Raw genomic sequence first — 43387 nt, 5'->3', positions numbered from 1 at the left:
ATCCAAGTGGTTCTCCGCTATCTATCTATTGTCCAACGACAAGCGTGGTCTTTCGGCTACTACCATTGCTAAATTCGTTCAAGTATCTTATTCGACTGGCTGGTTGATGCTAAATAAGCTACGAAAAGCAATGGCTGACCGAAATGGTTTATATAAACTTGGAGGAAACGTCCAGGTAGATGAGTTCTTTTTAGGTGGTGAGAGCCATGGCGAAGGCAGAAGAGGAAAGGGAACAAAACAAACCAATGTCCTAATTGGAGTGTCGATTAGCAATGGTGCTCCTACTCATTGCTTCATGGAAGTAATCAAAGATACCACTGCTAAATCACCCAAAGATGTTTTTGTGAGACGTTTAGATTCTAATACCAAGCTGATAAGTGATGGTAACCCAAGTTACGGGGTATGTGCTCGAGACCTTGGACTAGCGCATTCGATCACTCTATCCAAAGACGAACAAGCACATGTAACATTCAAATGGCTCAAGATCCTAAATTGGGAACTGCAAGAAATTTATCGACGGAACATACCACGGACGTGAGGAACATAAGCAACTTATGCCTCGAGGAATTCGCATACCGATTCAACGCAAGGCACTTTGAAATGTCCTTGGTAGAGCGACTTCTCAATACATGTGTGTTTGCGTCTCCCCATCCGCTACTCCGCGAATCTGACTCCAAAATGGCTCTTGCTTACGAAACTTGATAAGTATGAATAGTTTTCGCCAATGCTGGTGGCTCGGCTAGGCGTTAGGTCTTAGACTTTTTGCATTGCGGGTTATCGTGGAGGATTTGCTAGCAAAGTTGTGAATTGACCAAACGCCTAGCTGATCTCGACTACCTGGCGGTTATAGGTTTTACTTGATCAGATCGATGGTTCCGGCCACTTTTGAGCAGAGGGCAATGGTCTGTGGAATGGATGATTGATAGTTGCATAAAAATAGCTCGGCCAGCAGGTTAAAGACAGAACGACTTACCTTTTTCGTTACTGCATTGGGCACCTATATGGCTTCGTTGGATCTCTCGATCGTAAATATCGCATTTCCTTCGATCGAACAATCATTTCCACATGATTCAAGGGCAGCCCTATCCTGGGTGGTTAGCGGCTACACGATAATCTTTGGAGCGCTGCTGGTTAGCGCTGGTAGATACGGTGATCGATCGGGACGCAGGAGGACCTTCTATCTCGGACTCGTTATCTTTTCCTTAGGATCGGCGCTATGTGCGCTTGCTCCTTCGGTGGTTACTGTAATCCTGGGAAGGGTCGTACAGGGTCTCGGGGCGGCGGCATTGCTTCCAGCGTCTTTGGGTCTGCTTCTAGGTGCATTCTCACCCGAGCGGCGTTCGCAGGTGGTTACACTTTGGGCTGGAATTGGTGCATTGGCGGTCGCTACCGGTCCTACTCTTGGGGCTGGATTGATCTCTCTTGGTGGATGGCGATTGGTCTTTGTGGTAAATATTCCAATCGCGATAGTCGCACTTGTTCTTGGTAGGCGATGCTTGGTTGAATCTGAGCGTTTGGTTTCGACAATTCGACCAGATTATTTCGGTGTGGTTTTAGTGACAACATCAATTGCGAGTGTCGTCTTTGGAATATCCCAGGGTGCATCATGGGGGTGGACCTCTCGTTTTGTCCTATCGGCCTTTGCTCTTTCTTTGGTTAGTGGATACTGGTTTATTAGGCGGTCAATGAATCATCTACAACCCGTTGTAGATCTCAGTCTTTTTCGGATTCGTTCGTTCAGTGCAGCGAATGCGGCTACCTTTCTCTATGCGATGGCTTTTTTCGCGATGCTACTGGGCAATATCTTGTTCTTGACTAGCGTGTGGCATTTTTCTACATTGGACGCGGGGTTGTCTATTACACCTACTCCTATAGTCGTTGCCCTGGTTTCTGGCTTCGCAGGAAAGGTAGCCCGGCGATATGGGTTTCGTATAGTGATGATCTTTGGTTCTGTTATCTATGCGTGCGGCTTAGCTTCCTTTGGAATATTTGCCGGAGGAGTTCCTAACTACCTTTTTCATTGGTTGCCCTCGTCTTTAATTGTGGGAGTTGGAATAGGTTCGACCTTTCCCATCCTGAGCGCCGCTGCAGTCGCTGACCTTTCTCCTTCGGACTTCGGAGTTGGAAGCGCGTTGAATCAAACAGCTCGCCAGATTGGTGGGGCCGTGGGCGTTGCTATTTTGGTCGTAATCTTGGCGGGTTCGTCACGACGATCTGGGAATTTCGGTAATTTTCAAGATCTCTGGTGGTATGAGAGTGCAACGGCGATTGCATCTGGGGTCTTTGGATCGTTCTTATCGTCAAGGTCTAGGTCGCACTCCGACCTAAAGGCGAGCGCTGATTGAAGTTGAGACCAGCTGGATTGAGCTTTGTGACTTTGAACTGCGGTTGAATTGTTCTTGTAGGACTAGGTGGAGCCGGAGGTTTCTTGCGTGGGTCACCTTTTGGTAGATGGTTGTAGATCCAGGATCAGTTCCAAAAGAGATAAGCGAGCCTTCGATCTTGGTTTGGATGGATTTAGGCTTATGCCGGTTTTGGTACCAGTTTTGGCTAAACTAAGATCTTAGGGGCCAAGCGATGACGACCATAGCTTGGCGATAGATTTGATCGAATGTGGCTGGGGCTCGCTACTGCTACTCTCCAGCTGGGCACTCTTAAACGAAGTTTACTATAATGCCTATATGACGAGGTTAGTGCCTATTGGGGTGCCAGCACAGGAGCTTGGGGTACACCCCATGACGCTACGGAGATGACAAGCAGAAGGACGTATCGATCCTCCTATACGCACACAAGGAGGCAGAAGGCGTTATGACCTATCTAAGCTTCGTGCTATTACTCTCATAAAGCTCCATCCACCAGAGCTACCATCGCCTATGCCCGCGTGTCAACCAACGCTCAAAAAGACGACTTGGTTCGCCAGGTGGCTCTCCTAGAGAGCTATTGCGCCGCAAACGGGTGGAGCTATGAGATCATCTCCGATGTAGGGTCAGGACTCAACTACCATAAGCGTGGACTAAAAGTGCTTATCTCTTGGATTTGCTCCGGCGAGGTTGGGCGGCTGGTGCTCAGTCACAAGGACAGACTGCTTCGTTTTGGGTCAGAGCTTGTTTTCTCCCTTTGTGAGCATTTTGGAGTCGAAGTAATCATTATCAACGCTAGCGAGGATTCAACCTTTGAAGAAGATCTGACAAACGATGTCATTGAAATCGTAACCGTCTTCTCGGGCTGGCTATATGGATCGCGTAGCCATAAAAACAAAAAGGTTATGGAACGGCTTCAAGAGGTGGCCAAAGAGGTAACTCCATGATCCGATGTCCGAGCCTCACTCGATGGTTAGCATTATGAAGCGCACGGTACGTCTAGCCACGTTGCCACTGAACAAGAACAAGTATGACGAGACGCGCTCTGTGATTGGGCACTATAGCGACGCAAAGCGCGTCTTTGTAGCTCATCTGCGCCAGACTAGCCTATGGAGGCTGCTTGATAGAAGCAAAAGCTTTCGTGACTATGCAAAGGCACAGGGCTTATACCCAGAGGGCATCAACGTCCATTTGGTAGACCAAGCTGCCTTTGACGCCGTGGATACCTGTATTCGCCACATCGAGTCCTGCTTTGTAAGAGCTAACGTCAAGGCAAGGGTGTGGAGACGCTTCACAGACGAAGATGAGAGGCATTATGCCTATGCTTGTCTAACGAGATACTCGGCTATTGGCCAAATCATGGGTGGCGGCGTGCCAGAGATCTCCACTGTGACTACCTCCCCCGAAACGGGTACAAAGATAGCCTCGTACTTACATCGCGTCATTCGAGATGCACTCGATGGTAGCTGGCCAACTGTTATCAAGTCTCACTCTATGTCTTTGGACTCTACCTTGTATTCAGTGGTCGACAACGACACAGCTAAAGGCAAGACCAGACGCTATGTCAAAGTTGTCAGCTCAACTCGCAACAAACGCATCTCGCTACCCCTGTCCGGCATTTCTCGTGTGTCGGGGAATGTCAGGGTCGTACTTGATGAAGAGAACAAGCGGGCCTTCATTCACGTTAGCTACGACGTTGCAGCTCTAGCCAAGGCCACCGGCCCCGCTGTATCGCTCGACTGGGGAGTCACCGAGGTCTGCACTGATGACTCGGGAGTTCATCATGGCGACGAGTATGGCCGAGCGCTTAGGTCTATGACTAAGCGCAGGCATAAGACCGGCAAGGCAAGGAACAAACTTCACGCTCTATCAAAGAGAGATGCTGGCTCCAGAAGAACCAAGCACATCTCACGAAATAACCTAGGGACCAAGAAACAAAAAGCTCGACTCAGGCGTGCAAAGGCACAACTACAGACAATTTCGGGCGCTGCAATCAAAGAAGTGGTCTACGGAGAGGGCAATCGCACCAGAGCTAATGGACGAGCTCCCCAACATCCATCACAACGGCCAAAAGAAATCATCACCGAAGATCTGTCTCACCTAGGGGGTAAGGCTAAGTCTAAGAAGATATCTCGACTCTGCTCATCGTGGGCAAGGGACGAGAACCAAGAACGCATTATGGTACATGCGCATGTCGGAGGTTCCGGCATTAAAACGGTCAACGCGGCCTACACCAGCCAAACATGTCCTAATCCAACGTGTGGGCATGTCTCTTTCGACAACCGAAGCGGGGATGTGTTTCACTGTCGTAACCCTTATTGGGATTGCAATTGGCAGGGCGATGCAGATCACGTAGCCTCCATGAACATCAAATCAAGGATCCAAGATCACCAGATCGACCGGTTCACTCCCTACACGGAAGTGAGAAAGATTCTTGACGCGAGGTTCCTACGCTAAATGGAAAGCCGGAACATCCTCGAAGATGCCAAGGATAGCGCTCACGGCAGGACTCCAAGGATACCACGACAACGCGAGTTGGACGTGGGAGGTGTGCAACCACCGACTCGCCCTAGTTCTGCCCCCGTGGATGGGGCAGAACACGCAAAGGCGTCTGGAGAGCGAAAACAAAAGAGGTGCATATGAATGTATATGTATTTCGGAGCGGATACGAATGATTGCCATATTGGCTATAGAAATGGAATAAATCTTGGCAAACTAATGCAACCAATGCCAGTCACAAAGATCGTGATGTAGGTGGCGATAACGGGTCCACCGATGGCCTTTAGTACTATGGAGGCCACTGGTCCCCACGATATTGCGAGCATTGGTATTATCCATTGTGGAAGTATGAAGAAGACGAAGGCGTTGAAGAAGCTTATTGCAATTAGCCTCCAGCCAATCGCTTCAATCACATGTCTTCGCTTAGCTGCAATGATAAATGCGAATCCAAGCAGCAGTCCCGCGCCAACAAAGGCATCACGCTCGACTCGAGGAAGTGCTCGTTTTATAATTCCAAGATTCGGAAGGGAGGTGCCAGGTATGTTGATTACTAGAGGAGTCTTTTGTACCAGAGACGCTAGGGATGGGTCAATCGGTTGGAGAGACGATGCTAGGGTGTTTTGAAATGTCGGACCTCCTATGGTGATGGGGCCAAGTGAGGCGCCATTCAAGTGCGACTGAGCCTCCGATAGCGCATTTGCAAATATGTTTTGGACGGAGGCATTTTCGAAGGTCTTTTGGAGTGCAAGATTTACCTCGTTTGCACTTTGTGGCGATGTCGTTCCCAATGTATTGGTTATTGATGAAGTGATTGCATTGGAGATGTCGGCTCTAACCGCGGAACTTGCCATAATTGTCTTTGCAGAATTCGCGAGAGTACCCTGTTGGAAGATGCTCTGCGTTGCCAGAAAGCTGAAGATGCCCACAAGGGCAAAGACCATACCAATATTCATAGCGATCCAGGCAACAGCGTCTCGTGCTTGTTTCATTGAATCTAAACCTCGTGTCGCTGTTAGATATAGGTCACATCTAGTTAACGGTTAAATATCGCAACCGGAACGAATTAATATTACAGTTTCTATCAATATAAGATATTTCGGCTCGTTTAAGCCCCCGAATAAATAGTTTTTTAGAAGCTGCGATGGCTAAATGGTCGATCGATAGTACATATTTGCCACTTTGTGGTTGACTCTCTCAAGATAAAGTTCGAGGTCTCCCTGTAAAGTTCGATGGATCTAAATTTTTTACGAACCAAAAGCCCTTGTATGCCATAGCGCCGATGACTATCTAGAGTCGCTTTGAAAGCTAAAATCTGTTGGCGCATTTTCAACGCGGTGCAGGTGTCCAATCCAAAGCATTCTCGCTTAAATTACCCAAGGAACCAAGATGCATCTGCAGCCGACAGCCACAAATCCCGGGATAGTCCAAAGCGTGGAACTTACTGAAATCTTGTGGCTGTGGCCGTCTTCGTGAACTATTTAGAGATTTTGGAGTATTTCATTTTCGACGATTAACTTATGCTGTCGATAAGTTTTCGTGCTATGACCTTCAAAGAGAGGGTTTCGTCGGCACCTTCAAAGATTGAAAGGACTCGTGCGTCTAGAAAAAGGCGACTTACGGGGAACTCTTCGGCGTAGCCCATGCCACCGTGTATCTGCATTGCCTCACGAGTTACCCATTCTGCGGCTCGACATACATAGGCCTTTACCATAGATGCCTCTAGAGCCCCTTCGCCTTTGGCCATCAAAATACAGACTTGATAGGCGAGTTGGCGCGATGCTTGGATGATCGCCGCCATCTTTCCTAGCTTGTATTGGCTTAGCTGGTAGTCAATTATCGGTGCCCCAAAGACCTTTCTATTTTGTGCGTAGACGACGGCACTTTCATATGCTGCCTGCATGATTCCCACTGCTCGTGCTGCGGTTTGAATTCTTCCGTTTTCAAAGCCTTCCATCTGGTAGTAGAAACCTCTTCCAAGGCCGGAATCTTCTCCAACTAGGTTTTCGTTGGCCACGAACCAGTTTTCGATGGCAATTTCATACGAGTGCATGCCTCGATAACCTATAGTGTCGATTGGCCTGCCTTCCATTTTGGCAGGTGCTCCATCGGCGCTAGCTTGCTCAAAGAGAAATCCGCCTGAATCTCCGTGGGGCTTGGGAACAATAAAGAGGGAGAGGCCACGATGAGCCTTTGAGCGATCCGGGTCTGTTCTGGCAAGGACCATCAATACGTCGGCTCGAGCTCCAAAGGTACACCAGGTCTTTACTCCGTTCAAGAGCCAACCACCTTCAGTGCGAACCGCGCTCGTAGTTAATCCAGCCACATCTGAACCATAGTCTGGCTCGGTGACAGCTACGGCGGCCATTATCTCTCCTGAGGCTAGTTTCGGGAGCCAGTACTCTTTTTGGGCTTGTGTCCCTCCTCTAAGGAGTGCCCGAGCTAGTATCTCAGGTCGGGTGATCAATGATCCACCAGACGCAAGAGAGCAACGTGAGAGTTCTTCGGTGGCTATTACCATAGCAAGATAGTCGTTCTCGTTGCCGGTGGAGAAGCCTCCATATTCCTCGGGAATTGAAAGGCCAAAGGCTCCCATCTCGCCTAGGCCCGAAATTATAGATTCGGGTACGTCAAGATTTTTACGATGAATCTCATCGGCAAGCGGTGCGATTTGGTCTTGGGCGAATTTGCGAAATGTATCTCTTACCAGCTCGAAGTCAACGTCTAGGTGTGTTGGTCCCATCTGATTTGCAAGGCTGCTTACGTAATTTGGATCGCGGAAACGACGGACAAAATCGTGCAGGGTCTCCAATTGATTTTCATTTATACCCCAGAGTGACTCTCGGCCAAAGGCTCGCGATACCAGATCTCCAGCTACTTCTGCGATAAAGGCACACGCTAGGCGTGCCTCGATCGCACCGTTAGCACCATAGGTGATCATTGCCTTTGCCGCCTCAACTCCAGATGCCGCATGCGCGAGATCGTAAGCTACCACTTGGTTGGCGTCTATTCCAGAGTTTTTCATTTCGACAATTGCGCTAGCGACAATTTTTTTCGCTGTTTCAACGGCACTGGCCGCTAACTGCATATCAGGTTCGTACATGAAAGGAGATTTTAGCCTATTTCGCCACTATTTTTGAATTGCCAAATAGCAAAAATTATTCATTTTCTCAAGATAGGGATTATTCATCTAGCCATCTTTGCTTTCTCGGGTATCGATTGCGTAGCTCGCGACTTCACTCGTTATTTTGAGATCCATCGCTACGTCGCAAGGGCCATTTCTGCGATCAAAGATTCAGCTGCCTAAATGGAGCAGCCAAGGCGTATTTGGCAATTTCGACTACGGAAGAAGTCTATACAAATTAGTTTTTCCCTCAATGGTTATCACTATTTTGCTTTCATGGTGCCCAGTGCTCTTTTCTGGCGCACTATTTCCGTTTGGGCTAACGATTAACTCGTCCTACTACTGTCACCACTGGTGGAAGCACGATCTGTTCATCTAGTACTTCAGTGTCCGTAAGGGCCTCGAGGTATGACGATACTGCTCCTGGGCCAATTCCCACTGGAGCTTCAATCCATGCGTCTTTTACTTCGAGATCTTGGTCTATGAGAAGTTCAAGGAGAGATGCCCCAATATCGGGGTCTACCACAAAATCACTGTCCATACTTAGAGGTAAGCGACCTACTCGTCCGCAGCTCGTGATCGGTTCTTGGAGAATCACCCAACCTCCTTTTTTAGTCGCTTTGATCATTCGAGATATGACTATCTTTGGCTCTGGCACCGCCAACAAGAGAAATCGGCAGTAGGCTAAATCGACTTGTTCGGGCAACGTTAATTCCTGGGCGGCTTGAGTTAGCGCGATCACTTGAGAGAATTGTGCCGCATGGGTTGCGATCTCATTTCGACGGACTGGATCGATATCAACTGCGTAGATACGCCCATTTTGTCCGCAAAGTTCTGCCAGAGCAATTGAGACTTCACCACCGCCAGCTCCTACGTCTACGCAGGAAAATCCTGTCATATCGCGCAGGTGTTGGAGTGCTCGAAGGAGCGGGCTTTTATAAAGATCGTCGCGAAGTTGATATGGAATGGCAAATGTCACGCTAAAGACACTAGCGTATCTGACGTGAATGCTACATTACTTTTATGCGACTCCGCTGTGGTCTCTGAGGCCAAGCTATTTATCCTCGGTGGCGGCTGGAGCCTTGTTGGCCCCGGACCGACCCCAATGGCAATTGCTCTAAAGATTGACGTCGACTTTAACGCCGTCGACGACGAGCATCATTGGGAGCTATTTCTCGAAGAGCAAAATGGCGACCCCATTATCTTTGAGACTCCGGATGGCCCGCGTCCAATTGAAGTTAGAGGTGACTTTCGTGTTGGCAGACCAGAGGAGATGCCTGCTGAAGCGGCAATTCCAGTCAATATTGCCATCAACTTGGGCCCCCTTCCCCTCGAGCCAGGTAAGTCATTTGTTTGGAGACTGACAGTTAATGGCTATAGCGATCCAAGCTGGAGTGCTTTTTTTGCCACACGAGCAATGCCTGACTTCACAATGATGGAAGGCAATCAGTGACAACCTACGATCGTCCGTTCGGGCGCTATTTTGAAGATTTTGTCCCTGGTGACATATTGAAACATTGGCCAGGAAAGACGATCACAGAGGCGGACGACCACCTTTTTTGTATGATCACTATGAATCATCATCCACTTCACACCAATTTATATTTTGCTGAGCACGAAAGCGTTCAGGGAAGAAATGTTGTGGTGGGGAATTTGGTCTATTCTCTGATTCTGGGTATGTCTGTACCTGATGTTTCAGGCGCCGCGATTGCGAACCTAGAGATCGAATCGTTGATCCATAGAAATCCCACATTCCATGGAGATACGATCTATGCCGAAACCCGCGTACTTGAGTTGATTGAATCTAAGTCCAAACCAGATAGGGGTATCGTTGTGGTTGAAACCAAGGGAATCAATCAAAATGGCCTTGAAGTGTGCTATTTCCGGCGACGAGTAATGGTTTGGAAGACAGAGTTTGCTCCAGCGCGACAGCGCCCCTATGCCGGCGAAATTTGGGATTGACCTTAATCGGCATAATTCACTAGAAACTTTAGCAAAATATCACTAAAAGTGATAAATCTTTGATATAATGGCTTCATAAGCTTTTTTCCTACCATGAGTGGTAGGAAAGGGTGGTTACCAAATCAGGGGATAAGATGACGTTAAAGTTTCGAACGAGGGCCGCGATTGCGAGCAGTGTTTCTGTTGCAGGTGCACTGCTCGCTACTCTCATAGTGACAACCCATATTCCCAGTGGTGGTCATGGAACACTTGCCTCGGGTAACTTCTCAAGTCTCGTTTCATCAAATGATCGTCCAACGACGACTGTAGTTCAACCTATACTTAGTTCTAGTACAACTCAAGTTGCGTCGTCTCAATCTCCAATTTCCACACCCGCCACAATTTCCACACCCGCCACAATTTCTAATACAACTTCTGCTCCTGCTTTGTCACCGAGCCAAACTCCTTCTCCATCTACGACAGGACAATCAAACTCTTTGGTTGTTTCTTCATCTCAAACCGCTCCTGTCGTCTACAACTGCACATCTAGCTCGTCTTTAGATTCCCCAGTCTTGACTCAAGTTCAAAACCCAAGCTCAACTATCTACAATGCGAACCTGGAGATTTTAGTAAAGGGTCAAAATTTGGCGCCCGTTACTCAGATCCTGCTCTGTCCTTTAGCGGGCGAGGCGATCGGGCCGGTATCTATTTCTACCTCAGATGTGAGCGGTAACTCGACCCAATTGAATATCTATCTTGGCTCGGCTGTTGTAAGTGGTGCTTCTTATGATGTTCGGATCGCCTCGGGAAACGGAATTAGCGCGATATCGAATACCGATCGTCTTTATAGCGCTGCGAACCCGTCGTCTGGATTACTGGCTCAGTAAGCTTTACAGATTTATAACAAAGTTTCCATTTTCACCTCCTGCAAAAGATAAAAATGGCCTAGGCGTCGACAGAAGTAATTCGGTCGACGCCTTTGTTTATCCCCATAGACATCGATTATTCCTCATCCTTTGAGAGCTTTAGGGTCGATTTATACGCACTTTGTTTTGTGTTTTTCTTGAAGTGGATGGCTGAGTTCCACTGTGGTAGTCTTGTAGTTTAATATTCAAGCACATAAAAGATAATCGTATTTTTGGCTAAACCCGCGCCTTGAATTGTTCGAAAATAAGCACAGCGTCTTAGCCAATGATTAATAAGCCGTTAGTCGTTTCTCAAAAAAGAGAGTTTAATATGATCGATTCGAGATCGTGGCATAAAGGTAGGTTTTCTATCGTCATCTCGATTGTTGCGCTAACCCTTTTTTGCCTAGATATTGTCCTAAGCGGAGGCAATCTCTTTGCTAATGCATTTTCGGTTCATATGGTCCGAACAACAACTCTTTTTGGCTTGTATCTAGCCACAGAATCCTTCTCGGTGCTTAGGAGATCAGATAATAAGCAAAGACCTTCCGAGGTCTATTCATGGACTTTTTTGTTCGCTTTGATTTTGGTTAATCCATCGCCTCTATTTGTTATGGGGATTGCAATTGCCAAGGTGTTTATTGAGCTGATCGCAAGGCGATCTGTTGGGACAGCTATATTTTCAGGTGCGTCACTCATGATCTCACTTAGCTTTGGAGAACTGATCCTACTAGTTTTTCGCGTGATTCCAGAGGCGGTACCTAGCCTGGCCCTTGATAGGGTGGATCTTTTCACGGTTGTCTTTGCCGGTTTGTTTATCGCGGTTTTTCATGGAGTGCTACGTTCAATTTATTGGTCCAACTCCAGAGATTCATCATGGATATTGGGCCTCAGGAGTGAGACCTTCGACACTACCGTATACGACCTAGTTCTGATCATGCTAGGCGTTTTGGTAACGACATTTGTCTTGAGCGGGTTGGAATCTCTCCCATTGGCGGGAGTCATCGGTTTTGCTATATCCATTGGAGCATCTCTTTCGATTGAAGCTAAGAGAAGTAGAGGTCTGGATTCGCTTACGAATCTTCCCAATCGATGGGCATTTGAGCGTCAAATCGAACGTTATGTTCTTGAAGCGTCTCGTCGTCATGGTCGATTTGGCGTTTTGTTGATTGATCTAGATGATTTTGGTGAGTTGAATGACAAATTGGGAAGTGCCGCAGGAGATGCAACGCTAAGAGCAATGGCAGGCCGACTGATGGCACCAAGAGACCGAGCGATTTAGTTTCAAGATTGAGTGATGACACATTTGGCTTTTTGGCTTTTGAGATTAAATCCGACGGTGACATTAAAGCAGTAGCGGAAAGGCTTAGGGCTCTAATATCTTTGGATCTGGATGTTGATGGCTTTCCGGTTGTATTGCGAGGTACGATTGGTGCCGCAATCTTTCCAGATAACGCTGGTACGGCATTTGAGTTACTTCGGATGGCCGATGTGGCACTTTATAGGGCGAAGCAGTCCAATAGCGGAGTGGGAATATATGCCGGCAATGGGGAGCGCTTCAATGGAGGTAGATTCTCGTTACTCGCAGATCTATCGGCTGCCATAGGCTCCGACCAACTCCATCTGGTTTATCAACCTAAAGTTGATCTAGCGACGGATCGTGTGACGGGGGTCGAGGCCCTTCTTCGTTGGGATCATCCTAAGTTGGGATCAATTTCGCCATCTCAATTTATGCCATTTGCAGAACAGACCGAATTGATGATACCTCTTACCAAGTGGGTGTTGGAGTCGGCGCTGAACCAGTGTTCACGTTGGCATGCAGCGGGATTGAGGATTGGGGTTTCGGTAAATGGGTCTGCTAGAAATCTCCATGATTTTGAATTTCCCGCAGTGGTTGACTCTGCCCTGCGGCGATTTGGAGTGAGTCCGCAGTGGCTGGAGATCGAGATCACTGAGAGTTCCGTAATGGCGGATCCAGGCAGATCTAAAGCCATTTTAGAGAATCTCCGAAATTTGGGCGTAGCGGTTTCAGTAGACGACTTTGGCACTGGCTATTCGTCATTTACGTATTTGAAGAATTTGCCAATTTCAAGTGTAAAGATAGATTCGTCTTTCGTGACCTCAATGAATGTCGATGAGAGCGGACATGCGATCGTGCGAGCCATAATCGACTTGGCTAGAAATTTGAGTTTGACTACTGTAGCAGAGGGTGTTGAGACCTTTGACGTTATGGATTCACTTCGCGGGTTAGGTTGCTCTATGGCGCAAGGGTTTTACATCTCAAAGCCCGCTATTGCGAGCGAGATTACTAGCTGGATAGCGCTTGACGGGGCGAATCGAAAGGCATCTAGTCATCTTTTAGAGTAGCTTTGATTTTTGGCGAAATTCCTAAGGGGCTAGCCGATCAAAGACGTTAGCGTTCTTGGTGGATAGCTTTGCACAAAGCCGATAAATTATTGCCTGGTGGCTCCGCGAAGCATTCTCGGCTAGTTATATTTGGCTACTAACAAGCGCTTTTAGTCGTTTCCACATTTTTACTGCTGTTTTTTGGCCCATCGTCCGCATTGTATTTATTCTGTCAAATGTGCCCACACGTAAGTAGCGAGACAGCAGGCGGATCAATCTTTCCTTTTTTGCTTGTCTTGCCTTGGGTTTTAGCGGTGTGATCTTTGTTTTGGGATTAGAAACCTTGTGGCCGTTAGCTTTTGAAAGCTGCTATTGGTAGGATGTACGACTTTAAAGTGCGGCTGTATTAATGCCGATTTATGGTTGTGCATCCTGAAGTGTTAGATGGTTTATTGCGGATCTTGGTTTCCCGGAAGGGTTCCGATCTGCACGTTAAGGTCGGCGTTCCTCCGAGAATTCGAGTCAAGGGACTGTTGAGCGAGATTGGGGGAATACCCCCGGCAACTGCAGTTTTGGTCCAAGAACTGGTTCGCAAATCGATACCTGCAGAGATGTGGGATGAGTTCTTGCATTCAAAGCAGGCCGATTATGCCTACCAATCACATGATGGTAACCGATTTAGGGTGAATGCATTCTTTCAACGAGGGAATATCTCTATCGCGTTTCGCTTGGTCGCCTCTTCACCGGCATCGATCGAAGAGTTGTATCTACCGGAGGTGGTATCTGCGCTTGCCAATGAGAGAAGAGGCCTGATTTTAGTGACTGGACCGACCGGTTCAGGGAAGTCGTCTACCTTAGCGGCGATGGTTCAAAGGATTAATGAGACTCGAAGTGCTCATATAATCACAATCGAAGATCCAATAGAGACCTTGCATAGCGACATCTGCTCTTTGATAAATCAACGCGAAGTTGGATTTGACGTCACTACATTTCTAGACGCGATAAGGGCGGCTATGCGTGAGGACCCAGATGTTATCTTGATCGGAGAAATGCGTGACGAAGAGACGGTTCGCGCCGCGATTTCGGCGGCAGAGACGGGTCATTTGGTGCTTTCAACGCTCCACACTTTAAATGCAAAGGAGACAGTTTCTAGAATTATTGACTTCTTTCCCTCTCATCAACATCAACAGATTAGATCCTCGTTGGCTGGATCTTTGCGAGGAGTAATCTGTCAACGATTGGTTCGAGTTAACGATTCATCGTTGCGTCCAGTTTTGGAGGTTATGGTCGCAAATGGACGAATAATCCAGTGTATTCTCGAGCCCTCCAAAGGTTCGGAGATACCTGTGATTATCAAAGAGGGGGAGTACTATGGAATGCGAACATTTGAAAGGTCTCTTTTTGAACTGATCGAGAGTGGGCTTATCTCCTCCAGCGAGGCGATGCTTTCAGCGACTTCTCCACAAGATCTTCAGGTTATGTTGCAGCGAAGCGGCTTGGTTTGAGTGGACCCGGACGATTTTGGCTTCATTTAGAGGCGGCCTAAGAGGTGATTGATGTCTCAAATCGTTTGTCTTGGGAATCTTTGGGGTAGTTTGTAAAACCAGTGGCAATAAAAGTTAAATTTTACGGAACTCGCGGTTCGACGCCAAAAGCTGGGGATGATTTCGCAACTTTTGGAGGCGACACCTCTACGGTAGTCCTTTTTGGAGCGGGAGTTCCAGTAATTTTGGATTTAGGAACAGGACTCAGCAATTTTGCACAGGAGTTAGATCCACTTAGTAGCTTCGGCGCCTACGTCCTATTGAGTCACTTTCATTTTGATCACATTCAAGGGCTTGGCTTTTTTGTTCCGTTGGATCAACCCGGAGCATGGCTCGAAGTGCACGGTCCCAATCTCGAATTCGATCCTCTCCGTGCCCTTTTTACTCCACCGTATTTCCCAGTCTCTCCCTATGACGATTTCGCCGGAGAGCTGAGATTTGTAGGCCATGAGCCAGGTTCGTTCTGGCTAGAGGGGTCTTTTGCTCGGATAACTTGTGGAGTGATTGCGCACTCTAATTTGGCATTTGGCTTTCGAATCGAGATGGGTTCGCACTCGATCGCTTACCTACCAGATCATCAGCAGCCCTATGGCGCCCAAGGCGTCGATAAAGTTGCCTTGGCCTTGGCCGACGATGTAGATCTTTTGATCCATGATGCGCAATACTCTCAGGATGAGTTTGAATCCAAGTCCACTTGGGGGCATTCCACCTTTGAATTTGCGATAGATTTCGCCAGGTCGGCCAATGTAAAGCGCTTAGCGATGTTTCACCACGATCCATCACACAACGATGAATATCTACGCGAGGTTCAGGAGCGCTATGGATTTGTCAACGGAAGTGGGAGCTTGAAAGAGGTCTTTGTCGCAAAGCAAGGTAAAGTGGTGGAGTTCGACTGACCAAGATCTAGAGGCCGAGCCACTAATATCGATCTTGAAGTTCGGGCTTTGCGTGTCGAAATAAGAGGTTCAATTAAAATGTCTCAGATAAATCCATCATCGACGATTGCTGACGTTATTGTCATCGAGCCAATCGCATTCGGCGATGACAGAGGTAAATTCACTGAAACTTACCGTCGATCTTGGTTTCCAATTGGGCGTGAAATGGTGCAAGGCTCGAGGTCGGATAAGATAGCCGACAGTCTTGTAGGTCTTCACTACCATTTGCACCAAGCTGATTACTGGTACGTTGTCACTGGCAGAGCCAAGGTGGTGCTGCACGACCTTAGAGTTGGATCACCGACCAATGGTGCTACATTGAATATCGAACTAGGGGAGGAGAACCCAGTTGGGCTCTATATCCCCCCTGGCGTAGCTCACGGATTTGCAGCAATCTCCGATATGGTCTTAACCTATCTAGTCGATAGTTATTACAACCCATCTGATGAGCTTGGCGTGGCCTATGATGATCCTGAGATTGCCGCAGATTGGGGCGTCTCTGAACCCGTGGTCTCGGAGCGTGATCGTAAAAATCCCTTAAGAGCAGCGATTCCTGAACATTTGCGACCCAGAGTTACTCTTAGGACCTAAGAAATAGTTTAATTCTGGAATTTAACGCTCAGAGTGGTGTTTTTCTACTGGTGTTGTGCTAATTTATATTTACTATGGTTAACGTAACCCGAACAATTCAAGAAGCAGGCCCATGGCTGTTTGTTCCGCCTACCGACGTCGACATCACCCACAAAAGATGGCGTCGGAGACGTTCGTTGATATGGTTGGGAATACTGGTTCCAGTTGCTCTTCTTAGCCTTGCTAGACTTGGCACCTATTTGTGGTTCGATAATCTGATTTCGTTCCCGTCGATACATATTGGCTCTTCGCCTTATCTGATCCCAGCGCTTTTGATAATTGTGCTTATCTTGGTAATGCTTCTGCCGACTTTGGCGCTTGGACGATCGCCTCACGTTCGGTTTGATCCTAGCGATATTAGCGTTGACTTTGGATCCGTCAAAGGCCTAGCTCCTGAGGTTGCGGAAATCAAAAAGACGCTTGAGCTCTTTATGTATCGGGATCGTTTTGGAAGCGAGATGGGTGGACAGGCTAGAAGGGGAGTCCTCTTCGAAGGCCCTCCGGGGACCGGAAAGACCATGATGGCAAAGGCTATGGCCAAAGAGGCCGGGGTGCCGTTTTTGTACGCATCTGCATCCTCATTTCAAGCAATGTATTATGGTCAGACGAACCGAAAGATTAGAGCCTACTTTAAGTCGTTGCGAACCTTGGCAACTCGCTATGGGGGCGCTATCGGCTTTATAGACGAGTTTGATGCAATTGGTGCTGCGCGCAGGGGATTGGGTTCCGGAAGTACCGAGGGAGTGACTGGCGTTGTCTCCGAACTTCTGGTTCAGATGCAGAGTTTCGAGATCCCAAGTCGTTTTGCTCGGTGGAGAGCAAGTATTGGTCGTGGCATACCTTTGTTGGCCCGGCGAAGCCCAAAGGCTACATATGTGCCTAACGTCTTGATGGTTGCCGCAACCAATAGGGCCTCTGATCTGGATCCAGCATTGGTTCGACCAGGTCGTTTTGACCGCATCATTAGTTTTGGACTCCCTTCTCGTTCTGAAAGAATGGAGTTGATTGACTTCTTTCTGACCAGTCGATCTCATGATTATGATTTGGATGTCGAGCTCAATCGCGAGCGAATTGCTGCTAAGACTTCGGGCTATTCTCCTGCGATGCTCGAGCGCCTCTTTGACGAAGCACTTGTGGTTGCAACTAGATATGGCATTTCTGTGATGCGCTACTCTCATATTGAAGAAGCTCTTCTCACCGTCTCGATTGGCATAGCTAGGGTCGAACCGTATCCAACTTCTCAAAGGGTTGCCATCGCCACCCATGAAGCTGGCCATGCCATTATGACCTGGGCATGTGGAAAGAATCGCACAGTTGAGATGGTTTCAATTCTAAAGAGAGGCCCAGCGCTTGGTGCGACCCTTCATGATGGAATAGAGGAGTCATTTGTTGAGACTAGAAGTGAACTTCATGCGATGATGAAGATATCTTTTGGTGGGATGGTCGCCGAGGAGGTACTGCTCGGCGAGTCTAGTTCTGGAGCTTCTGGAGATTTGATAAATGCAACTCAGATCGGTGCGAGATGCGTCGGCACATATGGAATGGAGGGCCTCTTTCTTTCGTTAGCGTCCACTGGGCGTCCCAACGACGACGTAGCTAATGTCGTCAACGATGCTAAGGCACGTGATCTGCTCGAGGACCTATTGGAGAAGATGTATGCCGAGACAGTTGCGATAATCAAAGTCCACAGGGACCTTGTCTCGAAAGTGGCAGACGAATTACTTTTGCATGAGGAGTTGACGAAAGAGCAGCTTTATGAGCTTTTGCCTCAAGGGGATGCTGAAGTGCTTGACCTGAGGGAAAGTTGAAGGAAGCCCCTGCAACTTGAAGATACTCCGTAAGATATTTGGTCAGTCCTACTAGAGTATTGTTTGTATACTCCCCTATTTGGGTCATGGACTAATTGACTGGAGTTGGAGTGAAACTACTACTACTACTACTCTTGATTGTTTTCGGAGTTGGCGGATTTTTGATGTCGTGGCTTGCGACGGCTTACTCGCGCGAAAGGCGATCAATCGCTCGTCACAATCAGGCTATGGGCGTTATGCATAAGATTTCTGGTGATGCACCTGGTGTCGCTGGGGTTATACCGGTCGAGGCGAATCCTCATATTAGAGTAGTAAAGCCCGGTGGTAACCATGAGGGTGATGATCTTGTAGTTAAAGCATCCAGTGACGCGGTACCCCCGCAAAATTTGCCTGCTGATTCCATAGAGAAAGTTCCTGATCCACCTTCACTCCCAGCTGCGAAGTCGGTTGGTTTTAGTGATGGTATCTCAGGAGACGAACCTAGCGTTTCGAGGCGCCTAGTTTCTGCTTCTAACAATTTCAAGAAAGAGCCGAATTTAGATGAGTTCAATCTCGATTCAACGGGTGAGTTCGCTCCTCGATTTGGCGCTCCACTTGTTTTTGATGAGACTGCTTCACTAGATCCATCTCTGTCTAACAAAAGCCTTGGTCGTTCACCCCGCTTTGGTTGGAATAGGCCACGAGGTTTGGGGAGGGGTTCTGCAACTCCAGTTTTAGCAGCGAGTTCGGTAGCTCTGGTTTTGATAGTTATTATAGGTTTTTTCGCCTTCTCTAAGTCCCCGGCGACAGTCAAGTCGAATATAGTCACAACCACCGTTCCGCCAGTACCTAAAAACAAGACCACAGCTTCAACCACCACCACGGTTCCGTCTTTTCTCGCGCCATCAAGCTCGAATTATTTGGGGGCCAGCTATCCAGCACCGACAGGTAGCTATAGCGTTGTTGTCTCAGTAACATCTGGTGCGTGCTGGGTTGCCCAGAGCACTGCGGCGGGCGCTGTGATATCTTGGGAAGCTGTCTTGCAGGCTGGCCAGAGCCGAACTATCTCAACAACCGGTCCTTTGTGGATCCGAGTGGGAAATTCCACAGTAGCTACGCTGTCGATAAATGGGGTACCGCTTCACTTTACATCGAAGCCTGGACCCTACAATTTCACATTTGTGCCAAGTCAAGGGTCGCAGATCTAAACTTTGTAGTAGCCCCTAGTGCTCACTTCGATTCGGTGGATAAGTTATTTTGCGTGTTTTGGCCAGTCGATAACCTGTCCAATTACAAGGTTATCCAAAAGGTCAAGTCCTTGAGTTTGCCGGAGTAGCCCAATTGGAATGCCTATCCAGTGGCCGATTCGCGCCTTTCTTTGCTTTGGGATCCTAAAATCTTTATTGCCTCAATGGCGCTATGGCTATGAATTGTACCAAGAGGAACTTTATTGGTATCTATTTGGGTTTAATTCACAGTCGATTTGGGATCTCTCTTGAGGTGGCTTTGGATGGCGAGCTTTCTCTATTGAACAAATGGACAATTGTGCCTAGTTGACTTTGTTATTTAGCTCTTCGATATCGTCGAAGAGGCATCCCAAGACAAATGCGTAGATTCGAGATTCCATCTCCCACTCGTTGAAACGCCCGGAAGTGCCAAAATGTCCCGCTGAGGTCTCTGTCCATAAAATCACCTTTGGATTGGTGGTTATTTCTCTTATCTTTGCGACCCATTTTGATGGTTCAACGTAGGAGACTCTTGGGTCTGTCAACCCAGAGGTGACTAAAAGCGGAGGATATTCGACTCCAGCTGCGACGTTATCATATGGAGAGTACGAGAGCATCTCTTTGTAAATTGTGTAGTCATCTAATGGATTTCCCCACTCTTCCCATTCGGGTATTGTAAGGGGTAGGCTTGGATTTGAAATAGTGGTGAGACAATCTACGAAGGGAACTTCTGCGATCACTCCTCCAAAGAGTGATGGATCTTGGTTTAGAGCCGCTCCTACCAGCATCCCGCCAGCACTGCCGCCCATGATCATAATCTTGCCTGGTTGGGTCCAACCCAGGTCTACTAGGCCTCGCGCGACATCGACGAAGTCGTTGAAAGTGTTATGCTTTTTAACGAGTTTTCCATCCAGGTACCATTGACGCCCTAACTCTCCGCCTCCTCTGATGTGGGCGATTGCAAAGATGGCTCCACGAGAACAGAGCGATAACCTAAGAGTTGAAAACCTCGGGTCGATGGAATGTTCATACGAGCCATACCCATAGAGAACGACCGGATTGTTGCCATCCTGTGAGATATCGCGGGGATATATCAAAGATACGCCAACTTCGACGCCATCTCGGGCTCGTATTCTTATTACTGCCGAAGAATAGTCGCTCGGATCAAAGCCTCCGAGGACCTTAGTTTGCTTGAGGAGTTTGATCTCTTTGGACTTTAGGTCTATTTCGAAAGTCGATCGTGGTGTCGTCATCGAGGTATAGCTATAACGCAGCGAGTTGGCGTCCATCTCGGGATTTGCACTCAACTCTAGCGTCGAAGCTTCGTCTTGAACTGGGATCTCAAATGAACTTTGATCCAAAAGATCCACAATTCTAATTCTGGCGAACCCATCTCGTCGTTCTTCGATTGCGAGATGATGGTCGAAGATCTCGATTGCTTCGATCTTTATATTGGGTTCAATGGGCAGTAGATCGCTCCAGTTTTCCAGTGACATCTGGCCTCTTGGACAGATTGAGATATGGAAGTTATCGTTTTTTAGATTTGAGAGGATGTAAATCTGATCGCCTATTGGCTCCACTGAGTACTCCAGGCCGTTAGTGCGCCTCTGGAATAGCTCTAGTTGTGCCTGTGGATCGCTCAGATCTAGGAAGTACGCCTCAGAAGATGTTGTTGAACTTGAGTCAACGATGAGAGTCTTGTTGTCTTTGGAGCGGCCTATTGAAACTCCGAACGACTGGTCATCATCTTTGTATAGTTCCATAGAACCCTGCTCTATATTGTTCAGATCAATGACGTTGACTTTGTATGGCCTAGTCGCGTCGTCGCTTTCGACCCAGAAGAGTCGTTTTGCTTGGATATCGAATTCCAAACCGTATGTGGCATTCTGAGTTGGAATGTGGATCGTCTTGCCCGTTGATAGATCCTTGATGTAGATCTCATAGTTTTCTGCTCCAGTGGTATCTATTCCATAGGCGATTAGGTTTTCGTCGTCAGAGAGGGCCGTTGATCCTAGCGAAAAAAATTCATGACCTTGGGCAAGTTCGTTCTCGTTGAGCACAACTTCTACATCTTGTTCTACGATTGTGGGTTCACCGTAACCTCTGTCTTTGTATCGAAAGTGAATCTCATACTGCGACTCTTTATCAGTGGCGCCGTAATACCAGAAATGTTTTCTTCGCTGAGGTACACCGTGATCTTCAAGCTCAATTCTCTCTAGAAATTCGGAGTAAACCTTCTCTCGCAGAGGTTCAAGATTTGACAGAACTGTGCGCGCGAAGGCATTTTCCTCGTCAATAAAGGTGCGTACAGAGGGATTTTCACTCTCGTTCATCCAGAAGTAGTTGTCGATACGGGGCTCACCAAGGCCCAGCAGGATGGATGGATTCTTGGGTGGTAGTTTAGGCGGGGTTAGTGATTTGAAGATCTTTGAAACTGCTGACACAGTTATGACCTTATAGGCGCTTTGATTTGTTTATACCGATTGCACTAAATTTATATTACGCTGGATTCGCAGGTGCCATTTCTAAGTGCTGGCCTTTTTTGGTTTCGGCGAGATCCTAGATAGAAATTTACCTTCGGCGATAGAGATTTCAGAAGGACGACTGCTTTAGCTGAAGCTAGTTTAGATATTTGAAATATTTTCTCCTATCTGTATAGGAGAAATTACTTAGATGGGCTAGTCTTAAAGTAATTCTTGAATGCGTTTGGTTTTCTTTTTTATTATTTTCAAGTGAGGTCCAATGAGTACTGTCGATCTAGATCTTGGTAAGTACAAGCTCGGTTGGTCCGACCGGGAAGACTATGTCTTCAAGCCAAAGAAGGGTATCAACTCTGAGATCGTCAAAGAGATGTCTTGGATGAAGAATGAGCCCGATTGGATGAAGGCCTTTCGGATGCGATCTTTGGCTAACTTCGAGCGCAAGCCGATGTTACAATGGTTTGCAGTAAATATGCCTGATATTGATTTCGATGATATCTATTACTACATAAAGCCAATCGAAAAGCAGGTATCTTCCTGGGATCAGTTACCAGAATCGGTCAAGGCAACTTACGAGAAGCTCGGGATACCAGAGGCAGAGCGAAAGTACTTAGCTGGAGTTACGGCTCAATATGAGTCTGAGGTCGTCTACCACCGAAACCGTGAGGACCTAGAAGAGATGGGTGTCATCTTTTGCGACATGGATACTGCAGTTAGGGAACATTCCGATCTTGTCCGACAGTATTTTGGCACAGTGATCCCACCAAATGACAATAAATTTGCTGCATTAAACTCAGCCGTCTGGTCTGGGGGCTCGTTTATCTATGTGCCTCCTGGCGTAGAGGTGGATATGCCACTTCAGGCATATTTCCGTATAAATGCTGAGAACATGGGGCAGTTCGAGAGAACCTTGATCATTGCAGACGAAGGTTCAAAGGTCCACTACATCGAAGGTTGCTCTGCGCCTGTTTATACTACGGATTCGCTTCACTCGGCTGTGGTCGAGTTAATCGCTAAGCCGGGAGCGCGGATCACCTATACAACGATTCAGAACTGGTCTTCGAACGTCTACAACTTGGTAACCAAGAGGGCAATTGCCGAGACGGAAGCACGCGTTGAATGGATCGATGGCAACATTGGTTCCAAGTTGACGATGAAGTATCCCGCGGTCTATCTTATGGGGCCTAAAGCACAAGGTGAGGTTCTGTCTGTCGCTTATGCAGGAGAGGGTCAGCACCAAGACGCAGGAGCCAAGATGGTTCATGCGGCTCCAGAGACTACATCTACCATCATCTCCAAGTCAATTTCAAAGGACGGTGGAAAGACCACCTATCGAGGATTGGTGCACGTAGATGAGGGAGCTAAGAGGTCTAAGAGCTTTGTTCGTTGTGACGCGCTTCTTTTGGATGATATCTCCGTCTCTGAAACTAAGCCATATATGGAAGTACAGGAGCAGAACGCGCAAATTGGCCACGAAGCGACAGTTTCTAAGATCGGTGACGATCAATTGTTTTACCTCATGAGTCGTGGCTTGAGCGAGTCTGCGGCTATGAGCTTGATTGTAAATGGCTTTATCGAACCAGTCACCAAGACGTTGCCAATGGAGTATGCCGTTGAATGGAGTCGTCTGATTGAATTGCAAATGGATGGTTCTATAGGCTAGTTCTGAAGTCTTATTGATCCTTTGAAGTGCCATCTCACGATGATTTCCTGTATATGAAAATGGGCCCGACGTTATAATCGGGTCCATTTTTATATTTGCATCTTGCCAACTTGGACCCTAGGAGCTCGTGGCGGAGATCTTATTTGGGCACCGAGTGAAAGATATTGCTCAGCCCCGAATCGTCGCCCAGAAGGCTTTGGACAGGGATTGAAAAGGGAACTGTCTGATTCGCCACCTTGAGACCTTTGGGGTAATTTGTCGGTCTGAATTACATTGAATAGTTGGAGTAGCCTTCTTATCGTGCGATTCGTAAAAGGATCAAAATTGCCTATAGCGAGTTTGGTGCCTTGCACTAATGGTCCTTGGGTAGTGGCCTGAATCAGGGGCGTGGGTTTGGCAACTACCATAGCTGTTTTATGCTAGCTACTTGAAAGCTTCAAGGATGGAACTGCCAAATTCATAGGCTGATTCTGCGTGCAAGGACGTATCCATTCCTTCGTTCTCTTGCTCTTGAGAAATTCTTAGGCCCATTGTCTTGTCGATAGTTTTTGCGATCAGCCATGTCATCGAAAACGAATAAAGCCCGCATGCCAGGACTGCTATCAACTGATGCAGGAGGAGCAATGCGCTGCCTCCGTAGAGTATGCCGTTGATTCCAGAGACGGCTGAGGTGCCAACAACTCCGATAAGTAACGTTCCGACTATTCCACCTACAAGGTGGACCCCGCCTACATCAAGTGCATCATCCACGCCGGCTTTGAACTTCAAAGTGATCGCATAGGCACAAACCAATCCGGCAATAAGTCCGATTGCGCTGGCACCGAAGATGTCAACAAAGCCACACGATGGAGTGATAGCTACGAGCCCTGCTACTGCACCCGAGACCGCGCCTAAGGTAGTAGACTTTCCTCCGCGAAGTCGCTCAAATACCAACCAACTCAACATTCCACATGCGCCTGCAGTATTGGTATTTATAAAGGCGTGGGCAGCTAATGTGTTGGCGGCTAGTGCCGAGCCAGCGTTGAATCCGAACCAACCGAACCATAGGATGCCACCACCCAAGAGGGCCAATGGCACGCTATGTGGAGCCATCGGTTTGTGTGGCCACCCTCGTCGTTTTCCTATAACAATTGCTAGAGCTACACCAGCGGCTCCTGAATTAATTTCAACGACATTTCCACCGGCGAAATCTTCTACTTTGAGCTTAAATAGCCAACCGTTGGGGGAAAATACCCAGTGCGCCACAGGCGCATAGACAAGGATTGACCAAAGAATTATAAAGACCACGAACGGTCCAAACGCCAGACGATCTGCAGAGGATCCAGTTATGATCGCCGGAGTTATGATTGCGAAAGACATTTGAAAAATGACAAAGACCAATGGAGGTATATGTTGAGTCAGCGGGCCAGAGTAACCCGGTACGGCTTGTGTTATGTGACCCAGCCCAAAGAAATGGAGAGTTCCAATCACTCCAAATCCGCCTAGGTCCACACCAAATGCCAATGAATAGGTTACAAAGACCCAAAGAACGCTAACTATGCCCATTACGACAAAGTTTTGCATGAGCATGGCTAGAACGTTTTTAGATCGAACCATGCCTCCGTAAAAGAATGCAAGGCCTGGAGTCATAAAGATGACCAATGCTCCAGCGATTAGGACCCATGCGGTATCTCCCGAATTGAAATTCATATCTCTCCCCTGATCGGCGACTGGTGATTTTCCGAGCGAAGGCGGCGCTTGCGCTTAGGAAAACTCCCGATTCGTGTCACAATAAATGGGAAATGTTTCTAACAGAATTCCAGAATGTTTCCAAAATGTTTCGTCTTGTTTTTTTGAGATGAATTGGCTTTAGACAGTGTCGCTGGTGGAAAATTTAAAGGTATAAAAATAGACAATGCTTGTGTGGCTCCTGGCCTTAATGAGACAGGAGAGCGGGGCGAATCTCAGATTTCATATAGACCGACTTGCCTGGTCGTTGTCTAAATTGCATCAATGCCGCGTTCGCCGGTTCGAACGCGTATTAGTTCGTCTAGGTCTATCACCCAAACCTTGCCGTCACCGATCTTTTCAGTTCGGGCTGCGGTCACAACGAGTTCCATAACTTCATCGAGGGCTTCATCGGCCACGACTATCTCCACTTTGAGCTTTGGGACAAATCTTGTCTGGTACTCTGCTCCTCGGTACACCTCGGTATGTCCGGCTTGACGGCCATACCCCTGCACTTCGGAGACGGTCATGCCTTTAATGTCTATCTTTGATAGTGCGTTTGCGACGTCCTCAAGTTTGAACGGCTTTATAATGGCGACGATCAATTTCATATCGATTGTAAACCTTTGATTTAGGACCATATTGGTGCGAGATGTCGGAGTCAATGTTAGTGTTTTCTTCGGGTGTCGATTCCTTAAAGTTCAGTTGGGCTGGTACCTACTTTTTGTAGGTGCCAAGCAAAAAGCTTGGGTAAGAACCAAGAGTATGAGCGCCTTCGTGGCGCCTTGTTGTTTGGATCTCTACTGGAGGTGCTACATATTTACGCGTATCCATGTTGCTATTGCTTGATGGTCATTGTGTTAGCTAGCTTTATCAATTAGAGCAAACTCAAGAGAGCGTCGATTTGACCGAAATCTTACCTTTTCACTCCAGGACGGGATCTGCTTGCTTATCTGAACCGTAGCTTACATGGTGGTAATTCCCGCGTAACTTTTTTAGAACACGAGCCAAAAACGGAGGACTCCCATGCATCGATTTCGGTAACCGTGGGTTCAGATGGCAGAAAAGCCAATCAGATTTAGTTTTCATGCTTTTTGATGCGCAGTGATTTCTATTTTTGGAAAATCGATTGAGATCTAGATTGGAAAATCTTAAGCCAGCGGGTGGAAGTTCTGTATGGATATGGCGCCTTGGGTGCCAAATGCTTTTGGTTTCAAAAGGTGGCGCTATGGGCGCTTCGAAGGTGGTAGATGACATGTAATTTCAACTACGAGCACCTTTAGGTCAAATACCAGTTTCAGCGTTATTTATCTTGGACACCCCGGTCCAGGTAAAGTTTGAGTTACCTAGCCCGGGGCTTTTGTTCCAAATATCTCTAATGGTATTTTCGAAGATCTATCTGATCGAAATCCTAGGAGTTACTTTTATATTGTTTTCCTCGTGGCCAGAGAATTACTGAACCAACTATTGCCAATAGTGCTGCCAGGTACCAATAGACCAGGGTTCCCCATGGTTTGCCCGTGTGGGTTGAGGGTACGACTACTTGTGAAGCTGATTTTGGCACAGTAGTTGCCGGATTGGCCGTCGAAGGTGCTGTCACCGGTACCAGTGTTGTCGGAGGCGTCGTGGTCGAGGAAGAAAAGCTAGGTGCTGTCACCGGTACCAGTGTTGTCGGAGGCGTCGTGGTCGTGGTCGAAAGGCTAGGCGCGGTTACCGGCGTTGTAGTTGGCGGAGCCGTCGTGGTCGTGGTCGAAAGGCTAGGCGCGGTTACCGGCGTTGTAGTTGGCGGAGCCGTCGTGGTCGTGGTCGAAAGGCTAGGCGCGGTTACCGGCGTTGTAGTTGGCGGAGGCGTCGTGGTCGAGGAAGAAAAGCTAGGCACAGTCACCGGCGTTGTAGTTGGCGGAGCCGTCGTGGTCGTGGTGGTAGCGGGCGAGGAGACCGTTACCGTGTCACTCCATTGTACTGGATTGGCGTCTTCTGATTCCGCTGTGGCGGTGTTGGTAAAGCTTCCAGTCGCGTTTGCTTTTACTCCTACGGTTATGGGTGGAAGTGTCGTGCCCGGGGCAATCGGCGATGCCGGGGTGTATGAACAGCTGAATGAGTTTTGCGGATGATTAACTTGACAATTCCAATTTGGCGTTGCTCCGCTAGGGCCGCTAACGGTGTCGAGGCTAAATTGTGATGGTACGGGGTCAGTTACAGTTATTGTTTTCGATTCGGATCTGTTTTGAATATTTCCAATTTGAGTCGGCAAACCGACAGTTACGGTAAAGTTGAAGTTGCTATCTATCGTCGTGCTTCCGCCGGTGGTAGTGAAGCTTGAGATACTAGCTATTCCACCAACGCTATCAGTCTTTTTGATGGAAAGTGTTGGTCCTCCAAAATAGTAGATTGGGTTACCGTTGGCGTAAAGCGCAAAGTCGTCGGCTCCTTCACTTACTCCTGTTGGAGTTTTGTACCAAGTTGGAGTGAGGGTTTTTACGCTAGATGTCCCTGTTACTGAACTTGACAATGCGTTTATGTTGAAATAGCCAAAACTCACATTGGAATATTGGACCCCATTTACGTTGCCAGAGGCAATCCATAGATTGCCTGAATGTGGATCATAAGTCATTGATTCAATTTCGTTGTTAGGACTACCTCCGATCTGATAGTCGTACCCAGTTATGCTTCCGGTGGTTGCAATTGGGATATAACCGACTTGTTTGTTGAATTCACGCACGAACCATAGCTCGGAACTACTTCCGTTGGTGGTGACTCCTTGAAAGTCTCCGAATCCTCCTCCGTTTGAGGGTACGCTATAGACGACATTTGGGGTATTTGGGTTTGATGCAGCGTTATTTGCAGGGGAAAGAGTGCTGAGTAAATAGGAATAGATGTGGTGCGATGCGCCGCCGATATAGGCGTATTTACCGTAGATGCCCATCGCTGACCCAATTGTTTCGGTGGGGTCCAAAATAAATGCAGTAGCAGCCAGAGAGGTGGTTGTCGTGCTGTTTGCATTCTTGATTTCCCATAGAACGTTATAATAAGTGCTCGTAGTGGCAGGGTTCAGAACTAGGGAAGGTTGCGTTAGATAGACGTTGGTTCCATCTGTTGCGATCGAATATGAGGACTGGCCACTTAGGGCTTTGCCCGTTGAACTATTTACTACGCAATTTAATTTCGGAGTGGTGTATTGAAGTGATCCAGCGCTAGTAAAAGTTAATCCGCTTAGTGAGAGCTCAACGACTGTGCAATTGCTTGATCTTTGGTTTATGAAATATAGACGATCAGAACTTCCAGCAACAGGTACTACTACGCCATCGTAGAGTTGATCGGCGGTATGGATATAGCCTATTGCAGAATCCGAGGTACCGGAGAATTCAATTAAATACCCACTCGTTGTTGATACCCAGTAGTTGCCATCGGAGGTTTTGAGGGTTTGCTCAAAGTGAGTGCTAGAAGATACAACTTGACTTGTGATGAGATTCGAAAGGTTGAAGGCAATAGGCGTGTATTTCGTGTTCGATGCGGGATCCGCGGAGGCTGTATTTGTGCTGGAGAAAACGGTAGCTAGGCTCGCGGCACCTATCATCGTAAGTGACGAGCCTAGCAAGGCGGCTTTTCTTAGAGAAGTTTTCACAGGGTTTCTACTATTCTTTTCGATTAGGGCGGTCACGATCTCATCTCTGTTGACCGACTGATGATCAATTTTCTTTTATCCGTAGCATCGGGTCTTTTTGGCTCGGGTGTTCAAGATCTTTAACGTTGGAAGATTTGTTACTTTTTGATGATCGAATCTAAGACCTGCCCACATGGCTGTTAATCTCTGGAAGCTCCATTGATGTATATTCCGGAATAATTCCTTGATGTGTGCGATTCGGCTAGACATTTCTATCCCTGGCGGCGGGTTCGATGGTGTGTCTTTTGTTACGTCGGGCGATGTGTCCTCGAAGCAGCTCATTTCTTTTTGACTCGAAGGTGCAAATTGTCTTTGAAGATTTAGGTCAGGTTTATCTTCAATATCTCTTTTTTCGGCGGATTTTGAGCCTGGGTTAAACATATCAGTAAATATTTTGAAATTTCAATCATTCCAATGTTAGCAATCCTTTGACATTGTCAATTACACCTCGGCGGCATTACTAAAGTTCATTGGTAATACTTTTGTGTGGGTTTTAGCCATACTGGGCGATACGAGAAGTGGATTCTGGTGAGTTTTGATTGGATAAATATCTTTTTGCATCGATCCGCCGTGATCTAGCTCGTAAAAAGGTCTTAGTTGGATAATCTTAGTCATAAATGGCAAATTTAGAATTATTAAAGATTACGTAAGCTAGCTGTAGTCAATGTATGATTTATCTTTTAAATAATTTTTCAGGTTCTGCTGATTTTAGAAAATATAAATTGTCGTTAAATTTTCTGTCTAAATCAATGAATTTCTGACTAAGTTGAACCATTTAGCAACCTTAAAGATTATTTTTTCAAGTATCTGACATTGTCGTAGAGCACATTAGCCATCGTGACTTGGACCTATTGAAGGGAGATCCCTATTGAAGGCAGAATCACATGTAGGTCTCTATGTCAATATTTTCGTAGACGTTTATAGCAATCGGGGAGATTGATGGCAAGATTACTCCAGTTTTGCTAGAAATATGATTTAAGATTGGCTATTTTGTTTCAAAACCATCTCCGGTTAGGTTGGTGTTTACTTCGCGTTGAGACCATAGATGGCGTTCGATGGATCTATTAGATTTTTATCGAGTTAGCTTATCGTAGAGGTCTATCTGGCCAATACGGGAAGTTGATTAGTTGTCTACCAAGTACTTATTTGTTACTTTATGATTTTTGTTACTTTATGAATTTTTTCAAAAGGAATGCTTTGGTTGTTTAATACAAATCATTATTGCTTTTCACTTAGGTAAAGTGGGTTGTTGATAAAAGTGTACTGAGGCTTTCCCGCGGCTTTTTGGACATGGCAATCAAAGGCGCGTTCGTCCATGGCATTGTTGGGAACCATGTATAAAACATGAAACCTAAGGAAGCTTTGCTTGGCTCTCCTAGTCATTATGTGGTTCGAGGAAAAGAGAAAGCTAGGGCTAAGGGTGGCTTGGTTTGGGCTGTGGCATCATGGGTGGATAGGGCTTAATTGCGCTCCAAGGCCGGAGTGAGTTCGTTATTCGGGCGATCTTAGCTGGCTGGTTGGCATCAAAGAGGCTCGGTACTTAGGTCTTTGACTTTCTCGCGAGCTCTTTGACGATAATTGCCTTCTCCTTGGAATTTTCCAGTTCTCCAGGGAAGCACCTCGATGGTACTGCGGGTATCGGTCATGGTTGGTTGTGCTTGTGAATTTCAGGGATCGGTTGTCTTTGTGTGGGCATCCATCTCGATAAATTGACCTTGGTGGATAACTTAATCTTTTTGCTCGTTCGAGATAGGCATGGATAAGTAGGGGTCATAATTGGTTAGAAGCACAACATTGTCTTTTGTTGCGATTTCTCTACCTGATGCGCTATTTCGATCGTTTGAGAGGTTTCGCCAGATGAGTCTCCAACAGATAATGATGCTCTGTTGAATAACGTTCTATCAGCTAATTCCAAGATGGTCAAGGTGGCCATTAAATAATGGTCTTGGTTCGCAGGTCTTGTGATCATGAATCCTGGGTGAATCCCTGGTTAAATCTTTAAGCTCCGATGATCTATCAAAAGCGCAAACGAGAGCAATAGTTCAAGGTAGCTTCTTTTTTGAGAGTGGTCGAATTAGGCTCGGTGGCTAGTTTTGGCGGCGCCGTCGAAAGATGTCTCCATGATGTTAAATGGAGATATTCTCTTTGGCGTTGTGAAAGGTTTGCTTGCTGATTGGCAATGGCCTATCTCTATTTCGTCATTACTGGCACACGCCAGACCAGATGTTATTTTTTTGCGTGCTCTAAAAATTGGCTACTCCAACCCAAAACAGAGCGATCTTGCGATAACTTTTTCTAAAGCTGGGTTAGTCGATATCAAATAAGACGATTCTTGAGCAAGTGGCTCATCGGGGTAAAGGGTTAACTAGATTTTTACGATTTCGTGCCATTTGTCCGCCAAGGTATGATCGCCGATTAGCTCTAGATTCTCGTAGGCGAATCGATTCCATAGCCACCCATAAAGCGCGCTTGCGGTACCGCGTAGCGCAAGATCACACTTTTGGTGCAATTGCTTTGCTTCTATGGTCGTAGTGCCAAAGAGGAAGACCCATTCGGTATCTGAGACATCATTTGCATGGATATGGATGGAAAATGGCTCGGAACTCCCTTCGTACTTGGCATTTAATCGGCCCAGAAATACATTAACAAATTCCGCGATTCCGTCACTGGCAAATTTTGGATTGAAATATTTATTGACATCTTGGACTAAATTCAATGCGAGTGCAATGTCGAGAGAGTGTACCGCTACTTCGTGGGCCATACGACGCTTTAACCAAGCGCTATTTTGATTTGATCCCGTCCAATTCCAGGCAGGTGTTTGATCGCTCGTGGTTTTCAACGTTGCAATAAGACGATTCGAAGTCTCGGTGTATTGCTCAAGATGGTCGATGGTTCCCGTCGCACTTTCGCCAGCTTTGGGTTCTTCGGTCTTTCCAATGCGATTTATTGCCCTCTCTAAGACTAACGAAAGGTGTTCGAGTAGGTCGCTTACACGCCACGACCCAAGGTGAGCCAAGGCCAAGTCGAGATTGGAGGGGGCCTGTTCGCTAATCTGGGCAGCGTATTTCTCTAATTCATCTATCAATTCAGATGTTTCTATTGCCATTTCGATCCTTAGTATGAGTCAGAAGGTGTTCCGCGGGTAGAAATTGATAAAAAACAATGGAAAGGTCCTTCCAAACGAGCACCTTCGCCAGTTGACTGAATTCCTAGAAGAAGCTCCGATGAAGATGAATGCATTGTCTTTTAATTTATCTATTTTATGAGCTGCTCTAGTCTTATCGTAGCTTTAATATTTATAATATCTAGGAGTGAGTAGATTGTGATGGCGAATTTTACGATCCGCTACCGAATGAGACCGGGGGGTCGCCGCTCAAAGGTGAATCGATCGATCCCAGGTGGTTTTGGGCGGTGTTTGGGCCCTGATTGGCGATTGGAAGTTCTACTCCAATGGTAATGCCTTTTCCAATTCCGCCAGAGGTTATCCAAACCTTTCCATTGTGCGATTCGGTAATCGATTGAACGAGGGAAAGACCTAGTCCTGCTCCACCTTGGGATCGCGTTCGAGATGGGTCAGCTCGGTAGAAACGCTCAAATACGTGGTCAAGTTGCTCTTTTGAGAGACCTGGTCCCCAATCCCTCACTGATAGCTGACAGATTGGAGCCCCCTGTTCATCTGCTGTCACCCCTAGGGTAATTTCAGCCTGGGTATTTTCTGTCGTATGTGTTCTTAGGTTCGACATAATGTTCGAGACGACTTGGGTGAGCCTTGGCTGGTCTCCGATTACATGTATATCCGGCGCGATAGATGCATTAAGTGGTCTGTTGGGCTCCACTACGTGGGCATCGGCCACTACAGCTGCGACTATTTGAGAAAAGTTTACGTCGAGTTTTTGCAGGGCTCGAGCTTGGTCCAACCGAGCAAGAAGTAAAAGGTCTTCGACCAATCCCGCCATCCTAACCGATTCAGTTGTGATACGTTCGGCGGCGGAATATATATCTTCGGGTTTAGAGATCAAGCCGGTTTCGATTAGCTCTGCATAACCTCTGATTGAGGTAAGCGGCGTCCGTAATTCGTGAGATGCATCAGCAACGAATCGCTTTAGACGCCCTTCGGAGGCTTCGCGTTTTTCAATCTCGGCTTGAATCGTTCCCAACATGTAATTAAGGGCGTCCGCCAGTTTTTCAACTTCTGCATCTCGTGATTCTGCTTCGATTCGTCGCGAGAAATCGCCCTTTGAGATTTGATCAGCAGTCTCGGTCATTCGATCAAGAGGTGCCAGACCAATCCCAATTAGATAGAATCCAAGTGCGATCAGAATTACCAGTAAGGTCAGCGACACGAGCGTTGTGACTATGGCTAGACGTGATAGGGTCGCATGTAGACCAGTCTCTGGAATAGCTAAGATGACTGTAACATTTCCAACTGAGGTAGTAATGGCTAACGCGCGATATTGAATTTGGCTACCGTTGGAAGCTGTAACGGTCGTTGGGTGATTCACTTTAATTGCCTGTGAGCCGCTTAGTTGGATCTTGGGTGGCGAACCTTGGAGAGTTCCGGGTTGAACGAATGCAACGCTAAAAACTATTCTACCGCCCGAAGCTATTTCTCCCCAAGACCCATCGGGTACCATGGCTGGTATAGAACCGTTGCCAGGTCTTCCCTGAAATGATTCGAAAAGTGCTTGCGCCGTGGATCCAATTGTAGTTTGGAGCTGCTGGTCTAATTTTTGGTAGAGAAAAGATTGCAAGGCTGTATACGTTGCGAGATCAGCTATCCCAAGTCCAAAGGCCACCAGTAGTGCCACTGTTATTAGAAGCTTAGCTTTTAGTGTTGATTTCGGTTTTTTATTTCGAGCGTCTGCTTGGCTTTGTTGAGTTGCTTCAATTCTTCGCCTTAGGATTTCCTTTACTGCAACCAATCCAATGTCTTTCATCTCGAAATTGGCACTTCATTTTGGTTGAATGAAGTGCCTAAATTTTGTATTTGGATCTCTCATTGAGCGTCATAGCTATTGGGCATTCGCATTGAGTATCCAGCTCCTCGAACGGTTCGAATGAGCGAAGGTTCGCTATCTGAGTCGATCTTTCTTCGCAGATAGGAGATGTAGGTCTCCACGATGTTAGCGTCCCCACCGAAGTCGTAATGCCAGACGTGATCGAGGATCTGTGATTTAGATACGACCCGTCGGGCATTTTCCATCAGATATTGAAGTAGATTGAACTCGGTTGAGGTGAGCTCGACCTGTTGTCCTTTTCTAAATACTTCATGCGTTTCTAGATCGAGGATGAGATCCGCGAAGACCAACCTCGTCGAAATCTCATTATCTTTCTTAGTGCGTCTGATGATTGCATCGACTCGGGCAGCTAGTTCTTCAAGCGAAAATGGCTTTGTTACGTAGTCATCGCCGCCGATTTTGAGGCCTGAGACCTTGTCCTCAGTCGTATCTTTGGCTGTTAGAAAGATTATCGGCGTATCGATCTTTTCCATTCGCAAGCGTCTTGCCACTTCGAAGCCGTCTAACTCTGGCATCATTACGTCAAGCAAAATAATATCTGGAGAGAATGAGCGAACTTTTTCAAGTCCCTCTCTGGCACCCGATGCCTTTTCTACTTTGTATCCTTGGAAACCAAGGGCTAGTGAGACCAGATCGGTTATGGAGCTTTCGTCATCGATAACTAGAACTCTAGGGGCTGTGGTTGGTTCGCTCAATTTTGGCTCTCTGCTCGTTGAAACCTTGGGAATGAGATTCGTCACTTTGATCCTATCGGCTTTTTATTGTGCGTCATGACGACTAGGCGGTCGGGGCTGCTGCCAAGGTCACCGTCGCAGAATTGGTGCCTTGTGCGTTGACCCATTTGACAGTCAGAGATTGCCCAGGCTTGTGTGAATGTATCGCTGTGACAAGGCTCGATGCACTGGTAATGGCCTTCGAATTGACGTTGGTGATTACGGATCCTGGGGTAATTCCAGCTTGATTTGCTGGTGCTCCTGCTGTGACCTGGTCGACTAGAGCGCCATTTAGGGATGTTGGTAGACCGAGTTGGCTAGCGATGGAAGGAGTCAGTGTTTCCACAGCTACACCGAGGTATGCCGTTTGTCCAGTGACAGGGGTAGTTGTAGTAAATGTGTTCGGGTGAGCTTCGATCTTGGCGACGATTGGAAGTACAGAGTCTATTGATTCGGCAAATCCTAGATTTTGAGCAGGTTCGGTACCGGTTCCTGTCAAGATTTCGGTATTCATTCCAATTACTTGCCCGGATGCATTTACCAACGGTCCGCCTGAGTTGCCAGGATTGATCGGTGCATCGGTTTGGATGAGACCGCTAAGGGTGCTAGTTGACGACTGTAGCGTTCGATTAAGGCCAGAGACGATTCCCTGGGTCACAGTCGGCATTCCTTGAAGTGCCAGTGCATTACCAATAGCGACAACGCTGTCTCCAACTTGAAGGGCTGATGACTTTCCAAATGTTACAGTAGGCAGATTGGATGCGCCTTGAATTTGAAGTACAGCTACATCGTGGGCCGTATCTCGGCCTATGACGGTAGCGTTGTATGATTTGGATTGACCAAGTAAAGTCACGCGAATTGTACTTGCATTCGCGACAACGTGTGCATTTGTTAGCACCTTACCATTGGGTGTCATTATCATTCCTGTACCGGCAGCCGAGAAGCTGCTAGAGCCTCCGAAGAAGCCATTGGATTGAACGCCGGTGGTAGAGATGTCCACTATCGCAGGTTCAACCTTCGCGAGGATAGCTTGGATACTCATCGCTCCATTGGCCGACGTAATTGCGGCAGCAGCCTGAGCTGTTGTGGTTGCATTTGTTTGGACTGCAGAGGGAACGGTTGTGCTTGTGGTGGTGGAGCTAGCTAGCTTGTAGCCGCCATATCCACCAACTGCGCTGACCACTAGGGCTGTTAGTGCGACGCCAGCAAAGAGGCGACCATTTCCTCTTCTTCGCCTTTGCGTTCTCTGTTTTTGCGCTATGGGTGCTGCAGTGTAGAGGTTTTGCCCATTGAAGCTGGTACCTGCTGACGTATCTGTCGGTTCGTTTAGATATCCCGGGTTTGTGAACTTCGGTGCCTGCTCCTGGGAAGGTTGATCGCCTTGGGATTCAAATGAGGTTGTTGGCTCAAAATCTTCGAAACTCTGGCTCGTAATGATTGCTTCTTCTGAAGTTGGTTTTGGTCCACTTTCTGCCAGTGAGCTGAGCGCTTCGTCGAATGGATCAATATCGGAACTCTTGTCGTTTGGCGTGTCACCTTGGGGGGTAAAGTTTTCTTCCATTGCGTATCCCTCGTTTTTGTCTCGTCTTGTCATCGTTTGGGTTTTGAAAAAACCTTATGAGACCACTATCGAGGTTGAACCTTTGAGGATTCTGAAATATCGCTAAAGGATCGCGTATAATTGCCGATAATAAATATGCGACCCAATGAGAGTCTAAAAGGGGCCCCACTCTCTCCCTCTAAAGGGTCGACAGATATTAGTTGTAGTGCCTTTTTGTGATGATTTCCCCCATCACTATTTTTTTTAATCCGTTAAATCATTTGGGAAAGTTGGGCCCTCCTAACTTAGATGTGGATCAAGCAACCCGCTCGTAGGGGAGCCTTGGGGCAATTGGTCCCCATTAAAGCATTACCAAAGCAAGTTTCGATTTTGCCATAGGAAGACCATGGGTTCTAACATCGTGTTTTCAAGGCGGCCCAATATCTTGGTAATTTTCTTAGTTGAGTTTTTGTCGGGATTTCATCTTGGTGACGTAATCAGTCATCTGTTTTTTTTAAATGGATAATCCATGGGGCATCTTCGTGAACGAATTGAGTTTCCGATATTTTTGTTATTGAGTCTCTCCATATTGGCCATCTTTGATTTCGCCCATTTGAACTGGATATTCGATCGATTTAGGAGCCATTTAGGTTGGTCGTTTTGAGGTCGTATTCATAGTTAAATGAGCATGTAATTTTTCATTGTTCGTCAAAAGTGTTGAGCTTGGACTAGTCTTTGCCAAAAGGGTTCGACGCTGGAAGAAGGAAATGTCGGATGGGGATGCGTCAAGAGTGTAAAAACTATCAGAGCCGTACATATGATACGGGCGATGTTGCGAGGTATTGCGTTTTGGGCCTTGCCCCAGAGGCACCATGGAAGTGTCCAGATAATTGTCCGAAATATGAGCGAAGACTTGCAGATGTTGGTTGGCAACATGGAAAATTGGTTTCGCCGCCTGTGGTTCCTATCGATATCCCGCAAGACGAAGAGCGCGATATCGAGGAGCTCTTAAATCGTGCTGAAGATGTTGTCAATTCCGCAGTCTTTGACACGATGAACGAATTAAAAGAATCGAAGAAACGGCGAGGCCTTTTCCGACGCAAAGATCGCGACTAGGTAAGGTAGCTTATTCGGCGATAAAAGCTCGTCTTTTGTCGTACGGGATGTGTTGTACGCGATGGGCGAACCAAGCCCAATCTGAGGTCTAGCACGTCGCGTTCCATTTCGCTCAATTTATGGATACCTTGGAAATGGCGGTTCGACAAGGTGCTAAATCACCTTATTGAGCGAGAATCCAATAAGGTGATTTAGATCTTTTATTTGGCTGTGGTGTCCGCCTCTTACTACGTTGGGTCTTTGTGGCCCATCTGCCTTGCCATCTACCTTACTACTCTCCGGTAAAGTTAGGGGGTCGCTTTTCTATGAAGGAGCCAATGGCTTCGTTTAGGTCATTTGAGCGCAGGAAGGCTGAGTTCCAAAGGCCAACCCTGTCAAGGTCTTCAGATAGGTGGTGACCATAAACTGAATTGAGAATATTTTTTGTGCCAGCTGTGGCGAGCGGCGAGTTGGCAGCGATTTTTTTAGCAACCTCAAAGGCTGCTTCAATTACTTCTTCTTTTGTCGGGAGTATCCTATTGATTAAGTTTATCTCTAGGGCTCGGTCGGCTCCAAAGTCCTCAGCCGTTAGTGCGAGCTCATAAAGGTGGCCTCGTGGAATTATCGAGGGAAGCCTTTGCAGAGATCCCAGGTCGGCAACGATAGCGATCTTGGCTTCCCTTATGGAAAAGATTGCATCCGCAGATGCGATTCGGATATCACATGCAGCAATCAAATCGACACCGCCACCGATACAATATCCGCTGATCGCGGCGATTACAGGAATCGAAGTATTTTCTAAGACTGAAAAAGAGTCCTGCAGAGCTTTGACTCTTTCGTACATGATCGAAGCCGATTTAGCTACTGATCCACCAGGTGAATGGAGTATCGACTCTTTTAGATCTAGGCCGACTGTAAAGTCATTTCCACTTGAACTAATTACGATGGCTCTGACTTGGCCATCTTTAACTAACTCTTTGATGGCTAGAGGGAATTCTTCGAAGAATGCAGGATTCATTGCATTTCTTCGCTCTTGACGTGAGAGGATTACGTGACCAATGTGGCCATTGATTTTGTATTCGATACATTGGTTACTAGACATTTCATAATGCTAACATCAACAAATTGTCGGTTTTTTCGATTATCTAGATTTGCCCTACATTGTGGCTCTTGGCCGGGTTAGATCCATTAATTCGGTCTGGAAGGATTGGCTTGCAAATGGGCTGAAGTCGCCGATATTCCTTTGCAAATTTGAAGAACTAGGTTTGACAATCCGTTTGTAGGCGAATTCCAATTGGGATTCTACTATCGTGATAGGAGAAATTATTTTTGAAATTGCGATCGAGGTGACCGTGTCGAGCGAAATTGGCAGCGTCCAAGCATTCGAACTTGAAAACCAGACTGTTTTAGGAGGGGATGGCTCTTGGCTAACCTCTCTTCGGGAGGACGCCCGGAAAAAGGCGATCGAAATTGGCTTTCCAGCTCCCAGCGAGGAGATTTGGCGTTATTCGAGAGTTGAGGATTTGACTTCACTCTCGTTAAGAGTTGGCCTTTCAAAGCCAATAATCAAGCTATTCGATGGAGTTCCACCGCTATTAGATGGCCTAAAAGCATCTCTCGTGGCATCTTCTTCACTGTATCTAGAAGTTGCTCCAGGTTCTTTGGACATCTATGACCAGGCTAAAAACTCTGAGGTTCTCAGTGTCTCTCATATCTCTGATATAACAAAACCTCATTGGGACGAGTATCTATTGATGGACGACTTTTTTTCTGCATACTCCTTGGCGTACTCGCAAGATCATTACGTCATATCGATTGCCGACAATGCGAAGATTGATGAACCGATAGTCATAAGCTACAGGGTGCCTGGTGAGGATGTGGCGTTTTTGCCACGCGTTGTCGTGGTTTTGGGAGATGGATCCCAAGCAAATGTCATTGAGTTCATATCTTCGGAGCCTTCTGTCTCCTTCGTAGGGGCAAACTTTCTTAGTTGCTTAGGGGCAGGCTCCAACCTCTATCACTATCAGATTCAAGACCTTTCTAAAGATGGTTATATCGTTGCCAACTGCTCGGCACGCATTAGCGATCATGCCAAGCTTGAATTTGGCGTTTTTAGCTTTGGCGGTAGCTACGCTCGTGTTCGCGCGGAGAGCCACTTGGATGGAGCCGATGCCAAGGCCTACCTGAAGGCTGCTTATTTTGCAAGCGGTAGCCAGATGCTAGACTTTCGCACTCTCCAGGATCATCATGCTCCAAATACCTTTTCGGAGTTGCTCTTCAAAGGGGCAGTTTCGGAGAATTCGCACTCGGTATACTCTGGTTTAGTCCGCATTGAAGAGGGCGCCTCGCGTTCCGATGCCTTTCAGACAAATCGAAACCTCGTGCTTTCTGAAGGCGCGCGCGCTGATTCGGTGCCAAATTTGGATATCAGAGAGAACAATGTTCGATGTTCGCATGCGTCAGCAGTAGGACCGATCGATCCAGAGATGGTCTTTTATTTGGAATCTCGCGGAATTGACCCAGAACGTGCCAAGCGGATTATCGTTAAGGGGTTTTTCAACGAGATTATGGAGGGGATCGCTTCGTCAGAGGCGGTTGAGGTAATCAATGAATTGGTTGATATCAAATTGAGGGAGACCTTGTAATGCACGATAGTATCGCTCTTGGAACGGTTGAAGAGTTCGAGGTCGGAAAGGCGCGAAGCGTCGAGGTCGGTGGTCATCGAATAGCAATTGTCAGAATAGGCGATGATTTTTATGCCATTGGAGACAAATGCAGCCACGCAGATTATGCATTGAGCGAAGGTGAAGTCTATTCGCAAGAGAAGGAACTGGAGTGCTGGAAGCACGGAAGTACTTTCTCTCTTGTCACAGGCAAGCCCACTACGCTACCTGCAACGCGTGCTGTGCCCGTCTATGACGTTCACGTAGAAGATGGAAAGTTATGGGTGACAATCAAATGACGATAGCTGCCAAGACCTCAGTAGATTCGGTCATGCGCCTTGTGGATCTTCATATTGAGATAGACCACAAAGAGATAGTCAAGGGCGTTGATTTGACTATAAAGGCCGGCGAAGTCCACGCGATAATGGGCCCTAATGGCTCAGGCAAGACGACGCTTGCATCTACCATCATGGGAAAGAATCCATATGTGGTGACCTCTGGCGGGATTTTTTTGAATGATTTGGAACTTACTAATCTTCCGACCTACCAAAGGGCCCGGGCTGGGTTGTTCATGATTGCCCAGTACCCTCCCGAACTGGTGGGCGTGAGCTTTGATGACCTTGCCCGTGAGCTGAATTTGGACGAAGCTAGGTTGGCTGCTAAAGACTTAAGTAAAGAGGCAGTTGCAATTGGTCTTTCGCCAGAGCTTCTTTCGCGAAGTGTAAACGTTGGATTTTCTGGTGGCGAGAAAAAGCGGGCCGAGACCTTTCAGCTGGCTACCTTCGGCGCGAAGATTGCGATCTTGGACGAGCTCGATTCCGGTCTAGATATTGATGCTCTGCGTGACGTCTCTCGCCGTATCGCTTTGATGGTTAAGGAAGAGGGGCTAGGTGTACTTGTCATCACTCATTACTCCCGCCTTCTGCGTGAGCTCGAGCCTGACTTTGTGCACGTCTTTGAAGATGGACACATAAATCGTAGCGGTGGTCCGGAGTTGGCTTTCGAGCTTGAACGAACAGGTTATGGTCCAAAAAAGAGGTGAAATTCCTCTTTGTGGCTGATAAATCCTTCCCTGCGGCAATAATTTCATCAGATTTTAATTTTTTTTAGAGGTTTCTACCTTTAGTGATTTGTGACTTAAGTCACTGGTGTGTATACTGGTTCTCAGTGAAGCGCAAGGAAATTCACAGGCCGTGCGAAAGCAACTTGGGGGAGTTTGGTCAGTGTAGTGGGGATTTCCAGGCGCTTGCTTTTTCTGGATGGGGGAAGTCAAGGAGGCGCATAGCGCCTCCTTCTTCGTTTAATCTTCTATATCTGTATCGTCTTTGTTGGTCGCTTCTGAAATCATTTCTTTTTGCTTTGGACGAAATCTATCCAGGGCGACTGGCTGTCCTCAGAATTTTGATCCCCAAGGGCCATGGCCCTTGGTCAGGGATGTCAGCAGCTAGAGGTATCTCTCTTCGCCATAATTAGCCCGATTTCACTCGGCCTTTGCAACTGGACTCTAGATAAAATGGCAAGTATTTTCGCTTGGGGTTCTAGCGGTAAGATTTTAGGTATTAGATACAGCAGGTAACACATAGGGCACGTGTTTCTAATGATGGGGCAAAGTAGGCGCTTTGGACCAATGCAGTTACCACTTGCCATATTTGAAGGCTCGCTAGAGTTCGAGGTGATTACAGCCTGAACAAATGAAGTTGATTTGAGCACCTCAAGCGTGTGGCTTTTGAAATTGCCTAGTTGGTTATCGTCTAAATTGCGTTATCTTTGGTGGATCATCTTCAACCTATGATCGAGAGCGCTTGGGTCGGACACGATTCAACCGCTTCGATCAATGTTTCGCGAAGTTCTTCGTCTGGTGTATCGTTTAGAACGTAGAGATATCCGTCTTCTCTAACTTCAAAGATTGTTGGCGCAATTCGCATGCAAATTGCATTTGACTGACACTTTTCAAAGTCGACTTCTACTTTCATTGAAAGCTCCTTGGTTGATGTGATCTAAAACCAAAGGTTAGCCTATTTTTCAAAGTGAGAATAGACCTTTGCCGATTTATAAATTTGACTCTTTGTTAGCTTTCATGAAGATTACTTATAATGTCGGTGGGTTCTTGATAATCTTGGTGCCAGATTTTAGGTTAGGTGAGTGATATGCGGCTGCTGGTTGTTGAGGACGAGGTAAGGCTCGCCGAGGCGTTACGACGTGGCTTGCAGGCTGAGGGTTTCGCAGTCGATATAGCAAATAGTGGAACTGAAGGTTTGCGACTAGCCAAGGAGAGCCCATATGATGTGATCCTTCTTGACATTATGTTGCCCGGGATCAATGGATTTAAGCTATGTGCAATGCTTCGTGAATCTGAGATTTGGTGCCCGATAATGATGCTAACTGCAAAGGATGGAGAACTCGATGAGGCCGAGGCATTAGATACCGGCGCTGACGACTTTTTATCGAAGCCATTTTCTTTTACAGTATTGTTAGCTCGGATTCGGGCCCTGCTGCGGCGGTCATCGCCTTCTCGGCCAGCCCAGTTGAGCGTCGATGATTTGATTCTTGACCCAGCGAGCCATGGAGTGAGCCGTGGTTTGGTGGAGATTGAACTGACATCTCGAGAATTTTCTTTACTCGAGCTTTTGCTTCGGCGAAAAGGCGAGGTGTTGACCAAATCTGAAATCATAGAGCACGTTTGGGACTATGACTTCGAAGGTGACTCAAACATCGTTGAGGTCTATGTCGGATATCTGCGCAAGAAGATCGATGCACCATTTGGAACAAAGACAATTCGAACTATTCGAGGAGCTGGTTATGTCATATCATAATTTGCCTGCTTGGCGCACTTCGATTGGCCTGTTTGTTTGTGTGTTTCGTCTTTGTCGGTGATTTGCGTTCTGGCTTTAAATCACAGTTTACATTCAGGGAGGTTTGCGCTTAAAAGTAGCCCAATGATCCCTGGGCGTTATATCCAGGACAGGTCTCAGGCGTCATCTCACCTAAAGTTCAGCCGATCTTCATCCGTTAGCATCTGTATGGATTCTGTTGCTTATCGTCGCTGGAGCTTTTAGTCAACGCTTTTTTACCGCGGATACGGTTTGCGCTGTGGCTTGATTTAGAGACCTGGAGCTTTGTCTTTGGTGCAGGTCTGACTTTCTGAGCGTGTTGGCGCTTTCTGGATGTTGACTATATTTTTTGTTTTAGATCTTACGTGCCAATGTGTTTTTTTGGTTTAGAGTTGGTTGATTCCGTAGCTGGGATCCATCTCTTTTTTGGGGAGGTCGTAGCTCGGTGGCTCTAGGTTGATTTGTTTTGAAAAGTCATCTAGACGTGTGTGAAAAAGTGGTGTCAAGCTGGCAATGGATCGAAAGATACAAAACGAAGTTAAGGCTAAGACTCGATCCTTTTATAGGTCCGTACGTGCACGGACAACGTTTGCGGCAGTTCTAGTAGTCTCTCTGGCCCTTTTTTTGGCTGGAGTTGTATTACTTCGTAATACGTTAGATGCCTTCGATCAGGCGGCCATGAACTTAGCTCGCACGGAGCTCGGTACTGTATCTATTAT

General features: G+C 47.1%; 33 protein-coding genes and 2 pseudogenes (1 of these 35 running past the window's edge). 22 read left to right on the top strand and 13 right to left on the bottom strand.

Annotated features, from left to right (window positions below; genetic code table 11):
- The 5 genes and pseudogenes from AXFE_RS06585 to AXFE_RS06565 form a co-directional block, all read left to right on the top strand.
- Nucleotides 1-702 (top strand): annotated as a pseudogene (locus tag AXFE_RS06585) (IS1595 family transposase); the annotation flags it as partial.
- A gap of 224 nt (nucleotides 703-926) precedes the next feature.
- Nucleotides 927-2345 carry an MFS transporter gene (locus AXFE_RS06580; RefSeq protein ID WP_052605097.1) on the top strand — a complete coding sequence of 473 codons (1419 nt, stop codon included), beginning with the start codon at nucleotides 927-929 and terminating at the stop codon, nucleotides 2343-2345.
- A 336-nt stretch (nucleotides 2346-2681) separates the two neighbouring features.
- Nucleotides 2682-3307, top strand: a pseudogene (locus AXFE_RS06575) (IS607 family transposase).
- 34 nt (nucleotides 3308-3341) lie between these two features.
- Nucleotides 3342-4817, top strand: coding sequence for a zinc ribbon domain-containing protein (locus tag AXFE_RS06570; protein ID WP_160291753.1), 1476 nt, complete (start codon nucleotides 3342-3344; stop codon nucleotides 4815-4817).
- Entirely contained in the window at nucleotides 4818-5003 is a 186-nt protein-coding gene (locus tag AXFE_RS06565) for a hypothetical protein (protein WP_052605095.1), read from the top strand.
- A gap of 44 nt (nucleotides 5004-5047) precedes the next feature.
- On the opposite strand, the gene AXFE_RS06560 is transcribed toward AXFE_RS06565, so the two are convergent.
- The 3 genes from AXFE_RS06560 to AXFE_RS06550 form a co-directional block, all read right to left on the bottom strand.
- Nucleotides 5048-5848: a hypothetical protein gene (locus AXFE_RS06560; protein ID WP_052605094.1), complete on the bottom strand. Its 801-nt coding sequence runs from the start codon at nucleotides 5846-5848 to the stop codon at nucleotides 5048-5050.
- Nucleotides 5849-6369: 521 nt separating this feature from the next.
- Nucleotides 6370-7959 (bottom strand): acyl-CoA dehydrogenase family protein, encoded by a 1590-nt coding sequence (locus AXFE_RS06555; RefSeq protein WP_152625909.1) that lies wholly within the window; start codon nucleotides 7957-7959, stop codon nucleotides 6370-6372.
- A gap of 340 nt (nucleotides 7960-8299) precedes the next feature.
- Nucleotides 8300-8959 (bottom strand): class I SAM-dependent methyltransferase, encoded by a 660-nt coding sequence (locus AXFE_RS06550; RefSeq protein WP_052605093.1) that lies wholly within the window; start codon nucleotides 8957-8959, stop codon nucleotides 8300-8302.
- A 24-nt stretch (nucleotides 8960-8983) separates the two neighbouring features.
- On the opposite strand from AXFE_RS06550, the gene AXFE_RS06545 reads away from it, so the two are divergent.
- From AXFE_RS06545 to AXFE_RS06500, 10 genes are all read left to right on the top strand, one after another.
- A complete protein-coding gene (locus AXFE_RS06545) occupies nucleotides 8984-9433 on the top strand; it encodes a DUF6941 family protein (RefSeq protein WP_152625908.1) in 450 nt (149 codons plus the stop codon).
- Complete coding sequence (locus AXFE_RS06540) at nucleotides 9430-9942, top strand: MaoC family dehydratase (protein ID WP_052605091.1); 513 nt, start codon at nucleotides 9430-9432, stop codon at nucleotides 9940-9942. The genes AXFE_RS06545 and AXFE_RS06540 overlap by 4 nt, the downstream gene beginning before the upstream one ends.
- A 110-nt stretch (nucleotides 9943-10052) precedes the next feature.
- Entirely contained in the window at nucleotides 10053-10808 is a 756-nt protein-coding gene (locus tag AXFE_RS06535; protein WP_052605090.1) for a hypothetical protein, read from the top strand.
- Nucleotides 10809-11157: 349 nt separating this feature from the next.
- The gene (locus AXFE_RS21020; RefSeq protein ID WP_052605089.1) at nucleotides 11158-12108 is read left to right on the top strand and encodes a GGDEF domain-containing protein; all 951 of its coding nucleotides are present in this window, start codon (nucleotides 11158-11160) and stop codon (nucleotides 12106-12108) included.
- An 8-nt stretch (nucleotides 12109-12116) separates the two neighbouring features.
- Nucleotides 12117-13193 (top strand): putative bifunctional diguanylate cyclase/phosphodiesterase, encoded by a 1077-nt coding sequence (locus tag AXFE_RS06525; protein WP_052605088.1) that lies wholly within the window; start codon nucleotides 12117-12119, stop codon nucleotides 13191-13193.
- Nucleotides 13194-13591: 398 nt separating this feature from the next.
- Nucleotides 13592-14677, top strand: coding sequence for a type IV pilus twitching motility protein PilT (locus tag AXFE_RS06520; protein WP_052605087.1), 1086 nt, complete (start codon nucleotides 13592-13594; stop codon nucleotides 14675-14677).
- 101 nt (nucleotides 14678-14778) lie between these two features.
- Nucleotides 14779-15612: an MBL fold metallo-hydrolase gene (locus AXFE_RS06515; protein ID WP_052605085.1), complete on the top strand. Its 834-nt coding sequence runs from the start codon at nucleotides 14779-14781 to the stop codon at nucleotides 15610-15612.
- Between the two features lie 78 nt (nucleotides 15613-15690).
- Entirely contained in the window at nucleotides 15691-16242 is a 552-nt protein-coding gene (locus AXFE_RS06510; RefSeq protein WP_082058538.1) for a dTDP-4-dehydrorhamnose 3,5-epimerase family protein, read from the top strand.
- Nucleotides 16243-16316: 74 nt separating this feature from the next.
- Nucleotides 16317-18089: an AAA family ATPase gene (locus tag AXFE_RS06505; RefSeq protein WP_082058537.1), complete on the top strand. Its 1773-nt coding sequence runs from the start codon at nucleotides 16317-16319 to the stop codon at nucleotides 18087-18089.
- Nucleotides 18090-18199: 110 nt separating this feature from the next.
- Nucleotides 18200-19276 carry a DUF4115 domain-containing protein gene (locus AXFE_RS06500; protein WP_052605083.1) on the top strand — a complete coding sequence of 359 codons (1077 nt, stop codon included), beginning with the start codon at nucleotides 18200-18202 and terminating at the stop codon, nucleotides 19274-19276.
- A 341-nt stretch (nucleotides 19277-19617) separates the two neighbouring features.
- Here the strand turns inward: AXFE_RS06500 and AXFE_RS06495 are convergent, their stop codons facing one another.
- Complete coding sequence (locus tag AXFE_RS06495; RefSeq protein ID WP_052605082.1) at nucleotides 19618-21738, bottom strand: S9 family peptidase; 2121 nt, start codon at nucleotides 21736-21738, stop codon at nucleotides 19618-19620.
- 298 nt (nucleotides 21739-22036) lie between these two features.
- Here AXFE_RS06495 and sufB point away from each other — a divergent pair, with 298 nt between their 5' ends.
- Nucleotides 22037-23437: a Fe-S cluster assembly protein SufB gene (gene sufB, locus AXFE_RS06490; protein ID WP_052605081.1), complete on the top strand. Its 1401-nt coding sequence runs from the start codon at nucleotides 22037-22039 to the stop codon at nucleotides 23435-23437.
- Between the two features lie 423 nt (nucleotides 23438-23860).
- Here sufB and AXFE_RS06480 read toward each other — a convergent pair whose 3' ends face one another.
- From AXFE_RS06480 to AXFE_RS06435, 7 genes are all read right to left on the bottom strand, one after another.
- On the bottom strand, nucleotides 23861-25126 hold the full coding sequence (locus tag AXFE_RS06480) for an ammonium transporter (protein ID WP_052605079.1): 1266 nt from the start codon (nucleotides 25124-25126) through the stop codon (nucleotides 23861-23863).
- A 290-nt stretch (nucleotides 25127-25416) separates the two neighbouring features.
- A complete protein-coding gene (locus tag AXFE_RS06475; RefSeq protein WP_052605104.1) occupies nucleotides 25417-25755 on the bottom strand; it encodes a P-II family nitrogen regulator in 339 nt (112 codons plus the stop codon).
- Between the two features lie 800 nt (nucleotides 25756-26555).
- Nucleotides 26556-28769 (bottom strand): hypothetical protein, encoded by a 2214-nt coding sequence (locus tag AXFE_RS06470; protein ID WP_052605078.1) that lies wholly within the window; start codon nucleotides 28767-28769, stop codon nucleotides 26556-26558.
- Between the two features lie 2404 nt (nucleotides 28770-31173).
- Nucleotides 31174-31914 (bottom strand): maleylpyruvate isomerase N-terminal domain-containing protein, encoded by a 741-nt coding sequence (locus tag AXFE_RS06450; protein ID WP_052605074.1) that lies wholly within the window; start codon nucleotides 31912-31914, stop codon nucleotides 31174-31176.
- Between the two features lie 229 nt (nucleotides 31915-32143).
- Nucleotides 32144-33745 carry a sensor histidine kinase gene (locus AXFE_RS06445; RefSeq protein WP_052605073.1) on the bottom strand — a complete coding sequence of 534 codons (1602 nt, stop codon included), beginning with the start codon at nucleotides 33743-33745 and terminating at the stop codon, nucleotides 32144-32146.
- A gap of 59 nt (nucleotides 33746-33804) precedes the next feature.
- The gene (locus AXFE_RS06440; RefSeq protein ID WP_052605103.1) at nucleotides 33805-34521 is read right to left on the bottom strand and encodes a response regulator transcription factor; all 717 of its coding nucleotides are present in this window, start codon (nucleotides 34519-34521) and stop codon (nucleotides 33805-33807) included.
- 82 nt (nucleotides 34522-34603) lie between these two features.
- Nucleotides 34604-36100, bottom strand: coding sequence for a S1C family serine protease (locus tag AXFE_RS06435; RefSeq protein WP_160291752.1), 1497 nt, complete (start codon nucleotides 36098-36100; stop codon nucleotides 34604-34606).
- 753 nt (nucleotides 36101-36853) lie between these two features.
- On the opposite strand from AXFE_RS06435, the gene AXFE_RS06430 reads away from it, so the two are divergent.
- Entirely contained in the window at nucleotides 36854-37195 is a 342-nt protein-coding gene (locus AXFE_RS06430; RefSeq protein WP_052605071.1) for a hypothetical protein, read from the top strand.
- A gap of 271 nt (nucleotides 37196-37466) precedes the next feature.
- Here AXFE_RS06430 and AXFE_RS06425 read toward each other — a convergent pair whose 3' ends face one another.
- The gene (locus tag AXFE_RS06425) at nucleotides 37467-38276 is read right to left on the bottom strand and encodes an enoyl-CoA hydratase-related protein (RefSeq protein ID WP_052605070.1); all 810 of its coding nucleotides are present in this window, start codon (nucleotides 38274-38276) and stop codon (nucleotides 37467-37469) included.
- Between the two features lie 250 nt (nucleotides 38277-38526).
- On the opposite strand from AXFE_RS06425, the gene sufD reads away from it, so the two are divergent.
- From sufD to sufC, 3 genes are read left to right on the top strand one after another with little or no spacing between them, the layout of a single operon-like run.
- Nucleotides 38527-39819, top strand: coding sequence for a Fe-S cluster assembly protein SufD (gene sufD / locus AXFE_RS06420; RefSeq protein ID WP_152625906.1), 1293 nt, complete (start codon nucleotides 38527-38529; stop codon nucleotides 39817-39819).
- Entirely contained in the window at nucleotides 39819-40136 is a 318-nt protein-coding gene (locus tag AXFE_RS06415; RefSeq protein WP_052605068.1) for a non-heme iron oxygenase ferredoxin subunit, read from the top strand. Before sufD ends, AXFE_RS06415 begins: the two co-directional genes overlap by 1 nt.
- The gene (gene sufC / locus AXFE_RS06410; RefSeq protein ID WP_235347673.1) at nucleotides 40118-40879 is read left to right on the top strand and encodes a Fe-S cluster assembly ATPase SufC; all 762 of its coding nucleotides are present in this window, start codon (nucleotides 40118-40120) and stop codon (nucleotides 40877-40879) included. Before AXFE_RS06415 ends, sufC begins: the two co-directional genes overlap by 19 nt.
- A gap of 739 nt (nucleotides 40880-41618) precedes the next feature.
- Here the strand turns inward: sufC and AXFE_RS06405 are convergent.
- Nucleotides 41619-41810: a ferredoxin gene (locus AXFE_RS06405; RefSeq protein ID WP_052605067.1), complete on the bottom strand. Its 192-nt coding sequence runs from the start codon at nucleotides 41808-41810 to the stop codon at nucleotides 41619-41621.
- Nucleotides 41811-41984: 174 nt separating this feature from the next.
- Here AXFE_RS06405 and AXFE_RS06400 point away from each other — a divergent pair, with 174 nt between their 5' ends.
- Nucleotides 41985-42650 carry a response regulator transcription factor gene (locus tag AXFE_RS06400; protein WP_052605066.1) on the top strand — a complete coding sequence of 222 codons (666 nt, stop codon included), beginning with the start codon at nucleotides 41985-41987 and terminating at the stop codon, nucleotides 42648-42650.
- Nucleotides 42651-43181: 531 nt separating this feature from the next.
- On the top strand, nucleotides 43182-43387 hold the 5' portion of the coding sequence (locus AXFE_RS06395) for a sensor histidine kinase (protein ID WP_052605065.1). 1396 nt of this gene lie beyond the right edge of the window; only the first 206 of its 1602 coding nucleotides appear in the window; its start codon is at nucleotides 43182-43184; its stop codon lies beyond the right edge, outside the window.

This window comes from Acidithrix ferrooxidans (assembly GCF_000949295.1).
Taxonomy (GTDB): Bacteria; Actinomycetota; Acidimicrobiia; order Acidimicrobiales; family Acidimicrobiaceae; genus Acidithrix; species Acidithrix ferrooxidans.
Note: the sequence above shows the minus strand (reverse complement) of the source record. Positions and strands in the feature narration are given on the sequence as shown.

Coding starts and splice junctions, on each gene's coding strand:
- AXFE_RS06570 (WP_160291753.1), top strand. CDS start 3,342: ATGAAGCGCACGGTACGTCTAGCCACGTTGCCACTGAACAAGAACAAG.
- AXFE_RS06565 (WP_052605095.1), top strand. CDS start 4,818: ATGGAAAGCCGGAACATCCTCGAAGATGCCAAGGATAGCGCTCACGGC.
- AXFE_RS06560 (WP_052605094.1), bottom strand. CDS start 5,848: ATGAAACAAGCACGAGACGCTGTTGCCTGGATCGCTATGAATATTGGT.
- AXFE_RS06555 (WP_152625909.1), bottom strand. CDS start 7,959: ATGTACGAACCTGATATGCAGTTAGCGGCCAGTGCCGTTGAAACAGCG.
- AXFE_RS21020 (WP_052605089.1), top strand. CDS start 11,158: ATGATCGATTCGAGATCGTGGCATAAAGGTAGGTTTTCTATCGTCATC.
- AXFE_RS06520 (WP_052605087.1), top strand. CDS start 13,592: ATGGTTGTGCATCCTGAAGTGTTAGATGGTTTATTGCGGATCTTGGTT.
- AXFE_RS06510 (WP_082058538.1), top strand. CDS start 15,691: ATGTCTCAGATAAATCCATCATCGACGATTGCTGACGTTATTGTCATC.
- AXFE_RS06505 (WP_082058537.1), top strand. CDS start 16,317: ATGGTTAACGTAACCCGAACAATTCAAGAAGCAGGCCCATGGCTGTTT.
- sufB (WP_052605081.1), top strand. CDS start 22,037: ATGAGTACTGTCGATCTAGATCTTGGTAAGTACAAGCTCGGTTGGTCC.
- AXFE_RS06480 (WP_052605079.1), bottom strand. CDS start 25,126: ATGAATTTCAATTCGGGAGATACCGCATGGGTCCTAATCGCTGGAGCA.
- AXFE_RS06475 (WP_052605104.1), bottom strand. CDS start 25,755: ATGAAATTGATCGTCGCCATTATAAAGCCGTTCAAACTTGAGGACGTC.
- AXFE_RS06450 (WP_052605074.1), bottom strand. CDS start 31,914: ATGGCAATAGAAACATCTGAATTGATAGATGAATTAGAGAAATACGCT.
- AXFE_RS06445 (WP_052605073.1), bottom strand. CDS start 33,745: ATGAAAGACATTGGATTGGTTGCAGTAAAGGAAATCCTAAGGCGAAGA.
- AXFE_RS06435 (WP_160291752.1), bottom strand. CDS start 36,100: ATGGAAGAAAACTTTACCCCCCAAGGTGACACGCCAAACGACAAGAGT.
- AXFE_RS06430 (WP_052605071.1), top strand. CDS start 36,854: ATGGGGATGCGTCAAGAGTGTAAAAACTATCAGAGCCGTACATATGAT.
- AXFE_RS06425 (WP_052605070.1), bottom strand. CDS start 38,276: ATGTCTAGTAACCAATGTATCGAATACAAAATCAATGGCCACATTGGT.
- AXFE_RS06415 (WP_052605068.1), top strand. CDS start 39,819: ATGCACGATAGTATCGCTCTTGGAACGGTTGAAGAGTTCGAGGTCGGA.
- sufC (WP_235347673.1), top strand. CDS start 40,118: ATGGGTGACAATCAAATGACGATAGCTGCCAAGACCTCAGTAGATTCG.
- AXFE_RS06405 (WP_052605067.1), bottom strand. CDS start 41,810: ATGAAAGTAGAAGTCGACTTTGAAAAGTGTCAGTCAAATGCAATTTGC.
- AXFE_RS06400 (WP_052605066.1), top strand. CDS start 41,985: ATGCGGCTGCTGGTTGTTGAGGACGAGGTAAGGCTCGCCGAGGCGTTA.